The organism is Embleya sp. NPDC005971, assembly GCF_040629175.1.
Taxonomy (GTDB): domain Bacteria; phylum Actinomycetota; class Actinomycetes; order Streptomycetales; family Streptomycetaceae; genus Embleya.
In genome coordinates, this window is record NZ_JBEXUX010000001.1 from 114382 (window position 1) to 172052 (window position 57671).

Below are 57671 nucleotides of genomic sequence, written 5' to 3' on the forward strand. Positions count from 1 at the left end.
TCGATCCGGCCTCGGTCAAGGTCCTGGAGGTGCCGATCAAGGTCGCGGGCACGCTCGTGGTCGCCGAGCACGCGCGCGCGGACCTCGTGGTCACCGCCGACGTGGTGTTCGTGTACGCGGTCGCCCAGGTCGGCGGGCCGGGCTGGACCCGGTTCGTGTTGCACCGGGTGTGGGACTTCCATCTGGACCCGGCGATGGTGCACGACGGCCTGCTCCAGGTCCGCCGGATCCTGACCGCGGCCGGGCCGCAGGGGTGCGACGCGGACTCCTCGGCCTGGTTCCGGCCCGCGTTCACCGGCCCGGCGCCGAGCGACGCGCCGCCGGCGGCCGAGCAGGTGGATCCGTTCCGCTCGGCCCCGACCGGCACGTGTGCCCGACTGGCGGGCTCGCCCTGACGACGGTCAGCCGCCGCCGTTGTTCGTCGGGGTCGCGCCCGGTTCGTCGCGGCGCCCGGTGAACTTGTCGCGCAGCTTGCCGCCCGCGTCCGCCGCGCCGTCGGCGAGGTCGCGGAGCAGCCCGAACAGCGGGTCCGTGGTGGTGCGCACCGAATCGCGGTAGGCGCCCGCCGACGCCTTGGCCTCCTCGCGCACCGACGCGTTCGGGTCGTCCTCGCGGCGCGGATACTCGCCCGCGACGATCCGGGTGTACTCCCCGCCGTCCGCCCACTTGCGCAGTTCGGCCACCCGGACCACCGGGAACGGGTGCGAGCGGCCGAGCAGGTTCATCAACTTGAGCACGCTGTCGCGCAGATCGCCGGCGCCCTCGTACTCGGCGGCCTGCTCCAGGAACGCGTCCGTGCTCATCTCGTGCAACTGCGAGCCGCCCGCGACCTTCATCAACGCGCGCATCGACACCTCGGGGTCCTGCCCGACCAGCAGGCCCGCCCGGTCGCAGGACAGTTCCGACTTGCGGAACCACTCCTGCAACGCGGTGATGATCGCGTGCACGCCCAGCGTGCCGAGCGGGATCCCGGACAGCGCGGAGGCGAACCGGGTCAGGATCAACAACATGGTGCGGTAGACCGCGTGCCCGGACAGGATGTGCCCGGTCTCGTGCCCGATCACCGTGCGCATCTCGTCGTCGTCGAGCAACTCGACCAGGCCCGAAGTGACCACGATGAACGGCTTGTCCATGCCGATCGCCATCGCGTTGGGCTGCGGGTCCATGCTGACGTACAACTCGGGCACGGTGGGCAGGTCCAGGATGTACGCGGACTCGCGGACCATCTCGTGCAACCGGCGGAACTGCTGCTCGCCCGCGCGCACCGAGCCCGCGAGGAAGGCGAGCCGGATGGCCCGCTCGGACACCATGCCCGACATCTGCTTGAGCACCGTGTCGAACCCGCTGAGGCGGCGCATCGCCACCAGCGCGGTGCGGTCGGCGGGATGTTCGTACGCCCGGGAGGAGATCCCGGGGAATCGCCTGCGCCCCTCGAAGGTCCCGATCGTCTTGTCGTCCGGCATGCCGTGCCCCCTTGCCTCGACCAATCTGCCCCCACACTAGGCGCGTCCGCCGCCCGCGGCCGAGGGTCGTCCCCGGAACCTGGCCGCGCGACTCGCCGTGCGCGCCCGTACGATGTCGTGCGCACACGTCGGCAAAAACTACGCAAGGGCTGACCACGGATGACCCAGCACGCGACGACCGTCCTCACCACGCTGGCCAACGAGAGCGGCAAGCACGAAAACCTGAACCCGTTGGGCGCCGGCATCGGTGCGCTGGCCGTGCTCCTGCTCCTGCTGTTCGTGGTGACGCGGTTCAACAAGGACCGCTGAGCATCCGTTGCCGAAGCCGGGCGTGGGCGTCCGGTGGTCGGATTTCCTTCCGTGATCGCCGGGCCGGCACTTTGCCGTCCCGGCACTTCGTCGTGCGCGTTAAGGTGACGCCAGACCAGGGGTGGCCGGGGGAGGACGCGATGCGCACATTCGCCATGGGCGAGAAGACGAGGCTGGACGACTCGGCCATCAGGGTGGAGTTCGAGGTGTCGGGCGAGGGCCTGGCCGCGTACTGCTTCAGCCTGGGCGCGGCGGACTTGGACGTGGTCTGTACGGCCCGGCCGGCGTCGCTGACCAGCGCGGTCGCACTGGTGGCCGGCGGCACCGGCACCGCCGAGTTCCACGTGGACCTGGCCGCGGTGGACGACCTGGTGGATCGCCTGGTGTTCGCGGTCGGCGCGCAGGCGCCCGGGTTCGGCGCCGGGTCGCTGATCCGCCTGCTGGGCGCCGACGGCGAGATCGGCCGCTTCGTACTGCCGGTGGCGGAACTGACTCGCGAACGCGCGCTGATCCTGGCCGAGGTCTATCGGCGGGACGGCTGGCGGTTCGGCGCGGTGGGACAGGGCTACGAGGCGGGCGTGGACGAATTGGTGCGCGATCTGGGCGGGGACCCCGAACAGACGCTGATCGTCGCGGCGATGCCGGCCGACGCGGAGCCGACGCGAGCGACGCCGGACCCGGTCGACTCGGCCGCGCCGGAGGCGAAGCCGGAGTCCGTGCCGGAGCCGGAGCCCGAGTCCGCGCCGGAGCCCGAGCCCGAGTCCGCGCCGCAGCCGGAGGCCGAGTCCGCGCCGGAGCCGGAGTCCGAGCCGTCGCCCGCCCACGCTCCCGCCGCCGTCGAGGAACCACCCGCCCCGGTGTACGAAGGTCGCGGCGACAAGGTCCTCTCGATCGACCGCCCGGTCGGATCCGGCCCCTTCCTGGTCGAGTTGGAAGGACGCGGCACCGAGAACTTCGTGGTGTGGACGCTGAACGCGGAACTGGAGACGGACAAGCTGCTCGCCAACGCGATCGGCGCGTACCGAGGCCGCGCCCTGGTGGACGAGCGCGGCGGCCACACCTCGCGCCTGAAGATCGAGGCCGACGGCGAGTGGACCGTGCGGCTGCTCGCTCCCGACGCGGCCCGGGTGTTGACCGACCGGCTGGCCGGCAGCGGCCCGGAGACGGTGCGCTGGACCGGCCCGCGCACGGTGCTCGCGATGACCCACCGGGGCGACAGCAACTTCATCGTCGGCACCTTCGCCGAGCACGGCACGGAGGATGCCTACCTGGGCACCCTGGCCAACACGATCGGCGACTACGAGGGCGAGTCGATCCTGCCCAAGGGCCCGTGCCTGATCGAACTCGAAGCCGACGGCGACTGGTCGCTGACCGCGGACGGCGGCTGAACCCCGCGTCGACACGCCACCATTCGGGGGTAAATAGAGCGACGAGAGCGGTTTGCTTGGTCTGCTGACCCGGTGAACCACATCCTGCGGCGTTGCGGACTCCGGGCCGTCGCGCTCGCATTGGTGGCCTCCACGGTCGGATGCGGGGGCGGTGGTTCGGGCCCACCGGTGCTCAACTGGTACGCGCCGCCGGACAACGGGGCCTACCAAAAGCTCGCCGACCGGTGCAGCCGGGCGTCCGGCGGCGCCTATCGGGTCAAGGTCTCGGTGTTGCCCACCGACGCGTCCGGGCAGCGGGAGCAGTTGGTGCGGCGGCTGGCCGCCAAGGACTCCTCGATCGACGTGATGGCGCTCGACCCGGTCTACGTACCGGAGTTCGCCGAAGCGGGCTTCCTGCGCCCGTTCGAGCCGGCCGAGGCCGCGGCGCTCACCGAGGGCATGCTGCGCAGCGCGGTCGAGTCCTCGGGCTGGCGCAATCGACTGGTCGCCGCGCCGTTCCGGGCGAACACCCAACTCCTGTGGTACCGCAAGTCGGTGGCCGCCGCCGCCGGGCTCGACCCGAGCCGGCCGGTCGGCTGGGACGAGGTGATCGCCGCCGCCGAGAAGACGCGCAAAACGGTGGCGGTGCCCGCCAAGCGCTACGAGGGCATCACCGTCTGGGTCAACGGCCTGGTCGCCGGCGCCGGCGGCGCGATCGTGCGGGACGTGGAAAAGGGCGTCGACCTCGAACCGACGCTCCAGGAGGGCGGTTCGGGCAAGCGGGCCGCCGAGATCATGCGCCGACTCGGCCGCTCCTCCGCCGCGCCGACCAATCTGGCCACCTCGATCGAGGACGACACCCGGACCACGTTCCAGTCCGACACGGGCGGCTTCATGATCAACTGGACGTACGCCCACGGCGCCGCGGCCGAGGCGGTGGCGGCCGGCCAACTCGGGCGCGAGGTGCTCGACGACTACGGCTGGGCGCGCTACCCGCGGACCGACCCCGGCAAGGCGTCCAGGCCGCCGTTCGGTGGCATCGCGCTGGGCGTCAGCAAGTACGGCGGACACAGCGCGGCGGCGGTGAGCGCGGTGCGCTGCGCGGGCACGCTGGAGAACCAGATCACCTACATGCTGGAGTCCAAGGAGACCACCGCCAAGGCCGCCGCCTACGACGATCCGCGCGTACGCGCGGCGTTGCCGATGGCCGACCTGATCAAGGAGTCGCTCGACCAGGCCGGCCCGCGCCCGCGCACCCCGTACTACAACGACGTCTCCGCGTCCGTGCAGCGCATCTACCACCCGCCTGCGGACGTGAACCCGGACACCGCCCCACGGGACACCGACGACCTGATCACCGGGGTCCTGCACGACAAGGTGCTGCTGTGAGCACGGTATCCACCACCGACGCCGCGCCCGGGCACCGAAAGCCCCGCGGGCACAAGCCCCGCAAGCAGTTCGATCACGCCCAGCGCATGCGGCGCACCGGCCTGCTGCTGTCCGCGCCCGCCGTGACGATCATGCTCCTGGTCGCGATCGCGCCGCTGGCCGACGCGGTTTGGCTCTCGCTCTTCCACAAGCGGCTGACCACCCCGGACGCGAACTCGTTCGCGGGCCTGTCCAACTACTGGGTGGTGCTCAAGGACCCGCTGTGGTGGACCGACGTGTGGACCACGCTGGCGCTGACCGTGGCCACCGTCTCGGTGGAGTTCGTGATCGGCTTCGGGCTCGCCTGGTTGATGCAGCGGGCGCTGTACCTGCGGCGCACCCTGCGCACGATCGTGCTGATCCCGTACGGCATCGTCACGGTCGTCTCCGCCTACGCGTGGCGCTACGCGTTCGACCCCTCCACCGGGTTCGTCAACGACTGGTTCGGCACCGACATCGCGTGGTTCGACCACCGCTGGTCGGCGCTGTTCGTGATCGCCCTCTCGGAGATCTGGAAGACCACGCCGTTCATGTCCCTGCTGCTGCTCGCCGGCCTCATCCAGGTCTCCCCGGACGTGCAGGAGGCGGCCCGGGTGGACGGCGCGGGGCCGTGGCAGCGGCTGACCAGGGTCACCATGCCGATCATGAAGCAGGCCATCCTGGTCGCGCTGCTGTTTCGCACGATGGACGCGTTCCGGATCTTCGACTCGGTGTTCGTGATGACCGGCGGAGCCAACAACACCGAGACGGTGTCCTTTTTGGCCTACCGACAACTCGTCAGCCGCACCGCGCTGGGGCTGGGCTCGGCGATCTCGGTGTTGTTGTTCGCGTGCGTGCTGCTGATCGCGTTCCTGTTCATCAAGCTCTTCCGTACCGACGTGAGCAAGCTCGGGAGCCCTTCGTGAGTCGGCCCAGCCCGGTCCGGGAGGGCGTCCGCGCCCTGGTCTGCGTGTTGGTGATCGCGATCACCGTGCTTCCGCTGGCCTGGATGGTGTCGCTGTCGTTCAAGGGCGGCGACGACATCAACAACGCGCAGTTCCTGCCGAAGACCTGGAGCTGGGACAACTATCGGACCGTGTTTCGGAACGACCTGTTCACCGACGCGCTGCGCAACTCGATCGGCATCTCGCTGATCGCCACGGTGATCGCGGTCGCCTGTGCGACCGGCACCGCGTACGCGATCGTGCGGATGGAGTTCCCGGGCAAGCGACTGATCCTGCTCGGCGCGCTGGCGATCGCGATGTTCCCGACCATCGCGGTGGTCGGTCCGCTGTTCGACATGTGGCGCAGCATCGGCCTGTTCGACACCTGGATCGGGCTGATCCTGCCGTATCTGTCCTTCACCATGCCGTTGTCGATCTGGACGCTGACCTCGTTCTTCAAGCAGATCCCGTGGGCCCTGGAGGACGCCGCGCGGATCGACGGCGCGTCCGCGTGGCAGGCGTTTCGCTACGTGATCGCGCCGATGGCGGTGCCCGCGGTGGTGACCACCGCGATCCTGGTGTTCTTCTTCGCGTGGAACGACTTCGTCTTCTCGGTGTCGCTGACCTCGACCAACAATTCGCGCACGGTGCCCGCCGCGCTGGCCTTCTTCACCGGTGCCTCGCAGTTCCAGCAGCCCACCGCCGCGATCGCCGCGGCGTCGGTCGTGGTGAGCATTCCGGTGGTCGTCCTGGTGCTGGTTTTCCAGAAGCGGATCGTCGCGGGCATCACCTCGGGCGCGGTCAAGGAGTAGGGACCGCGCGGTCCGGGAGCGCGGACCGATAGATTCTCGCGCCATGAGCGAGCGGAACAGACGTGTCGGTGTCATGGGCGGCACCTTCGATCCCATCCACCACGGACACCTCGTCGCCGCGAGCGAGGTGGCGGGCCAGTTCGGGCTCGACGAGGTGGTGTTCGTACCGACCGGGCGGCCGTGGCAGAAGTCCGCACAGGACGTGTCCTCGCCCGAGGACCGCTACCTGATGACGGTGATCGCCACCGCGTCCAACCCGACCTTCTCGGTGAGCCGGGTGGACATCGACCGCGAGGGCGAGACGTACACCCTCGACACCCTGCGCGACCTGCGCGAGTCCTCGCCCGAGGGGACCGAGATATTCTTCATCACCGGCGCCGACGCGCTGTCCCAGATCTTCTCCTGGCACAACGCGCACGAGATGTTCGAGCTCGCGCATTTCGTGGGTTGCACCCGTCCGGGGCACACTCTGTCCGACCCGGGTTTCCCGGACGGCGGCGTGAGCCTGGTGGAGGTCCCCGCACTGGCCATCTCGTCGACCGACATCCGTGCAAGGGTGGCCGGGGGTGATCCGGTCTGGTACCTGGTGCCGGACGGGGTCGTCCAATACATCAGCAAGCGGGGGCTGTACCGGGGAGCTTCGTGAGCAACGACGACCGGCGCGAGTGGGAGCCTTACGGCACCGAGCGAGGGGACGGCGGACAGGCGCAGGAGCCTTACGGCACCGAGCGAGGCGACGGCACGGCGGGGCAGCAGCCGGGATACGGCTCGTACGGTCCCGACGGCGGCTATCCGGGGTACGACGGGCAGCCGGCGCAGCCGGGTCCGGGTGGGCTCGACCCGGTGAGTTTCACCCCGCAACAGCAGTATCCGTACGACCCGAACGCCTACGGCCAGGGCGGCTACGACGCCACCGCGTACGACCCGAACGCCTATCCCTCCGGGGGCTATTCGTCGGGCGGCTACGACCGGAACGGGTACGACGCGGGCCAGGGCGCGGGGACGTACGACCCGAACGCGTACGGCGGTGCCGGGCAGGGCGGTTACGACACGACGGGGTACGCCGCCCCGGAGTACCCGCAGCAGGCGCCGGGCGGCTACCCGCAGGGCGGAGCCGGTTACCCGGATCCGCAACAGGGCGGGGCGACCGGCTACCCGGACCGGGAGCAGGGCTACCACGAACCGCAACAGCCCGCCGGATACTACGAGCAGCCGCCCGCGCCGCCGGCGGTTCCGGCGAGTCGGCCGACGCCCGGCGGGCCGCTTCCGGTCGGTCCGGATCCGGCCTCGACCGGCATCGCGGCGGGCTCGATCCCGGTCCGGCCGGCCGGACCGACCCGATCCTCGCGGACCGAGCCGGCTTCGGCGTCGCCCTCCTCGGGGTCGGCCGAGGCCGGATCCCGATCCCGTGCGGGCGGCAAGTCCGGTGCGGGCGCGGGCAAGTCCGGATCCCCGGCCGAGGACGGCCGGGTGCCGGGGCCGCGGGCCCGCCGGTCGGGAACCGGTCGACCGGGCCGACCCGGCTACGGTTCGGACGAGTTCGCGTTCGTCGACGACGAGAGCGAGCAGGCCGAGGACGTGATCGACTGGCTGTCCTTCGCCGAGACCCGCTCCGAGCGCCGGGACGAGAAGCGCCGGGCGATCCGGCAGCGGCTGATCGCGCTGGCGGTGGTGCTCGCGGTGGCCCTGCTCGGCGTCGGCGGCTACTTCGCCTGGGACACCTGGATGCGCGAGGAGAAGACGGTTGCCGCGCCGGGCAAGAACGGCGGCGTACTGGTGCAACTGCGCGCCAAGGACGGCCAGTCGTCGGCCAACGCGCTGCTCACCGTCGACCCGGCCAAGAACACCGCGTCGATGGTCAGCGTGTCCTCGGTCACCGTGGTCAACTCGGCCAACAACTCCTTCCCGCTCGGCCGGCTGATGGCCGACGAGGGCCCCGGCGCGTCCCGGGACGCGCTCTCCGACCTGCTCGGCGTCAAGCTGGACGGCTCGTGGGTGATCTCCGAACCGGTCCTGCAGGGGCTGGTCGACCTGACCGGCGGCATCCAGTTGAACGCCGACGTCGAGGTCAAGGGCCCGGACGGCAAGGTGCTGGTCGGCCAGGGCCGCAACCCGGCCAACGGCGCCGCGGCGCTGGCCTTCGCCACCTACAAGCAGCCCAACGAGGCGCCCTCGGTGACCGGCGATCGCTTCGGCCGGGTCCTCCAGGGCCTGCTGGCCGCGTTCCCGACCCAGTCGGACGCGATCCTGACGCTGCTCGCCAACATGGCCAACCTGCCCGACCCCTCGCTGCCGGACGACAAGCTCAGCGTGCTGCTGGCGAATCTGGCCAAGGCCACCCAGGCGAAGCAATTGCAGGTCCGCGCGCTCCCGGTCTCCCCGGACGGCGTGCTGGACGGCCCGGCGGCGGTGCCGATCGTGCGCGAGCTGCTTGGCGGCACGGTACGTCAGGGCAAGGTCGGCACCGGGCCGACCCGGGTGATGGTGGAGGACGCGAGCGGCCGGACCGGTGCCCAGGAGGACGCACACGCGCGGCTGCTCAACGCGGGCGTCACGTACGTCCCGGGCGGCGCCGGGGGCAAGCGCACCCAGCCGACGTCGACCGTGCAGTACGCCGACGACGCCCGCAAGGGCGACGCGGAACAGGTGGCGCTGACGTTGCGGCTGCCGGCGAGCGCGGTGAAGAAGGCCACCGGCGAGATGCTCGCCGACGTGGTGGTCACGCTCGGGCAGGACTACAACCCGGACAAGCCGTAGCCGAGGGTGCGGCCCGTCCCGACCATCGGTTCGGGGCCGGCCGCACCCGGTCGCGGCACCTCGCCGGCGGGTGGGTCCGGCGGCCGGCCGGTGCCCGTGCGCGTGCGGTCGGTGAACGCGCGAATAACGAGTGGCCGTCGGATGCCCCGTGTGTGAGACCCTGAACGGTAATCCCCTTGTCGTCCGCAGGAAGCGAATCGTGACCGCAACCCCCCACGCCCTGGAGCTCGCCACCGCGGCTGCCGTGGCATGTGCAGAGAAGCTCGCCACCGACGTCGTCGCCTACGACGTGAGCGAGGTCGTCACGATCACCGACGTGTTCGTGCTCGCCTCCGCGTCCAACGACCGCCAGGTCAAGGCGATCATGGACGAGGTCGAGGAAGCGTTGCGCGGCCTCGGCGCCAAGCCGGTCCGGCGCGAGGGCGAGCGCGAAGGGCGCTGGATCCTCCTCGACTACATCGACATCGTGGTGCACGTCCAGCACGCCGAGGAGCGGGCCTACTACTCGCTCGAGAAGTTGTGGAAGGACTGCCCGCGGATCGAGCTGCCGGACTCGGTGCGACTGGGCAACGAGCAGGCCAAGGCCGCGGAGGCGGCGGAGGGCGCGCTCTGAGCGGGAAGGGGCGCCGTGTCCTGCTGTGGCGGCACGGCCAGACCACGTGGAACGTCGAGCGGCGCTTCCAGGGCCAGACCGACATCCCGCTGACCGAGGCGGGCCTGGCCCAGGCCCGGCGCTCGGCCCGGCTGCTCGCGGCGCTGCGCCCGGACGCGATCGTGGCGTCCGATCTGACCCGCGCGGTGGACACGGCCGCCGAACTGGCCCGGCTGGTGGACGTCCCGGTCACCGTGGATTCCGCGCTGCGCGAGACGTACGCGGGCGAGTGGCAGGGGCTGACCAACCGGGAGATCGAGGAGACCTTCCCCGAGCAGTTCGCCGCCTGGCGGCGCGGCGAGCCGGTGCGGCGCGGCGGCGGCGAGCTGGAGAGCGAGGTCGCCGACCGGATGGCCGCGGCGATCGAGCTCTCGGTGGAGAAGTTGCCGCCGGACGGCATGCTCGTGGTCGTCTCGCACGGCGGCGCGATCCGCTGCGGACTGGGCGCGATGCTGGGCCTGCCCCGGGAGACCTGGGGCGCGCTGGGCGCGCTGTCCAACTGTTGCTGGTCGGTGCTGGGCCCGGGGGCGCGCGGGTGGCGACTGCTGGAGCACAACGCCGGCACGCTGCCCGAGCCGGTCATCGGCGACGACGACTGAACGGGCCGCGAACCGGCCGGTGAAGCCGACGGTCCCGGAGTCGAGGGCGCCCCGATGGGGCGCCTTCCTCGGCTTCGGGACCGTTTTTCGTGCCGCCGCTCGGGTGCTCAGCCTTCGTCGGCCTGCTTGCGGTACAGCTCCTCCAGGTCGGCGAGCATGCCGTCGGCGAGATCGCGTTCGGCCTGCCAGTAGCGCTCGCTCCACTTGAGCACCAGGGCCGGGAACGGCCAGCGGTCCTGCGCCGAGTCCTCGCTCGCGCGCACCTCGTCCAGCGTGCCCGCCGCGTAGTCGCGGTGCTCCACCAGCGTCTTGCGCAGTTCCTCCGGCTCGCTGAGGTGGCCGAGCCAGACCCGCAGCGCGACGCCGTGCTTGAGCACCGGCGGTCCGGCGGGGGTCTCCCGGGCCCAGGCGGCCAGGGCCTCCTGGCCGGAATCGGTGATGCGGTACAGCCGTTTGTTGCGCAGTTCGTCCTGGGAGGCGATGCGCGAGACGGCGAAGCCGAGCTGCTCCAGGCGCTTGAGCTCGCTGTAGATCTGACTCAGCGCCGGGCTCCAGTAGAAGAAGCGCAGCGACGCGTCGGCCCACTTCTTGAGGTCGTATCCGGAGCGCTCGCCCGGGAACGACAAGAGGCCGAGCACGGCCCACGCGGTTGCGGGCAGCTTCGGGAGCGGGTCCCCCGTCATCGTGGCCTCCATCGGTACGCGTCAACTTTTTCTGATTCTACGTCAGTTGGCTATTGACCTGACTGGTCGTCATATATCTAATTGAAGTATTCCACGCCTCGCGCACCAGGAGTACGGCATGCAGTTCTCGATGATCTTCGAAGCCCAGATGGCGAACCCCACGGCAGAGCACGAGCGTGAGGTCATCCTCAACTCCGTGGATCAGGCCGTATACGCCGAGGAGATGGGCTTCGACCGGATCTGGGCGGTCGAGCACCACTCGACCAAGTGGTACTCGCACATGAGCGCCCCGGAGATCTTCCTGACCTGGGTGGCCGCGCGGACCAGCCGGATCCGGATCGCGCACGGCGCGGTCTGCATGCCGTTCAACTTCAACCACCCGGCGCGGGTCGCCGAGCGCATCGGCATGCTCGACACGCTCTCCGGCGGTCGGCTCGACGTCGGCGCGGCCCGGGGCGGCACGCTCCAGGAGTCCTCGCTGTGCGGGGTGGACATCGAGCAGACCAAGGCCCAGGTCGAGGAGGCGCTGCGGATCATCGGCGCCGCGTGGCAGCAGGACGAGTTGGTCTGGCACGGCGACGTGCTCGACATCGAGGGCTCGCACCCGATCCTGCCGCGCCCGGTGCAGACGCCGCACCCGCCGCTGTTCCTGGCCTGCAGCAAGCAGCCGAGCCTGGTCGAGGCGGCGGAGTACGGCGTCGGCGCGCTGGTGCTGGGCTTCGCCGGTCCGGAGGAGGTGGCGAACCTCAACCAGATCTATCGGGACGCGATCAAGGAGCGCACCGGCGAGCGGTTCGTTTCCTCGGTGACCAACGACCACCTCGTCGCGCTGTGCCCGACGATCGTCTCCGAGGACGGTGCCCGGGCCCGTCAGGTGGGCGCGCGCGGCCAGCGCTTCTTCGCGCAGTCGATCGCGCACTGGTTCTCCGGCGGCAGGTCCGGCATCCCGGACGAGGCCGTGGTCGAGGGCCGGGACGAGGTGGCGATCATCACCGAGGCCGCCGAGCAGCAGGTCGCGATGCTGCACGAGGCGAAGATTCCGGTGACGGTGAACGCCACCGCGACGTACAACATCAACCACGCCTACGGCACGGCGGAGGACGCGATCGGCTACGTGCAGAAGCTGATCGACGCGGGTGCGGACGAGATCATGTGCCTGATCCAGATGGGGACGATCCCGCAGGAGGACTGCATGGAGACGATCCGGATCTGGGGCGAGAAGGTCATCCCGCACTTCCGGGCCAAGTACGGGGCCTGAGATTTCGTCCGGGACGACACGCGTGCGGCGCGGTCGTCCCGGGCGAGGGCGGTGCGGCCGGACCCGGTGCGGAGGACTGGGTCCGGCCGGGCTGCTTGTGCGGGCGGGGTTCGGCGATGCGGAGGTGGTCGGTGTGGTGGATCTGACGGGCAAGGTGGCCATTGTCACCGGGGCGGCGCGGGGGCAGGGGGAGGCCGAGGCGCGGTTGTTGGCCGCGCGTGGGGCGAAGGTGGTGGTGACGGATCTGCTCGCGGACGAGGGGGCCCGGGTCGCCGCCTCGATCGGCGCGGCGGCACGGTTCGTGCGGCACGACGTGTCCGATGCCGGGGACTGGGCGGCGGTCGTCGAGGTGGCCGTGCGGGAGTTCGGCGGGGTGCACGTCCTGGTGAACAACGCGGGCATCCTGTGGACCAAGCCGATCCTGGAGGAGACGGCCGAGGGGCTGGATCGCATCCTCAAGGTCAACCTGTTCGGCGCCTTCCACGGGATCCAGGCGGTGGCTCCGTCGATGCGGGCCGCCGGCGGCGGGTCGATCGTGAACATCTCTTCGCTCGCGGGCCTCCAGGGCATTCCGGGGCACGCGGCCTACGGGTCGTCCAAGTGGGCGATGCGGGGGCTGACCAAGACCGCCGCGCTGGAGTTGGGCGAGTACGGGATCCGGGTCAACTCGGTGCATCCCGGGGCCGTGGACACGCCGATGATCGGCAATCGATTCAGGCGCGGTGCGGGCAACTTCCCGACCGTGCCGCTGCGTCGGGTCGGGGAGCCGGAGGACGTCGGGGAGTTGGTGGTCTTCCTCGCGTCGGACGAGTCCTCGTGGATCACCGGGACCGAGTTCGTCATCGACGGCGGCTCGATGGCGGGCATCGTGCCGCCGGTGCGGGGGTAGCGGGAGCGGCGGGCGGTGGCCGTCCGGCAACCGTTCTTTTGTTCGCCGATTTGCTTAGTTGTACTATGCAAATGCGAGCCGAGAAGTCGGCAGGCACAGATCGAAGGAACGCATCATGGCTGAACTCCAGGGCCCCAACCTGACCGACAAGGTCGTCATCGTCACCGGTGGCGCCCGTGGGCTGGGTGCCGCCGCGGCCGCGCAGATCGTCGCGGGCGGCGGGTGGGTGGTGATCACCGACCTGTTGGACGAGGGTGCCGACACGGCCGCCGCGTTGGGCGCGAACGCGCGCTTCCACAAGCACGACGTGACGAGCCCGGAGCAGTGGCAGGCGGTCGTGGACTTCACGATCGCCGAGTTCGGCCGGGTCGACGGGCTGGTCAACAACGCGGGTGTGTCCACCGGCGCGATGTTCGACACCGAGACGCTCGAACACTTCGAGTTCGTGATCAAGGTCAACCTGACCGGCGTCTGGCTGGGCATGCAGGCGGTCATCCCGCACCTCAAGGCGGGCGGCGGCGGCTCGATCGTCAACATCTCCTCCGCCGCCGGCCTGATGGGCCTGGCGATGACCGGCTCCTACGGCGCGTCCAAATGGGCCGTGCGCGGCATGAGCAAGGTGGCCGCGGTCGAGCTGGGCACCGCCGGGATCCGGGTCAACTCGGTGCACCCCGGCATGGTCTACACGCCGATGACCTCGTCCGTGGGCATCCGGGCGGGCGAGGGCAACTACCCGAACACCCCGATGGGCCGGGTCGGCGAGCCGAGCGAGATCGGCTCCGCCGTCGCCTTCCTGCTCTCCGACGCGGCGTCCTACGTGACCGGCGCGGAGCTGGCCGTGGACGGCGGCTGGACCACCGGGCCGACGGTGAAGTACGTGATGGGCGGCTGACCCGGATGGGAGCCGTGTCGTCGCAGCGTTCGCATCGATCGAGGAAAGGTGACATCCCATGGCGGATCTGACCGGCAAGGTCGCGATAATCACCGGCGCCGCACGCGGGCAGGGCGCGGCCGAGGCCCGGCTGTTCGTCGCGAGCGGCGCCCGGGTCGTGCTGACCGACCTGTTGGTGGAGGAGGGTGAACGGGTCGCCGCCGAACTCGGCGACGCCGCGCGCTTCGTCCGGCACGACGTGTCGGATCCGGCGGACTGGGCCGAGGTGGTCGCCGTCGCCGTCGCCGAGTTCGGCGGCCTGGACATCCTGGTCAACAACGCCGCGATCTACTGGACCAAGGGCTTCGCGGACGAGACGCCCGAGCGGGTCGAGCGCATCCTCCGGGTCAACTTCTTCGGCGTCTGGCACGGGATGCAGGCGGTGCTGCCCGCGATGAAGGAGCGGGGTGGCGGCTCGATCGTCAACATCTCCTCGCAGGCCGGACTGGAGGGCATGCCCGGGCACGCGGCCTACGGCGCGACCAAGTGGGCCGTCCGCGGCCTGTCCAAGACGGTCGCCCTGGAGGTCGGTGAGCACGGCATCCGGGTCAACTCGGTGCACCCGGGCACGATCGACACCCCGATGATCGCCGCGGTCGGCCTGGAACAGGGGTCGGGCAGGTTCCCGTCCGTGCCGCTGCGCCGGATCGCCGCGCCGGAGGAGGTCGCCGAGGTGGTCGCCTTCGTCGCCTCCGACGCGGCGTCCTACCTGACCGGCACCGAGCTGGTCGTGGACGGCGGGGCGATGGCCGGGATGGTCCGGCCCGCAGGCAGTTTCTGAGCCGACACCGGGGTTCGCGGAGCGCCTCCGCGGACCCCGGAGCGGCCCGGGAGCGGCCCGGGGAAAGGCGTTTGGATGCGGCCCGGGGGAGCGTGTAAAGTACTCGTGGTCGAGCGGGTGAGCCCGCCGGCCGAGATAAACAGCGGGGCTGTAGCTCAGTTGGTAGAGCGCTTGCATGGCATGCAAGAGGTCCGGAGTTCAATTCTCCGTAGCTCCACAGACAGGACCGCCTCCCGGATTCGTCCGGGAGGCGGTCCTTTTCGTATGCCGTCGCGGCCGGTGTCGGAGCGGTCGGTCCGGTGGCTGCCGATCGGGCGGAAATAGTGTGAAAGCCCCGTACCGGGCATTGTCTCTCCGTGACTGCGACGAAGGTGAGCGTGCGATGACGGAGAGTCGGTTCTGGGAGCGGGCGATGGACCGGGCGATCGTGCCCGGATACAGCCGGATCGGGTACGGGGTGCGCCGGCGGGCCGGGCTGCCCGCCGACCCGGAACCGGCCGCACTCAAGGGGCGGACCGTCGTGGTGACCGGGGCGTCCGCCGGCATCGGCGAGGCGGCGGCGACCGGCCTGGCCCGGCTCGGCGCGACCGTGGTGCTGGTCGGCCGCGACGAGGAGCGCACCGAGGCGGCCCGCCGACGGGTGGTGCAGCGGGTCCCGGGCGCCGAGGCGACCGTGCGCCGCTGCGATGTGGGCAGCCTGCCGGACGTGGCCCGGTTCGCCAAGGAACTGCGCTCCGAACACGGCCCGCTGCACGCCCTGGTGCACAACGCCGGCGCGATGTCCGCGACGCGCGCCGAGACCGCCGAGGGGCACGAACTGTCGCTGGCCGTGCACGTGCTCGGGCCGCACCTGCTCAGCCGCCTGGTGGCCGCCGACCCCGCGTCCTGCGCCCGGGTGGTCTGGTTGAGCTCGGGCGGGATGTACACCCAACGGTTGCCGGTGGACGACATCGAGTACCTGCGCGGCCCGTACAAGGCGGCCGTGGCGTACGCGCGGACCAAGCGCATGCAGGTGGTGCTGGCCGAGCTGTGGGCCGAGCACCTGGGCACCGGCGGCCCGGTCGTGCACGCCACCCACCCCGGGTGGGTGGACACCCCCGGCCTGCGCGCGTCGATGCCGACCTTCCGCCGGCTGACCGCGCCGCTGCTGCGCACTCCGGAGCAGGGCGCGGACACCGTGGTGTGGTTGTGCGCGGCCGACGAACCGGGCGGCAGCACCGGCCTGTTCTGGCAGGACCGGACCCCGCGACCGACGCACTACCGGCCGGCGACCCGGGAGAGCCGACCGGACCGGGCCTGGTTCTGGCGACGCTGCCAGGAACTGACCCACCCGTGGGCCGGGGAGTGCGGCGGCCGCGCGGACTAGACGCGCGGCCCCCGGCGTGGTCAGGCGAGGGGAAAGGTCAGCCCGTGCTCCTCGATCGGGCGCGGGCCGTGGATGCGGCGGTCCGCCTCGGTGATCACCACGTCGTTGATGCTCGCCTCGCGCCGACGCATCAGACCGTCCTCGGTGAACTCCCACAGCTCGTTGCCGTAGCTGCGCACGAAGCGTCCCGCGCCGTCGTGCCACTCGTACCGGAAACGGACCGCGATCCTGTCGTCGGTGTACGCCCACAGCTCCTTGCGCAGCGCGTAGTCGTGCTCGCGGGCCCACTTCTCGGTCAGGAAGGCCACGATCGCCGGGCGCCCGGTGACGAACCGGTCGCGATTGCGCCAGACCGAATCGGGCGTGTAGGCGAGCGCGACGCGTTCGGGGTCGCGGGTGTTCCAGGCGTCCTCGGCGGCCTGCACCTTGGCGCGGGCCGAGGTCTCGGTGAACGGGGGCAGCGGCGGCTTCACGCGGACCACCCCGACTGCTCGATCACGTCGACGAAGTCGGTCCGCTCGAAGCCCGGTACGAACCGGGCGAGTACGTCGGCCTTGACGTTGCCGAACGTGGTCTGCGGGCGGTGTTCGACGCCCTCGGTGAAGGCCCGCAGGATCCGCCGCTCGAAGTCCGGGCGGGGATGTGCGGCGACCACGGCGGCGCGCGTCTCGGCGGGGAGGTCCGCCAGGCCCAGGCCGAGCACGTCCAGCTCGACGCCGGCGGTCACCAGGGCCACCTCGGGCTCCATCCGGGCGGGGATCCCGGGTGTGGTGTGCAGCGCGATCGCGGTCCAGACGATGCGCGCGCGGTCGGCGGGCAGGCCGTGCCGGAGCAGGAAGTCGCGGGCGGCGTCGGCGCCGTCGAGCTCGAAGCGCTGCTGCGAGGTGCGATATTCGGCGGTCAGCCCCAGGTCGTGGAACATCGCGCCGACGTAGAGCAGTTCGGGGTCGAAGTCCAGGTCCAGGCGGCGCCCCCGGAGTGCGCCGAAGAGATACACGCGGCGCGAATGGTCGTACAGCAGTGGGTCGGCGACGTCCCGGATCAGCTCGGTGGCCTCCTTGGCCAGGGCGCTGTCGGGGATCTCCACGTCGGCGATGCGCTCGGACATGGCAACGGTCCTTTCCGATGGAGGGAGGGGGGAACGGCTCAAGCCTGCCGCTCGGGCCCGGGTCGCGGCCATGTCCATTCGGACGGCGATCCCTCGGATTCGGACACGGCTCGCGGGTAGCGTGGGAGGCATGCAACGCAGGAATGTGACGGTGCTCGCGTACGACGGGGTCCGGCTGATGGACGTGACCGCGCCGCTGGAGGTGTTCGGCACGGCCGAGCGCCTGGGCGGCGCCTACACGCTGACCCTGTGCTCGCCGACCGGCGAGCCGGTGACCACGTCGGCGGGCACCCGGCTGCTGGTCGACGCGGCCGCGACGGAGATCGACGGCGCCCACACGCTGGTCGTGCCGGGGTCGGTGGACTTCCCGCAACACGCGCCGTCGGCCCGGCTGCTCGACGCGGTGACCACGCTCGCCGCGACCTCCGGGCGGATCGCGTCGGTGTGCACGGGCGCGTTCCTGCTCGCCCGGGCGGGGCTGCTCGACGGGCGGCGGGCGGTGACGCACTGGCGGCACGCGGCGATGCTGGCCCGGCGCCATCCGAGCGTCTCGGTCGAGCCGGACGCGATCTTCGTCCGGGACGGCACGGTCTACACGTCCGCCGGGGTGACCGCCGGCATCGACCTCGCCCTGGCCCTGGTCGAGGCGGACGAGGGCGCCGACCTGGCCCGCGAGGTGGCCCGCGACCTGGTGGTGTTCCTGCGTCGACCGGGCGGCCAGTCGCAGTTCTCGGTCCCCTCGCGCGCCCGGGCCGGCCTCGACGATCCGCTGCGCCCGGTCCTGGACGCGGTCGCCGCGGACCCGGCGGCCGACCACTCGTTGCCCGCGCTCGCCCGACTGGGCGGCTTCAGCCCGCGCCACCTCACCCGGCTGTTCCACGAGCGGGTCGGCTCGACCCCGGCGGTCTACGTGGAGGCCGTGCGGATCGAGGCGGCCCAATCCCTGCTGGCCGCCGGCGCCACCGTGACCGCCGCCGCCGCGCACAGCGGCCTGGGCAGCGACGAATCCCTGCGCCGGGCGTTCCTGCGCCGGCTGGGCATCACCCCCTCCGCCTACCGCGCCCGCTTCCGCAGCACGATCGGCGGCTGAGCCGGGCGGAGAAGATTCGCGCGCGGGCCGCGGGGGCACCGGAGCCGGGTGACCGTCGCACTCGGGCTGAGCCTCGCCATCGCCTGGTACGTGTTGCGCGGCCTCGCCCGTCGCTGGGCCTGGGCCCGGCGCTGCGTGCGGGTGCTGAGCCCGTGGACCGCCCGGCTGCACGCGTGGGTGTTGTCCGCGCCGGTCACCTTCACCTACATCGCCATCTTCACCGCGTCCACGGTCGTGCAACGCACCTCGCCGCCCCGGCTGATCGACCTGCTCACCAAGCTGAACAGCACCAACCTGCTCCGGCTCGGCGACGATCCGCTGGAGGCGCTGCTCACCAGCGCGTTCTGGGTCGCCGACCACGGCTCCGGACTGGCCACCTACATGGTCGTGTTCGGCACGATCGTGGCGTGGGCGGAACGCCGCTACGGCTCGCCCAGGATGTTGCTGATCGGCGCGAGCGGCCACGTGTTCGGGTCGCTGCTGACCGCCGCGGTGGAGAAGGGCGCGATCGAGGCGGGCCGACTCCCGCACAAGATCGCGTTCGCGACGGACGTCGGGGTGAGCTACGTCGAGGTGGGCTCGTGCGCGGCGGCGGTGCTGATCATGTCCGGCTGGGTCCGACTCGCGGGCACGGCGGTGATGTTCGTCTCGGTCGGCCTGCCGGTGATCGTGGACCACACCATCTGGGACCTCGGGCACCTGTTCGCGACGCTGTGCGGCCTCACCGCCGCGGTGCTGCTGCGGGCGGTCGGGCCGCTGCGCGCGCCGCCGCCGCTGCGCACCCCCTTGGTCGTGAGCACTGCGGGCGACCCGGTAGACTTGTGACGTATTCACGCGGGGCTGTAGCTCAGTTGGTAGAGCGCTTGCATGGCATGCAAGAGGTCCGGAGTTCAATTCTCCGTAGCTCCACCGCAATCCCGAAGGCCGCTTCCTCCAGGAAGCGGCCTTCGGTCGTTTCGGACGGCCCCTAGGACACGTCCCGGCCGTCCGGACCCGTGAAGAACTCCCGGACGTCGCCGATCAGCAGTTCCGGCTGCTCCAGCGACAGGAAGTTGCCACCACGCTCGAACTCGGTCCAGCGCACCACGTGGTGGTCGCGCTCGGCGAAGCGGCGGATCGCGACGTCCTGGGGCAGGGCGACGGCCACCGCCGTCGGCACGGTGCCGCGCTCCCTGGGCGCCCACGCGCTCGGGTCGTGCGCCATCTCGTAGTAGAGGTTGGCCGAGGAGCCCGCCGTGCCGGTGAACCAGTACAGGCTGACGTTGGTGAGCAGGGTGTCCCGGTCCACCGCGTCCTCGGGCAGCGCGCTCGCGGTGTCCGTCCACTCCTTGAACTTCTCCACGATCCAGGCGAGCTGACCGACCGGGGAGTCGTGCAACGCGTGGGCGAGTGTCTGCGGCCGGGTCGACTGGATCGCGTTGAAGCCCATCTTGTCGTCCCGGAACTCCTGGAGCCGGGCCAGCCTGGACTGCTCGCTCTCGGTCAACCCGGCGAAGTCGGCCGGGTCCTCGGACGGGAAGGTGACCAGGCCGTTGACGTGGATGCCGATCACCCGCTCCGGCGCGATCCGCCCCATCTCGGCCGCGATCCACGCCCCGCCGCCGTTGCCCTGCACGCCGTAGCGCGAGTAGCCCAGGCGGGCCATCAGCTCGGTGAAGGCACCCGCGATCCGGCCGGTGTTCCAGCCCGGCCCGGACAGCGGGCCGGAGAAGCCGACACCGGGCGTGTCGGTGACCACGACGTGGAAGTCGCGCGACAGCGGCTCGATCACGTCGACGAACTGCACGAACGAGCCCGGCCAGTCGTGGATCAACAACAACGCGGGGGCGTCCGCCCGGGCCGAGCGCACATGCGCGAAGTGGATGTCCTGACCGTCGATCCCGGTGAGGTACTGCGGGAAGGAGTTCAGCCGGGCCTCCGCCTTGCGCCAGTCGAAGTCGTTCGCCCAGTACGCGGCCAGATCCCGCAGGTACGGCGTCGGCACGCCACGCGTCCACTCGGGCACGCCCGGGACGTCGGCGGCCCAGCGGGTGCGGGTCAGGCGCTCGCGCAGGTCGTCCAGATCGGCCTGCGCGATCCCGATCCGGAAGGGGCGGATCGTGTCGGCGGTCGCGGTGGCGGTCTCGGCTGCGGTGTGGCTGCTGTTCTCCATGAGTGGAACAGTAGGATCCCAATAGGAATGCTTCGATCCTATTGGGGCGGCAGGCTGCGAAAATGTTGGAAACCTCGGCACGTTTGTTGCGCCTGTTGTCCCTGCTCCAGACGCCCCGCGAGTGGCCCGGCTCGGAACTGGCCGACCGCCTGGGCGTGACCGGCCGCACGATCCGCAAGGACGTCGAGCGGCTGCGCGAACTCGGCTATCCGGTCGACGCCACCCGGGGGTCCGCCGGCGGCTATCGGCTCGCCGCCGGTGCCGCGATGCCGCCGCTGCTCCTGTCCGACGACGAGGCGGTGGCGGTCACCATCGGCCTGCGCACCGTCGCCCAGGGGGCGATGGCGGGCATGGAGGAGACCTCGATACAGGCACTGGCCAAGCTGGAGCGGGTGTTGCCGGCGCGGCTGCGCCGACGGGTGCGCACGTTGCAGCAGTACGCGGTGCCGGTACCCGCGGATCGGCCCTCCGCCAAGGTGGACACCGACGTGCTCACCGTCCTGGTCGCGGCCTGCCGGGACCGCGAGCGGCTGCGGCTGGACTACCTCGACCACGCCGGCGCGGGCACCGTGCGCACCGTCGAGCCGCAGCGGGTGGTCAACTGGGGCCGCCGCTGGTATCTGGTCGCCTGGGACGTGGACCGCGCCGACTGGCGCACCTTCCGGGTCGACCGGATCACCCCGCGCACCCCGAACGGGCCCAGGTTCGCGCCGCGCGAGGACCCGGACGGCGACGCGGCCAGGTACGTGGCCGGCAAGGTCTCCGCGGCGGCCTGGCGACATCGCGCCCGGGTCCTGGTGCACGCGCCCGCCGCCGACGTCCTGGACCGGATCAACCCGGCCGTGGGCACGGTCGAGGCGATCGACGCCGACACCTGCGTGCTGGACACCGGCGCCGACTCGCTCGACACCCTGGCCGTGCACCTGGGCCTGCTCGGCCACGACTTCACCGTCACCGACCCCCCGGAACTGGTCGCCCATCTGCGTGCCCTGACGGACCGCTATGCCCGCTCGACCCGCGCGGACGCACCGGCCCCGTGAAGCCGCGACGGCGGCGGTCGTGTCCTCGACCGGCTCGGTTTCGCGTCGGCCCGCCCGGCGAAATCCCCCGCCCGGCACATCGAGTGCGCTTGGATGGCCGGAACCGACGGGGAGGCGTGGATCATGCTGGAGATCGAGCGGTTGCGGGAGTTGGTCCGGGCGCGCGAGGTGGACACCGTCGTGGTCGCGTTCACCGACATGCAGGGGCGGTTGCAGGGCAAGCGGTTGTCCGCCCGCTTCTTCCTGGAGGAGGTGCTCGAACACCACACCGAGGCGTGCGACTACCTGCTCGCCGTGGACGTCGATCTGAACACCGTCGACGGCTTCGACATGAGTTCGTGGGATCGCGGCTACGGCGACTTCGTGCTGCACGCCGACCTGCGCACCCTGCGCCCGGTGCCGTGGAATCCCGGTGCCGCGCTGGTCCAGGCGGACCTGAAGTGGGGCGACGAACGCCCCGTGGCCGCGTCGCCGCGCCAGATCCTCAGGGCGCAGACCGAGCGGCTCGCCGAGCGCGGCTGGACCGCGATGGTCGGTACCGAGCTGGAGTTCTGCGTCTATCGGGACACCTACGAGGAGGCATGGCACCGCGCCTATCGCGACCTGACCCCGGCCAACCTCTACAACGTCGACTACTCGATCCTGGGCACCGGTCGGATCGAGCCGCTGCTGCGCCGGATCCGCAACGAGATGTCCGACGCGGGGATGTACGTGGAATCCGCGAAGGGCGAGTGCAATCTCGGCCAGCACGAGATCGCCTTCCGCTACGACGAGGCGCTGCGGACCTGCGACAACCACAGCGTCTACAAGACCGGGGCCAAGGAGATCGCCGCGCAGGAGGGGATGAGCCTGACCTTCATGGCCAAGCCCAACGCGCGCGAGGGCAATTCGTGCCACATCCACCTGTCGTTGCGCGAGGAGGCGGACGGCCGGCCGCTCCTGGCCGGCTCGGGAGCGCACGGACTGTCCCGGCTCGGCAGCCAGTTCCTGGCCGGGCAGCTCGCCGCGCTGCGCGAGTTCACCCTCCTGTACGCGCCCAACATCAACTCCTACAAGCGCTACCAGCCCGGCACGTTCGCGCCGACCGCCGTCGAGTGGGGCATCGACAACCGCACCTGCGCGCTGCGCCTGGTCGGCCGAGGTGCGGGCCTGCGGGTGGAGAACCGGGTTCCCGGCGGCGACGTGAACCCCTACCTGGCGGTGGCCGCGATGATCGGCGCCGGGTTGTACGGGATAGACCACTGGCTGGAGCCGGCCGAGGCGTGCGCGGGCAACGCGTACGCCTCCGACGGGCAGCACGTGCCCACGTCGCTGCGCGCGGCGCTGGAGCTGTGGGAGAAGAGCACGCTCGCGCTCGAGGTGTTCGGTCCCGAGGTCGTCGAGCACTACGCCAACGCCGCCCGGGTCGAACTCGCCGCCTACGACGCGGCGGTCACCGACTGGGAATTGTTCCGGGGCTTCGAACGCATGTGAGGACGGCCCGGTCGGCGGGGTTCGGGAGCGGGCGCGGACCGCTCCCGAGGCCCCGGGTGATCACGATTGAGGTCTTTCCCGTCACGGTTGCGTGACGGGTCGAACGAGTGGGCGAATGGTCCGGTTTCCGGCCAGTAGTGTCGCCGGACGTGACCCTCACCGCAGTACTCGTGCTGGTGCTCGCGAGCCTGCTCGCGGTCGCCGACTGGGTGGCCGTCGCCCGGGAACGTCTCCCGCTCGATCGGCTCCCCCTCGATCGCCTCCTGAAGGCCGCGGTGATCTGTGCCCTGCTGGTCGCCGTCTGGTCGTTCGACGACGTCGACGGGGCACTGCGCGCGTTGTTCAGCGTCGCGCTCGCGTTGTCGCTGCTGCGCGACCTGCTCGCCCCGCGCTGGTTCGTGGCCGCGGTGGTGGCCTCGCTGTTCGCCCACATCGGCTACGTCGCGGGTTTTCAACGCATGGGGTGGTCCTGGCTGTGGGCCGCGGCCGGCATCGTGGTCGTGCTGTTCGCGGCGGGTGCCTACGCGGTGCGTCTGGTCACCGGCGCGCGCGAGAGCGCGCCCACGTACATCGGCATGGTGCTGCTCTACGTCGGCGTGGTCTCGTTGATGGTGGTCGCCGCGGCGGCCACCGGTCGACCGAGCGCGGTGGCCGGCGCGTTCCTGTTCTACGTCTCCGACACCCTGGTCGGCTGGAACCGGTTCCGCGCCCCGACGCCGTACGCGCCGGTGCTGATCGTGGGCGCCTACCACCTCGCCCAGATCCTGCTGGTGTTGTCGTTGTCCACCGGGCCCGCTCCGGGACTGTGACCGAGGCGGCCCGGATGTCGCCCCCGGATCGAACCGGCTCCGGGTCACCTGCGGTAGCCTGAGGCCATGCGTGCCGTACTGCTGCTTACCGGGCCGCGCTGAGCAGACCGGGTGGAGGACCGCTCCCACCCGACTCGGCGCGGCGACCCCTCCTGAGCGAGGGGTCTTTTCGTTTCCAGAAACGGTCGCTTCGCGCAAGCGACGAAACCGGAAGCAGCCGACGGCTGCCCACACCCCGATGGTTGAGGACGATGACCGAGATGACGCAGGGTCCTGCCGGCAACACCGACGCCCCGACCGAGCCCTTCCGCTACAACGCCGTCCTGGCCGGCGACATCGAGGCGCGGTGGCAGGACCGGTGGGAGGCCGACGGCACGTTCGAGGCGCCGAACCCGGCCGGTCCGCTGGCCGAGCCGGAGAAGGTCGCCGGGCGGCCCAAGATGATGGTGATGGACATGTTCCCGTACCCCTCGGGTGTGGGCCTGCATGTCGGACACCCGCTGGGCTTCATCGCGACCGACGTATACGCCCGGTTCAAGCGCATGACCGGGTACAACGTGCTGCACACGCTGGGCTACGACGCGTTCGGCCTGCCCGCCGAGCAGTACGCGGTCCAGACCGGCACACACCCGCGGGTGACCACCGAGGCGAACATCGCCAACATGCGCCGGCAACTGCGCCGGCTGGGCCTGGGCCACGACCAGCGCCGGTCGGTGGCCACCACCGACCCGGCCTACTACCGCTGGACGCAGTGGATCTTCCTGCAGATCTTCAACTCCTGGTACGACCCCGAGGCGCCCGGCGCGGACGGGGGCGTCGGTCGCGCGCGTCCGATCACCGAGCTGGTCGAGCAGTTCGAGAAGGGCGACCGGGCCACCCCGGACGGGCGCGCGTGGGCCGACCTGAGCGCCACCGAGCGTTCGGCGGTGCTGGACGAGTACCGCCTGGCGTACGTGTCGCAGGCCCCGGTCAACTGGGCGCCCGGTCTGGGCACCGTGCTGGCCAACGAGGAGGTCACCGCCGACGGCCGCAGCGAGCGCGGCAACTTCCCCGTGTTCAAGTCCAACCTGCGGCAGTGGATGATGCGGATCACCGCGTACTCCGACCGGCTGCTGGGCGACCTGGACAAGCTGGACTGGCCCGAGCCGATCAAGATCATGCAGCGCAACTGGATCGGCCGATCCGAGGGCGCCAAGGTCTCCTTCGCCACCGACGCGGCGCCGATCGAGGTGTTCACGACCCGGCCCGACACGCTGTTCGGCGCCACCTACATGGTGCTGGCACCCGAGCACGAACTGGTCGACGCGATCGTCGCGGACGCCTGGCCCGAGGGCATCCCGGCGGTGTGGACGGGCGGCGCGGCGACGCCGGCCGAGGCGATCGCGGCCTACCGCCGATTCGCCGGGTCCAAGAGCGACGTCGAGCGGCAGAGCGAGGGCAAGGACAAGACCGGCGTCTTCACCGGCGCCTACGCGATCAACCCGGTCGACGGCGAGCGGGTCCCGGTCTTCATCGCCGACTACGTGCTGATGGGCTACGGCACCGGCGCGATCATGGCGGTGCCCGCGCACGACCACCGCGACTTCGAGTTCGCGCGGGCCTTCGAGCTGCCGATCCGCTGCGTGGTCGAGCCCACCGACGACCGCTCGATCAGCGACACCACCGAGTGGGCCGACGCGTTCGTGTCCTACGACGCGAAGCTGGTGAACAGCTCCGGCGCGGGCATCACGCTGGACGGTCTGGGGGTGGTCGAGGCCAAGAGGACGATCACCGAGTGGCTGGCCGCGCGCGGCATCGGCGAGGGCACGATCAACTTCAAGCTGCGCGACTGGCTGTTCTCCCGGCAGCGTTACTGGGGCGAGCCGTTCCCGATCGTGTTCGACGAGGACGGCGTCGCGCACGCGCTGCCGGACTCGATGCTGCCGGTCGAGCTGCCCGAGATCGACGACTACCGCCCGCGCACCTTCGACCCGGACGACGCGGACACCAAGCCCGAGACGCCGCTGTCGCGCAACGCCGACTGGGTGAACGTCACGCTGGACCTGGGGGACGGGCCCCGGCAGTACCGCCGCGAGACCAACACCATGCCCAACTGGGCCGGTTCGTGCTGGTACGAGCTGCGTTACCTGGACCCGACCAACACCGAGGTGCTGGTCGACCCCGAGGTCGAGAAGTACTGGATGGGCCCGAAGCACGAGGGCCACACCGGCGGCGTGGACCTGTACGTCGGCGGTGTCGAGCACGCGGTGCTGCACCTGCTGTACTCGCGTTTTTGGCACAAGGTGCTGTTCGACCTGGGCCACGTGTCCTCGTCCGAGCCGTTCCACAAGCTGTTCAACCAGGGCTACATCCAGGCGTTCGCGTACAAGGACGAGCGCGGCGTCTACGTCGAGGCGAGCGAGGTCGAGGAGCGGGACGGGAAGTTCTTCCTGGGCGAGCAGGCGGTCAGCCGCGAGTACGGGAAGATGGGCAAGTCGCTGAAGAACTCGGTGACGCCCGACCAGATGGCCGAGGAGTACGGCGCGGACACCCTGCGCCTGTACGAGATGTCGATGGGTCCGCTGGAGATCTCCCGACCGTGGGACACCCGCGCGGTGGTCGGCTCGTACCGCTTCCTGCAGCGGCTGTGGCGCAACATCGTGGACGAGCACACCGGCGCGCCGACCGTGGTCGAGGAGCCGGCCGACGAGGCCACGCTGCGGGCCACCCACAAGGCGATCGACGGCATGCGGCGGGACATGGACGCGCTGCGTTTCAACACCGCCATCGCCAAGGCGATCGAGCTGAACAACACGCTGGTCAAGCTGCCGGCCGTGCCGCGCGAGATCGCCGAGAAACTGGTGCTGATGGTGGCGCCGCTGGTGCCGCACGTGGCCGAGGAGCTGTGGTCCCGGCTGGGGCACGGCGACACGGTCACCTACGAGGCGTTCCCGCAGGCGGATCCGGCCTACCTGGTCGAGGACACGGTCACCTGTGTCGTGCAGATCAAGGGCAAGGTGCGGGCCCGCCTGGAGGTGGCGCCGAGCATCGGCGAGGACGAGCTGAAGGCGCTGGCGCTGGCCGATCCGGTGGTGCTGGCCGCGCTGGACGGGGCCGGCGTGCGGATGGTGATCGTCAAGCCGCCGAAGCTGGTGAACATCGTTCCGGCGTAGGTCGGTCGGTGCGGGTCGGCCGCTCGCTCGGTGAGCGGCCGACCGCGCGCGGGCCGTGCTTCGCGGTGGGCCCGCGTGGCGGGTTCTCGCGGTGTGCGGCGGGGGCGCGCGGTGTGCGGTCGGGCCTTCACGGTGTGCGGGCCGGCTTGCGCGGCGGCCGATTTCCGGACGGTGTCCGGACCGTTTCCGGTCGGTGACGATCGGTCTGGAACGCGGTGTTTTCCGCCGCGTGCGTATCGAAGCCGCCCGGCGGCGTTAGTGTGAGGGGAAACCTTCCGGCCCCGACCAGGCAGGAGACGCCTCGTGGCCCTCGCCGACGTTCCCGCGACCACCGACTCGTTGGCCGATGGCGCCGAGACCTTCGGCGTGGTGCTGGGCGCCGGTGTGCTCGCGTGTCTCGTACTCGTGGGCGTCGTGGTGGGCCTGATCACGATGATGCGGCGGGCGGTGCGCCGCCGGATCGACCGGCACGCGCCCCGGGTCCGCGGCCTCGTGGAGGACGCCACGTCCAAGGCTCGTGCGTATACCCGCACGGGTGATGCGGGCGAGGCGGCGCGCCTGCGCGGGTCGGTGCGGCGCTCGCTGGACCAGACCCGGAGAGTGCTGGAGGCGGGCTACGCACACGACGCGCAGCTCTCCGACGCGGTCGCGCTGTTGCGCCGGCTGGACGAATTCGCCAAGGCGCTGGACACGGACCTCAAGATGGTCGAGCGCGAGCCCGATCGGGACCGGGTCGCCCGCGAGTTGCCCGGCCTCAAGGAGCGCGCGGATCGCATCGAGCATGCCGCGGCCTCGCTGCGGTGGGCCGTTCAGGACCGCGAACGCCACCTGGGCGAGGACGAGTTGGACCGGCTCGGCACGGACGTCGAGCGCGAGGCCGCGGCCCTGCGCGCGTACGCGGACGAGAGCCGATCCGAGAGCAAGCGGTTGACCTGAGCAGCCGCCGGCGGCGGGCCCCGACGACGGGACGCGCCGGCCGCACCCTCGCGCGCGTCACCCGCGCGTCGGGGCGTGGCATGGTGACCGAGATTGAATGTGGTGTCTCGACTCAGCGACCCGACACGGGGTAGTCGAGACACCGACCCCGCCCCCCTGTCGTCTCACATCCGGGTGGTTGCCCGCTCATGCCGACGATGCCCACCGATCTTGCCGTGGTCACCGATTCCACGGCCTATCTGCCCGAGGAGCTCGTGGAGCGGCACCGCCTCGTGGTGGTCCCGCTCAAGGTCGTCCTGCGTGGACGGCCGCTGGACGACGGCATCGAGGCCACGCCCGCCCAACTCACCGACGCGCTGCGTCAGCGCCGAGTGGTGACCACGTCGCGCCCGGCGCCGGAGACGTTCGCCGAGGTCTATCGCGAACTCGCCGAGAAGGGTGCGACGGGCATCGTCTCGATCCACCTCTCCCGCGAACTCTCCGGCACCTACGAGGCCGCGCTGCTCGCGGCGCGGGACGCCGAGGTGCCGGTGCGGGTGGTGGACTCGCGCACGTTGGGCATGGGGATGGGTTTCTCCGTGCTGACCGCGGCGGAGGCGGCGGCGGACGGCGCGTCCCTGGAGGAGGCGGCGATCGCGGCGGAGAAGCGCGCGCAGACCACGTCGGCGCTGTTCTACGTGGACACGCTGGAGTATCTGCGCCGGGGCGGGCGGATCGGGGCGGCGGCGGCGTTCATGGGTACGGCGTTGGCGGTCAAGCCGCTGTTGCATGTGAGCGACGGATTGATCGGGCCGTTGGAGAAGGTTCGTACGGCGACGCGCGCGATCAGTCGGCTGGAGGAGTTGGCGGTGGAGCGGGCGGGGGCCGGGGCGGTCGACATCGCGGTGCATCATCTGGCCAGTCCGGAGCGCGCGGAGGCGTTGGCGGGGCGGCTGCGGGAGCGGGTGGCCGGGCTGGGGGAGTTGTACGTGAGCGAGGTGGGCGCGGTGATCGGGGCGCATGCGGGGCCGGGGTTGTTGGCGGTGGTGGTTTCGCCTCGGTGAGGGGCGGGCGGGGCCGGGTGGGGTGGCGTTGTCGGGGCGGGGTGGGTCACCCACGTGGGTGGGGTTGGTTTCCACAGCCCGGCGGGTTGTGCACAGGGGGCCGCGGTGAGCGGGGGCGGGTGAGCGGGGCGGCCTAGCTTTCGGGCATGCCCGGATCCTCGTTGCCGTTTTCCTCGCCTTCGCCTTCGCCGTCTCCTGTGCCGGACTCGTCCTCCGGACATGCCGCGCCCGGGTTCTCGTCGCCCGGGATGTCGTCTTCGTCGGCCGGAGACTCGTCCGCCGGGTATTCGTTCTCCGGTCGGGCTTCGCCGGGGCGTGCGTCGCCCGGCCGTGCGGCCTCGGCGTTGCCGCGGTCGGGTGCCGAGCGGGTTGCCGCGCTGCTCGGGGCGGGGGAGCCGGAGGGTCCTCGGGGGCCGGATTCCGCGCGGCGGGTGGCCGAGGCGGTCGCGGATCGCCTGCCGGCCCGGTTTCGGGTGGGGGTGGATCGGCGTGCGGTGGCCGCGGTCGCGGTGCTCGCGCTGGTGGCGGTCGCGCTCGCGGTGGGCGGCTGGTGGCGGGCGCGGCCGCAGAGTGTGGCGGCGCCGGCGGCGGTTCCGGTGGGGCAGGCGACGGGGGGTCCGGGGTCGGGCTTCGCGGCGTCGGCCGGTGCGCCGGCTTCGTCGTCGGCTGCCGGGCCGGTGCCTGCGACCGGGCCGATCACGGTGCATGTGGCCGGGAAGGTGGCGCGTCCGGGGGTGGTGTTGTTGCCGCCGGGGGCGCGGGTGGCGGATGCGGTGCAGGCCGCCGGTGGGGCGTTGCCGGCGGCGGACCTGGCCACGTTGAACCTGGCCCGCCCGCTGGCCGACGGCGAACAGGTCCCGGTCGGCGTCCCGGGCGCCCCGGCGCCGGTGCCGGTGGCCTCGACCGGGCCGGGCGGCTCGCCGACTTCGGGCGCGCTCGTCGACATCAACACGGCAACGGCCGAACAACTGGAGCAACTCCCCGGCGTGGGCCCGGTTCTGGCCCGGCAAATCATCGAACAACGCACCCTGCTCGGCCGCTTCGCCACGGTCGACCAACTGCGCCGGATCCGCGGCATCGGCGACCGCAAGTACAGCGACCTGAAGCCGAGGGTCCGGGTATGAGCGGGCCGATCGCGAGCGCGAGCGTGGGCGGGCCGGCGGCCCACTCGACGAGGCGCCGCCGGGACGGCGGGATTCGCTCGCTGCCGGTGGGCGATGTGGTGGGTCCGGGCGGTGGCGGGCGGGGGCGGGCCGGCCCGCTGCCGGGGTGGGCGCCTGGGTCGGGCCTCGGCGGTGTCGGCGCGTCCGTGGGCTCGGGGCGCAAGTGCGACGAAAGGCGTGGCGTGCGGCGGTGCCGGCCCGACCGCGACACGGCCGCGGCCTGATGGCCCATGGCCAGGCGACCGGGGCCGGCCGGCGGGAGCGTTCGGCGGATGCGCGCCTGTTGCCCGGTGCGCTCGCCGTCTGGACGGCGGCGTGGATCGCGCCGCTGGTGCCCCTCCGGGCCACGGTGACGGCGAGCGCAGGCGCGGTCCTGGGCGCCGCCGTGCTCGCGCGGCTGCCCACCGTCCGTCGCCGGGCGACGGTGGCCGTCGTGCTCGTCTGTCTCGCGGCCGGTGGTCTGGTGGCCGGCCTGCGCACCGCCGCCGACCACGCCGGCCCGGTCGCCGCCGCGGCCGGCCGGCAGGCCGAAGCCACCGTCGAGCTGACCGTACGCACCGACCCGGAGCGCCGGGGCACTCGGGTGCGCGGCAGCGAACTCGGTGGGCCACCCACGGTCTTCGCCGCCCGCATCGACCACGTGCGCGTCGCACCCGGCTCCTCGACTCGGACCGACCCGGCGAGCGGAACCGGCCGATCCCTGGGCGCAAGCATCCCGGGTGGTACGCGAGTTCGTACCCCCGTCACCGTCCTGGCCACCGGCCCCGAGGCCGGCTCCTGGCTCGGGCTGTTGCCGAGCACGCCGATCCGCGCCCATGGTCGCCTCGTTCCGGGCAAGGGCGGGCAGGCCCTCCTCCTGGTGCGATCCGCCCCGGAGCGGATCGGTGCTCCGGCAGCCCATCAGCGCTTCGCGGGTCGACTCCGGGCCCACCTGCGCGCGGCCTGCGCGGACCTGCCGCCCGCCGCTCGCGGCCTGCTCCCGGGGCTGGTCGTCGGGGATACCGGCATGCTTCCCGCCGACCTCGAAGCCGACTTCCGGACCACCGAACTCACCCATTTGACCGCAGTGAGCGGCACCAACATCACGATCCTGCTCGGCTTCGTGCTGCTGGTGCTGCGCCGCGGCGGACTGCGCGGTCGGGCGCTGCCGATCACCGGCGCGGTGGCCGTCGCGTGCTTCGTGGTGGTGGCCCGGCCCGAACCCAGCGTGTTGCGGGCCGCGGTGATGGGCCTGGTCACCCTGGCCGCGCTGTACACCGGGCGGCCCCGGCGCGGCCTTCCCGCGCTCGCCGTCGCGGTATTGGGCCTGGTGCTGTTCGATCCGACCCTGGCCCGCTCGTACGCGTTCGCGCTGTCCGTGCTGGCCACGGGGGCGCTGTTGCTGCTCGCGCCGCACTGGGCCGCGCGGCTGTGTGCCCGAGGTTGGCCGAAGTGGGCGGCGGTCCCGGTTGCCGTGCCGCTGGCCGCGCAGGCCGTGTGCGGGCCGCTCGTGGTGAGCTTTGCCGGCCGGGTCGGACTGATGGCCGTACCGTGCAACCTGCTCGCCGAGTTCGCGGTCGCGCCGGCCACGATCCTCGGCTTCGTCGCCCTCGTGCTCGCGCCGGTCTGCCTGCCGCTCGCGCAGGCGGCGGCGTGGTTGGGCTCCTGGCCGATCCGATGGATCGTGACCGTGGCCCACACCGGCGCCGCGCTGCCCGGTGCGGCCGTCACCTGGCCGACCGGCCTCTTCGGCGGCGCGGTGCTCGCCGCGATCACCGTTGCGGCCGTGCCGACGCTGCGCGCGCTGCGTCGGCCGCGGTCCACCCCGTTCGGCGGATCGCGCGCCACGACCGCCGCGTTGCTCGCGCTCCTCGCCGTGGTGCTCCTGCTGCGTCCACCGGCCGTGGTTCGCCCGCTGACCGGCTGGCCGCCCCCGGACTGGCACCTGGTGATGTGCGACGTCGGCCAGGGCGATGCGATCGTGCTCAACGCCGGTCCCGGTACGGGTGTCCTGGTCGACGCCGGCCCGGATCCACGCGCGGTCGACCGCTGCCTGCGCGACCTCGGGATCCGGCGGCTGCCGCTGATCCTGCTCAGCCACTTCCACGCCGACCATGTCGAGGGCCTCCCGGGCGCGTTGCGCGATCGCGCGGTGGGTCTGATCCAGGGCACCTCGGTCCTCGAACCGATGGCCGAGGTCACCCGAGTGCGCCGCTGGGCCACCGCAGCCGGCATCGCGTTGTCCACCCCCACCGACGCCGAACGCCGCAGCCGAGCCGCCCTGACCTGGCAAACCCTCGCCCCACCCCCGACGGCCCTCCGCCTTCGTCCCGGCCCACGCACCCCGAACCCCGGCCCACTCCGAGACGCACCCCTCACCCACCTGCCCGAACCACCACGCCCCGCCGGGACCCCGCCCGTGGTCCCACCTCGACTCGACGCGCCGACCACCCGGCCCCGCGATCCGACCCCCGCCTCGCAACCGAAGCCGCCCCCACCACGGGCGTCGGGCCCGTCGGGCATCCGGAGGCCCGATCAGGCACCTCCTTCGCAGCCCGGGTCGGCCCCACCGACACGACTCGACGCGCCGGCCGGCCCGGGCTGCGACGCATGTTCCGCACCCGCCTCGTCGTTCCCGCCCGGCGTCCGGGCGGCCCACCCCGCCACCCTCGGCCCGGCTTCGTGCCCCTGCCCCGAGGTGTCGTGGTCACCCGATGCGCCGGCCGGATCCGTCGGCGCCCGCAGCCTCCTGTCCGACATGCCGGCCGCTGTCCCGGCCGAGTTCGTTGCCGCCTCGGGCGTCGATGCCGCCCGGCTGCCGTTGTCCGGCCGGCGGACCACCGACTCGGTCGCACCGGCCATCCGCCGGGCCGACGTGTCCGTGCCCGGGGTGTCCGACGCCCGGGTCGGCGGGCCTGCGTTGCCGCCCTCGGGTGTCGGGGTCCCGATCACCGGAGCGGGCGACCTTGCTCCCGGTCGCCCGTGGGCCGGGCCCGGGGCACGGGAGTCGGCGCCGGTTCGGGGGCTGCCGGTGGGGAGCGCGGTGGGTGGATCGGTGGCCAACAACGCGAGTCTCGTGGTGTTGGCCGAGCGGCACGGCGTTCGCATGTTGCTCACCGGGGATGCCGAGATCGAGGCCCAGGAGGCGTTGCGGGACCGGCTGGCCGGGCTCCGGGTGGATGTGCTCAAGGTCGCCCATCACGGTTCCTCGCGCCAGGATCCGGGCCTGGTGCTCGGATTGCATCCACGCCTCGCGCTCGTCTCGGTGGGCAAGGGCAACCCGTACGGCCATCCGTCCCCGTCCGCGCGCGCCCTGGTCGCGGCCACCGGCGCCCGCCTGCTGCGCACCGACACCGACGGCCCGATCGCGGTGACCGGCTCTCCCGCCCACCTCGACGCGGTGGCCCGAGGCCCCGACACCCCGGCACACGCCGACCGCCTTCCCGCTCCGACCCCGGCGGTGGTACCGGCCGTCGCCCCCGGCCCACCACGACCCCGCACACAAGCCCACCCCCGCACCCCGCCCGGCCGGCTCCGACGCGGCGCGGGCGCCGGCCGATGTCGCCCGGTACGACGAGGATCGGGCGTACATCGAGCGCCGCTGCCCGGAGGGCGGTACACGAGCCGCCCATGGCCCTGTTCGGCCCGTCCGGATCGGCTCCGCGCCCCGTCCACATCCCCCGTCCCCGTGCGCCGGCGACGCGGGGGAGGCGTGTCCGTCGGGCGTGGGATGCTTGGTCGGGTGGCCAGGAGAATGCAGGATGATCCGCTCGCGCCGGTGACGCTTGTCGTCGGGGCCGAGGAATTGCTGGTGGATCGGGCGATCGGCGAGGTGGTGCGCGCCGTGCGGGCGCAGGACCCCGACGCCGATGTGCGCGATCTCGCGCCGGGCGCACTGCAGGCGGGGATGTTGTCCGAGTTGGCCAGCCCGTCGTTGTTCGGCGAGCGCAAGGTGATCGTGATCCGGTCCGCGCAGGACCTCGGGACGGACCTGGCCGGCGAGGTCAAGAAGCTGATCGCCGATCCCGCCGACGAGATCGTGCTCGTCCTCGCCCATCTCGGCGGGCCCAAGGGCAAGAACCTCCTGGACGCGGTCCGCAAGGTCGGCGTGCGCGAGGTCACCTGCCCCAAGGTCACCAAGGTCGGCGACCGGGTCGCGTTCGCCCGTTCCGAGTTCCGGATCGCGGGTCGCTCGCTCACCGAGGACGCGTGTCGCACCCTGGTCGAGGCGATCGGCAACGACCTGCGCGAATTGGCGTCCGCGTGCAGCCAGTTGATGGCGGACACCGACGGCGTGGTCGACGAGGAAGTGGTCGCGCGCTACTACAGCGGGGTCGCCGAGGCGTCCAGCTTCACCGTGGCCGACAAGACCGTCGAGGGTCGTACCGCCGAGGCGCTGGAGCAGTTGCGCTGGGCGCTGTCGGTCGGCGTCGCGCCGGTCATGGTCACCAGCGCGCTCGCGCAGAGTGTGCGGCAGATCGCCCGGGTCGGCGCCGCCCCGCGCAACGCCCGGCCGAACGACCTGGCCCGCGACCTGGGCATGCCGCCGTGGAAGGTGGACCGGGTGCGCCAACAACTGCGCGGCTGGACCCCCGACGGCATCGTGCGCGCGCTGTGCGCCGTCGCCGACGCCGACGCGGCGGTCAAGGGCGGCGGCACGGACCCGGCCTATGCGCTGGAGAAGGCCGTCGTGACGGTCTCCACGGTCCGCAACATCTGACGGGAGCACGCCCTGCGCCCACCACGGACAGGCCGCCCACCAGAGGCAGGTCACCTGCCACGAACAGGCCGCCCACCACAAAGGCGCCGCCCCCGGAATCCCGGGGACGGCGCCTTCGAAGTCACTGCGAGCGCAATCGCTCGAATGTCACCCCGTGAAGGGTGCCGCGAATCAGGCCTTGGCCGTCGCGACCCGCTTCGCCAGCGCCGACTTCTTGTTGGCGGCCTGGTTCTTGTGGATGACACCCTTGCTGACGGCCTTGTCGAGCTTGCGGGCCGCGAGACGGGTGAGCGCCTCGGCCTGCTCGACGTTGCCGGCCTCGGCCGCCTCGCGCGCCTTGCGCACGAAGGTCTTGAGCTCCGACTTGACGGCCTTGTTGCGCTGACGCGCAATCTCGTTCGTCTTGTTGCGCTTGATCTGGGACTTGATGTTCGCCACGAAAGAGCCTTCTGAGTACTAGGTCGGGATCCGATCCAGGGAGAGGGCCCGTCCGGACGTTGACTTGCGTGGCAGAGACACGTACGCCACACGCGATCCATCAGATTACCAGTGATCAACGGGTCCACAAACACCCGGACGGCTCACCGCCCCCGAACCCGCGCCGGACGCGACTCGAATCGCCCTCGCCGGCTCCACCAACGCGGCTCACCCATGCCGCATGGGACGATGTGGGGAACACCGGCGATCCCACACCGATCCCACGTGCCACCCGCAGGACCTCGCAAGACCCCGAGACCGCACGACCCTCGCAAGCCCTCGCCAGTCCACCCGATCGAGAATCTGGAAGCCCGCGTGCCCGCGACCCCGCCAGTGAACGTGCCGGAGCCCAGCCGTACCGACCCGGCGCTGATCCGGAACTTCTGCATCATCGCCCACATCGACCACGGCAAGTCGACGCTCGCCGACCGGATGCTTCAGATCACCGGTGTGGTCGATGCGCGACAGATGCGCGCGCAGTACCTCGACCGCATGGACATCGAGCGTGAGCGCGGAATCACCATCAAGTCGCAGGCGGTGCGGCTGCCGTGGACGGCCCCCGATGGTCGGACCCACATCCTCAACATGATCGACACCCCCGGTCACGTGGACTTCACGTACGAGGTGTCCCGTTCGCTCGCCGCCTGTGAGGGCGCGATCCTGCTGGTCGACGCGGCCCAGGGGATCGAGGCGCAGACGCTCGCCAACCTCTACCTGGCGCTGGAGAACGACCTCCAGATCATCCCGGTGCTGAACAAGATCGACCTGCCGGCCGCCCAGCCCGAGAAGTACGCGGCCGAGCTCGCGCACATCATCGGCTGCGACCCGGAGGACGTGCTCAAGGTCTCCGGCAAGACCGGTGTGGGTGTGCCCGAACTGCTGGACGAGTGCGTTCGTCTGGTGCCGCCGCCGATCGGGGCCAAGGACGCGCCCGCCCGCGCGATGATCTTCGACTCGGTCTACGACTCGTACCGGGGCGTGGTCACCTACGTCCGGGTGGTCGACGGCGACCTGAAGAAGCGCGAGCGGATCCAGATGATGTCGACGGGGGTGACCCACGAACTCCTGGAGATCGGCGTCATCTCGCCCGAGCCCAAGCCGTCCGACGGCCTGAGCGTCGGCGAGGTCGGCTACATCATCACCGGCGTGAAGGACGTTCGGCAGTCCCGGGTCGGTGACACGATCACCTCGTTGCACCACGGTGCGACCGAGGCGCTCGGCGGTTACAAGGACCCGAAGCCGATGGTGTTCTCCGGCCTGTATCCGCTGGACGGGTCGGACTACCCCGAGCTGCGCGACGCGCTCGACAAGCTCCAGCTCAACGACGCCGCGCTGGTGTACGAGCCGGAGACCTCGGTCGCGCTCGGCTTCGGCTTCCGCTGCGGCTTCCTGGGCCTGCTGCACCTGGAGATCGTCCGGGAGCGGTTGGAGCGCGAGTTCAACCTGGAGCTCATCTCCACCGCGCCGAGCGTGGTCTACCGCGTGGTCATGGAGGACGGTACCGAGCACACGGTGACCAACCCGAGCGAGTTCCCCGGCGGCAAGATCGCCGAGGTGCACGAGCCGGTGGTGCGCGCCACGATCCTGGCGCCGAGCGAGTACATCGGCACGATCATGGACCTGTGCCAGACCCGGCGCGGGGTCCAGATCGGGATGGACTACCTCTCCGAGGACCGGGTGGAGCTGCGCTACACGCTGCCGCTCGCGGAGATCGTGTTCGACTTCTTCGACGCGCTCAAGTCCAAGACCCGCGGTTACGCGTCGCTCGACTACGAGACCACCGGCGAGCAGGAATCCGCGCTGGTCAAGGTCGACATCCTGCTCCAGGGCGAGGCCGTCGACGCGTTCAGCGCGATCGTGCACAAGGACAAGGCGTACAGCTACGGCGTCGAGATGACCAAGAAGCTGCGCGAGTTGATTCCGCGTCAGCAGTTCGAGGTGCCGATCCAGGCCGCGGTCGGGGCCCGGGTGATCGCCCGCGAGAACATCCGCGCGATCCGCAAGGACGTGCTCGCCAAGTGCTACGGCGGTGACATCAGCCGCAAGCGCAAGCTGCTGGAGAAGCAGAAGGAAGGCAAGAAGCGGATGAAGATGGTCGGCCGTGTGGAGGTGCCGCAGGAAGCCTTCATCGCGGCGCTGTCCACCGACGACAGCGGCGGCAAGAAGTAGGCGGGAAGAGGTAGGCGGCAAGCAGGCGGCGGGAAAGCAGGACACCGCGGCCGGGCACGGCGGGTGTGGCGCGCGCGATTCGCGGACGGATCCGGGCGAAGCTACTACCGCGTAGCCCTGCGGCGGCGTACGTTGCGGGTGCATCGGGCAGAACCGATGCACCCGCTTTGCTTTTTTGCTCCCGCGATACCTGACGCTCCCCCCCGGCCGCTACCGACATCGGGCTCTCACCCCCGCCGATACCGGTATCGATACCGGTACTCGGCATTGCCAGCACTCCCTGAACCGCGCAGCCCGGGATCCACCCGGGTCGACATCCCCGGGCCGTCAGCCGCCCAGGAGCAGGAGGCCGCAGTGAGTCCAGAGTCGGTCGGCATCGACCACCGCCCACCGTCCATCGCCGTGGACTTCCTGGAGCGCATTCGCGCGACGCCCGAACGCGAGGCGTATCGGCACCCGGTGGCGGTGGGTGACGGCGACCGCGAGGAATGGCGTTCGCTCACCTGGGGACAGGCCGGCGACCGGGCCAAGGCGATCGCCGCCGGCCTGGTGGTGCTGGGGGTCGAACCCGAGGACCGGGTCGCGATCGTCGCCGAGACCAGGCTGGACTGGGTACTCGCCGACCTGGGCGTCATGTGCGCCGGAGCGGCCACCACCACCGTCTATCCGACCACCAACGCCGACGAGGCGGCCTTCATCCTGGCCGACTCCGGCAGCGTGGCGGCCTTCGCCGCCGACGACGCCCAACTCGCCAAGCTGCGCGGCGAGCGGGCCGCCCTCGGCGCGGTGCGCAAGGTGATCGTCTTCGACCACACGCCCGACCGGGACGGCGACGACTGGGTGCTCACCCTCGCCGAACTGGAGGAACTCGGCCGCGCCCGGCTGGCGAAGGAGCCGGATCTGATCGAGACCCGGGTCGCCGCGATCACCCGGGACCAGCTCGCGACGTTGATCTACACCTCCGGAACCACCGGCCGGCCCAAGGGAGTTCGGCTCGCCCACGACACGTGGGCCTATCAGGCCGCCGCGCAGGCCGCGATGGGGCTGACCGACATGGACGAGTTGCAGTACCTGTGGCTGCCGCTCGCGCACTGCTACGGCAAGGTGATGATGTCCGGCCAGATCCGGATCGGCTACCCGACCGCGATCGACGGTCGCATCCCCAAGCTGATCACCAACCTCCCGATCGTGCGCCCGACCTTCATGGCCGCCGCGCCACGGGTGTTCGAGAAGGTGTACAACTCCGTGCACATGCGGATGCGGGCCGAGGGCGGCCTCAAGTATCGGATCTTCCGGTGGGCGATCGGCGTCGGTCGGGAGATGTCGCAGACCCGGCAGGCCGGTCGTACGCCCTCCGCGCTGTCCGAGGCCAGGTATCGGCTGGCCGATCGGCTCGTCTTCGCCAAGCTGCGCGACCTGTTCGGCGGCCGGCTCAAGGGCTGTATATCCGGCAGTGTCGCGCTCTCGCCCGACGTCGCGGAGTTCTTCGACGCGATCGGCATCCCCATCCTGGAGGGCTACGGCCTGACCGAGGCCAGCGCGGGCAGCTCGGTCAACCGCTACGACGCGCACCGCATCGGCACCGTCGGCGTGGTGCTGCCCGGCTCGGAGCTGCGGATCGCCGAGGACGGCGAGCTGCTCGTGCGCGGCCCGGCGGTGATGCAGGGCTATCACAACAACCCCGAGGCCACGGCCGAGGTGCTCACCGAGGACGGCTGGCTGCACACCGGCGACATCGCGGTGATCGAGGACGGCTTCCTGCGGATCACCGACCGCAAGAAGGACCTGATCAAGACGTCGGGCGGGAAGTACGTGGCGCCCAGCGAGATCGAGGGGCGCTTCAAGGGCATGTGCCCGTACGTCAGCAACATCCTGGTGCACGGCGAGAGCCGCAACTTCTGTTCCGCGCTGATCACCCTGGACCCGGACGCGATCCGGGGCTGGGCCGCCGACCGACCGGCACTGCGGGACAGCTCGTACGAGGAACTGGCCGGCAGCGCCGAGGCACGCGCGCTCATCGCCGATTGTCTCGAGGAACTCAACGCCGGGCTGCAGCGCTGGCAGACGGTGAAGAAGTTCGCCATCCTGCCGCGCGACCTGAGCGTGGAGCACGGCGAGCTGACGCCCAGCCTGAAGGTCAAGCGACGGGCGGTGGAGCGGGAGTACGCGGAACTGCTCGACGACATGTACAAGGACACGCTGGTCACCTGAGCCCGGGGCGGACCGCGCGGATCGACGATCGCCGAGGCCGGTCGCCGGCTCGTGGACAATGGGAGGATGCCCTCCGCACCCCCCGACGGTCTGCCCGTGCCCGAAGACGGTTCGTTGCCCACGTCCGCACTCGCCGAGTTCGCGGGGGCGGGTCGCCCCTTCGGCTTCTACGTGCACGTGCCCTACTGCGCGTCACGGTGCGGCTACTGCGACTTCAACACCTACACCGCGACCGAGCTGGGCGGGTCGGCCTCGCAGGGGTCCTACGCGGACGACGCGATCGCCGAGATCCGGCTGGCCCGGCGGCTGCTGGGCGAGGTGGACCGACCGGTGGAGACGGTGTTCTTCGGCGGTGGCACGCCCACCCTGCTGCCGGCTTCGGACCTGGCTCGGATCCTGGGTGCGATCCGGGACGAGTTCGGGCTCGCCGCCGGGGCCGAGGTGACCACCGAGGCCAATCCCGAGTCGGTGGATCCGGCCTACCTGGACACGCTGCTCGCGGGCGGCTTCAACCGGCTGTCGTTCGGCATGCAGAGCGCGCGCAAACACGTGTTGCAGATCCTGGATCGCCGGCATACCCCGGGTCGGCCAGAGCAGTGTGTGGCCGACGCGCGTGCGGCCGGGTTCGAGCACGTCAACCTGGACCTGATCTACGGCACGCCGGGGGAGTCCGACGACGACTGGCGGGCCTCGCTGGACGCGGTGCTGGGGGCTCGGCCCGACCACGTCTCGGCGTACGCGCTGATCGTCGAGGACGGGACCCGGCTGGCCGGGCGGGTGCGGCGCGGCGAGTTGCCGATGCCGGACGACGACGTGCTCGCGGACCGGTACCTGATGGCGGACGAGGCGTTCTCCGGCGCCGGGCTCGGCTGGTACGAGGTGTCCAACTGGGCCGCCGACGACGCGGCGCGCTGCCGGCACAACGAGCTGTACTGGACCGGTGCCGACTGGTGGGGTGCGGGGCCGGGGGCGCACAGCCATGTGGGTGGCGTGCGGTGGTGGAACGTCCGGCATCCCGCCGCGTACGCGCAGCGGCTGGCCGCGGGGGTGTCTCCCGGCCAGGGGCGTGAGCTGCTCACGGCGGAGGATCGCCGGGTCGAGCGCATCCTGCTGGAACTGCGGTTGGCGGAGGGGGTGCCGCTCTCGCTCCTTGCGGAGGCGGGGAGGAAGGCGGCGGAGCGGGCCGCGGGGGACGGGTTGCTGGAGCCGCTTGGGAGTGGGCGGGCGGTTCTCACCTTGCGGGGGCGGTTGTTGGCGGACGCGGTCGTGCGGGATCTGGTGGACTGAGGGTGGCCTCTGCGCCCGCCGGGCCGGGTTCGCCTCAAGCGCCGGCGGGGCTGAGTGGCCTCAAGCGCCGGCCGGGCTGATTTGGCCTCGAACGTCGGCCGGGCCGAGGTGGACTCGGCTGCCGGGGTTTCACATGGCCACGTCCATGATGAGGTCGGCCAGGGATTCGTCCACCCGGTTGAGTTCCTGGGCGTAGCGGCGCATTTCGGTGCTTTCGCGCTTGGCGTCGGACTCGCCCTGCTCCTTGGTGCGCAGGGCCGCGCCCACCTCGTCGCGGATCGACTTGATCTCGGCGTCCAGGCCCTGGGCGATCGCGTCGCGCATCTTGCGGAGTTGCTTGACCACCTCTTCGCCCAGGTTGGTCACGTCGGTGTCGGCCTGCTTGCGCAGTTCGAGCTGGACCTGCTCGGCGACCTGTTCCTTGAGCCGGCGGTTGGCCTTGTTCAGTTGCAGCGCGCCCTTGAACACGGTCGAACCGAGCACCGCGCCGAGGATCACGAACGGGCCCAGGCCGACCAGGAAGGCCGCCGTGCCGACCGCGATCTGCGGCAGCAGCGCGGTGAGCATCGACCTGAGGTTGAATTTGCCGCCGGAGACCGCGGTCGCCGGGTCGAGCACGAAGCTGACCGCGTCCGCGAGCAGCCGCTCGATCGGCGTCGAGGGTTTGCCGTCCTCGTCGGTGCCGACCGGGCCGGCGGTGAGCGAGGCGCGGATCTCGTCGATGCGGGTGACGAACTGCTTCACGTCGTCGTCGATCATGCGTTCCATGTCCTCGACGCGGCGCGCGACGAGCGGCTTGAGTTCGCTCTCCTGCCACTGGGCGAACTCGACCTGGACCCGCCCGGAGAGATGGTCGGTGATCTCCTTGACCGCCGCCTCCATCTTCTCCCGCGCGTTGAACGGATTGGCGCCGATGGTGTTGCTCGGGTCGTACTCCTGCGCCCAGTTCGGGATGTTCGCGGCGACCCGGTCCATGAACCGCCGGGTCGCGGCCTCCACCTCGCCGCGGGTCTCGCGCAGGTGCTCCTCCATCTGCGCGACGATCACCCGGCGATTTTGCTCCAGCCGGGTCAGCGGACCCTGGACCCGCTCGTAGGTGGCCCGCAACTCCTCGACGTCCTGGGTCAGCAACGCCTCCTTGCGGTCGATCTGTTCGCGCGCCTCGATCAGCAGGTACTTCAACTCCCGGGCGGGCGACAGGATCTTGGCCCGGCCGCGCTCGCGGGTCAGGAAGTCCTCCAGGCCGCGCTCCAGTTCGGGCATCCCGGAGCCGGCCAGCAGCTCCGGGTCGCCCTTTTGCCGGCCGGTCAGCGCGGCCCGGGCGTTGACGAAGAAGACCCGGTCCGGGCGGGAGAGGTAGGGCGAGAGGCGCTTGCGGATCTCCCGCTGCACGTCCTCGCGCTCCTCCTCCTCGACCAGGTTGATCTTGTTGCCGACGTAGAACACGTCCTCGTGTCCGCGCGCCTTGACGTGCACGTCCAGGAAGAGCTGTTCGCTGCGCGACATCGCGGCCTGGCAGTCCACCACGAACACCAGCACATCGGCCTGTTCGAGGTAGTTCAGGGTGACCTTCTCGCGCTCGGGGGCCTCGTTGAGACCCGGCGAGTCGACCACCACGACGCCGTTGCGGCACAGTTCGAGCGGCCAGCGCACCACCGCCCGCTCGTACGGATTCGGGGTGTTGTCGTCGTCCGCGCCGATGGTGACGTAGTCGGCGATCTCGTCCACGCCGACGGTCAGCGGATCGCCCGCCGTACCGTCCGCCTCCAGCGGATAGATCAGCGCCGAGCGGGTGTCACCCCACGTCACCTCGTTGATGATCGCGGTACACGGACGCGCGAAGGAGGGCAGCACCTTCTCGCCGAGCATCGAGTTGATCACCGTGCTCTTGCCGCGCTTGAACTCGCCGACGATCATCACCTTGAACGCCTCGGACGCGGCCCGCTGCTTCAACGAATCCAACTTCTTGACGCCCGCACCGATCCGCAGTCCGGCCACGATCGGCGTGAGCCGGTCGATCAGGCCGACCAGGGTCTCCTGCCGTGCCCGCCACGCGCCGTAACCCGCGTAGGCCCCATCGGCCGCCCCGTGACCCCTGTCCACCCTGAACGCTCCCCTCCTCGACGGCTGTCAGCCCCTGGCACCCAGCATGGTGTTGAGCTGCACCCCGAGCTGCTCGCTGCGCGAGATGAGATCCTGCCATGCGGGTCCATCGGTGCCGACCTTGGCCAGCGCGGTCTGTCGATCGGTGCGCCACGCCTTCTGGCCGCGCACCGCCTCGTCCATCACGCCGGCGTAGAGCGTGTGCAGGCGCTTGGAGACCTCCTCGGAGAAGCCGCCGAGCACCTCCTCGACCGTCGGCTCCAGGGCCTTCATCGCCTGGGCGCGCTGACCCTCGGTCAACGACGTCGACTTGACCTCGCCGAGCACCATGCCGCCGGCAGAGGCGGCCATGCTCGCCCCCATCGGCAGCGCGGAGACGCCGCCGGTGAGCGGGATCAACAGCGCGCCGAGCACGGCCAGGCCGGTCGGGCCGATCCGCCAGGCGAGCTTGCGGCTCTTGAGGTCCTTGAGGCCGAGCGACTCCGCCTCGCCGAGTTCGAACTCGGTGGACAACTGCTCGACCTTCTCCAGCCGGTAGCCGCTGCCGCGGCCGAAGTGCACCTTCATCTTGGCGTCCAGCCATTGCACGTCGGCCTGCACGCTGGAATGCAACTGGGCCTCGAACTTCTTGGCCATCGCCGTGAGTTCGCGGCGCAGTCGGAACGGCAGGTCGCGCTCCCACCAGGTCCGCGGGTCGGGCGCGCGCTCCATTTCGTAGCGCAGCGTGTCCAACAGGTCGCCACGCGAGAGCTGGAGGTGCTCGCGGAACTTCTCCGCGGTCTGGGTGCGTCGCTGCTGGAGCTCGACCCGGACCTTGCCCCACTCGGCGGACATCCGGTCGATCTCCACCTCGGACTGCTCGACGGCGCGCCGCCGTTCGGCCGCGCCCAGCTCGACCGCGGCCAGGCCGTCCCGGCCCACCCGGGCCATCTCGTCGAGCAGCGCGAGCAGTTGGCCCGCGGTCTGCCGCGAGCGCATGCTGCGCCGGCCGCCGGAGGTGGTGTACTCGGTGATCCGCGCCAACACGCCGGTCACCGGCGAGACATCCTCGCGATGCGGGCCGGCGAGCACCTGCAGCGTCGGTGCGATGCGGCGCACCCGGCCGCCCAGGTAGTCGACGATGTCCTCGCGCTCGTCCTCGTCGACGGTGTCCAGCTTGGACACCACCACGGTGATCCGCGGCACGTGCCGGGCGATCACCTCCTCCTCCAGGAACGCGGTCTCGGACAGGCCGAGCGGCGCGCTCGCGGAGACCACCATCAGCACCGCGTCGCTGGCCGCGACGGTGCGCCGGACCAGGTCCTCGGTCCGGCGGTCCTCCTCCTCGGCGTCGGTGCCCTTGCCGCGCCCGGCGTTGACACCGGGGGTGTCCACCAACTCGACGTCCAGCTTGGCCAGCTCGGGGTCGGCGACGAGCACCCGAACGCCGACCAGTCGGACCTGATCCGGGTCCTCCCGCTCACTCAGCCGGTGCACCTCGTCCCACGACGCGGACACCGCCGGCCTGGGTTCGGCCCGCCCGTCGGCGAACTGCAACTCCAGGCGCGGCTCCGGCCCGGCGGCGATCACCAGCGGGACCGGGGTGTGCCGGCCCTCGGGCAACACGGGGGCGCCGAGCAGCCGGTTGATCAGCGAGGACTTGCCGCGGCCGAATTCGCCGACCACCGCGATCCGCAGCCCGGGCCGGCGCATGCGGGCCCGCAACCGGTCCAGTTCGGCGGCGATGGCGTCCAGGCCGAAGTCGCCGGCGATCGCCTGGGCGTCGTTGATCCGACGGCCGAGCGTGGTCGCCGACGGGGCCTGCTTGACCAGGCTGGTCACCGAGCCGGCGGGCACCTCGCCGGCCGGTGCGGGCCTGCGCGCAGCCGGCGCCCCGGGCGCGACCCGCGCGACCCGCGCGGCAGGCGGCGGGACCGCGCCCGCCGACCCGCCTGCGCCCGCCGACCCGCCCGCGCCGGACGGGCCGCCCGCGAGGCGACCCGCCCAGCCCGGGTTCGGCCCCGGAACAGCCGAAGCGTCGCCCGCCGGGCGCGGACCCGGAGCCGGGGCCTGCCTCCGGTCCGCCGTCTGCCCCGACGGGCCGGGTCGGCCGGAGGGCGAGTCGCCCGAGTCGCGACGCGCCGCCGCCTCACGCGGCGCACCGGCCCGCAACCACGTGGTCGTGCTCGGCACGAGTCGGTGGTACGCGGCCACCGCCCCCTCGGGCATCACCCGCGCGTACAGCCCGGCGAGGATCCGCGGGCCGCCCTTGGCGTCCGCTTCGGGGTCGGCCAGGAAGCGGCCGAGCGACTGGAAGAAGCGAGCCCGCTCGGCCAGCGCCTCCGGCTGCATCGACAACGACCAGGCGGCCTCGTCCGCGATCGTGCTCTCGATCGACTTGGCGACCTCGGGCAACTCGGTCAGCTTCACGTGCCGGAGCACGTCCTCGGACGGCCAGGCCCACTGGACCGCGCCCCACACCGGGCGGATCGGCAGTTCGCGGCGCCCCGGGGTGGCCTTGCCGACCCCGATCAGGCTCCACAACGTCCACCCGTTCGCGGTTCGCTCGGGCACCGGCGGCAGCGCCACCGATTCCATGGTGACCCAGCCGCGCAGCTCGTCGCTGCGGTGGATCCCGCTCAACAGGCCCGCGACGCCCGGGCGTCGGCGCGGCTGTACCTGTGCGGCCTGGCGCAGCACGTGTTCACGATCGAACGACATGTGTTGTCCCTACTCCCATCGAATCCGTTGTGATGTCGAACGATCAGGCGTGCGTCGGGTGGGCGACGATCATCGTGGTGTCCCGGTCCTGCCACGCGTTGACGAAGTCCGCGAGCGGAATCGGCTCGGTCTGGCCGAACGGCGCACCGGGGTCGTTGAGCAGGACGTAGACCGAGCCGTCGGGCTGGGTGTCGATGCCGGTGACCCACACGGCGTGTCCCATCGTGGGGTCCTGCTCCATCGGCGCACCGGTGGCCGGGTCCTGCATCGGGGACCAGATCTCCTGAGCGTCCAGGGCGACGATGACCTGATCGCCCTTCTCCAACGCGTCGAGCATCTGCTGCATGTCGGCGCCCGGCACCATGTCGGTGTCCACGCCGTGCATTTCGAGCAGCTTGCCGATGTCGTCGGTTCTGGTGCCGTTCTCCGGGTCGTAGATGCCGGCCTGCTGGGCCTCGGTCATCAGCGCGTTCTCGTCCAACGGCAGGCCGGTGAGCTTCTCCAGGATCATCCCCTGGGAGACCACCGCGCAGCTCGTCGGGCTGACCTGCTGCTGCCAGTACTGCGCGTCGCCGACCGGGTCGCCGAAGCCGTCGAACTCGGCCGGCGTCCAGTTGTTCGGCGCGTGGTACGTCCAGTTGCCCGAACCGTCGTCGACGGCGCCCCACGCGGCGGGGACACCGGGCTCGCTGTTGCCCGTGCCCGGGTAGCTCGCCGGGTCGGCGTACGGGTCGCCGCCCTGCGGGTCGGCGTACGGGTCGCTGCCGTACGGGTCGCCGTAGGGATCGGCGTACGGGTCCGAGCCGTACGGGTCGTTCGCGAGCTGGTCGTCGCGCCACTGCTGACTGGGCGTGGCGGCCGGGTCGCCTCCGTCGTTGGGGTCGAACATGTGCGGGTCGTACATGTCGATCTTGCCGTCGCCGTCGCTGTCCGCGTGGAACGGGTCGTAGTTCGGGTCGTGCAGCGGATCGAAGTTCGGGTCCGTGTACGGCAGAGTGGAGTTGGGATAGGCGCCGTTGCTCTCGCCGCCCGCGTCGGTCTCCCACAGTGGTGCCGCCCCGACAGTGCCCCCGTCGGCGGTGTCCAGTGTGTCGATGGTGTCGTCGGAGACCATCGCGAACAGGTCGTCGTCGTGCGTGTAGTCGCTCATCTGCCGAATTCCCCCCGGCGTGTGAGGCGCTCGCGTTGGTTGTTCACCGTGTCGCGGCGCCGTTCCGTCTGCCTGTCCGCGTCCTGCAACAGGCTTCTGCGAGCCGCGAGAATATCCTCACGGCGGTGATGCTCGGTCACCAGTTCGGCGACCGTCGCCTCGTACCTGGCCCGGTAGCGGTCCACGTGTTGTGAGACGTCCAGCGAATAGTGCGTGGTGGCCGTGCCGACGGCTTCGTCGATCTGTCGGGACAAACCGTCGGCGACGGTTCGCAGTGTCTGATGCATTTCGACGCGTGCGCGGTTCCGCAGGGCCGTCATGTCGGTGGATGAGAGTGAATCCGCCACTTTGGCCATGAATCCGCCGAAGCCGGCTCGGCCGGACGGTGCTCCCGGCTCGCCGTGGCGGGCGCCGCCGAACCACTGGTCCAGCGCGCCGCCGATCCGGGCGCCGGGGGTGCGCGGCCCGGCCGGATCGAGTCGCACGGCGCGGATCTGCTGGGTGACCCCGGTGACCGAGTCCTGATATGTACGCATCGCCGCGTCCGCGAGCTGATGCCCGGTCAGCACGGTGACCCGGTCCGGGCCGGCCGGGCGGTGGATCGCGCCGAGCTTGCGATACGCCGCCTCGAACGCGGTGTCGGCGGCGGCCCGGGCGCTCTCGGCGGCGGTGGCCAGCGCGCCGGTGACGGCCTGCTGCACGATGTCGCCGATCCGGGGCAGGCCCTGGCGGATCAGTTCGGGCGCGCGGACCGCGATCACCGCGCGCAGTTCGTCCGGGGTCTCCGCGCCGTCCAACGTGTGGTCGATCTCGGCCTGGGTGTAGCGCCACCACTGCGGGGCCATGCCGCCGACCGCCTGCTGCGCGCGCTGGGCGCCGGCGCCGAGCAGGCGTGCGGTCTCCCCGTGTTGGGCCCGGACGAAGGCGGCCATGTCGGCGATCCGGGCGCCCGCGAGCTCGGCCTCCTCGGCGTCCAGCCGCTGCTGGGCCAGGGTCACCTCGCGGCGCAGTTCCTCGAGCAGGTCCTCCAGGAGCCGGAGCAGGTGGTCGGATACCGCGACGATGCGCTGACGCTGCATCAGGTCCCGGAGTCGGGTCAGCGTGCGAGGAAACTCCTCGGCCCAGTAGGCCTGTTCCGGTCCGCGCAACGGTCGTCCGGAGGCGAGCCGGACCACCGGCTCGGCGGCCACCGGCTCGATCACCGGATCGGCCACGCCCAGCATCCGGGCGAACCGCTGCCGGACGTGGGCGAGCAGATCCTCCCGCTCGTCCTCGTCGATGTGGTCCATCTTGGTGACCAGGACGATGCAACGGCGCAGTTGCCCGGGGTCGAGCGCGTCGGTCAGGAACTCGGCCAGCGACACCGGCGAGGGCGACGTGGACGCGGTGAGCACCGCCGCGACGTCGGCGATGTCGCGCATCACCGTGCGGGTGATCTCGGTGTGTCCGACCCGGGCGTTGGTGCCGGGAGTGTCGATGATCACCAGCCCGTCGCGCAGTGCCTCGGCGGGGTGGCGCACCTCCAGGCTTTGCACGTGCGGCGCGATGGTGTCGTCGGCGGTGAGCAGCCGCAGGACGCCGGCCGTGTCGTCGGGCACGGCCACGTGCGGGGCCAACTGGGCGAGCATCCCGCCGAGCGGACTGGCCGCGCCGGTGTAGCGCCCGGAGGGGTAGACGTAGCGGTATCCGTCGCCGTTGAAGCGCACCTCGACGGCGAACTCGTCACCGTAGGTGATCCTGGTCGCCGCGCCCGTGGTCGGCAGCGCCGAGGTGGGCAGCAGGTCCTCGGCCAGCAGTGCGTTGATGAACGTGCTCTTGCCGGCCGAGAACTCGCCGATCACGGCGAGGTAGTACCGATCGTCGCGCAGTCGCGTCTCGATCTCGCGAATGCGTTCGGTCAACTGGGTCAGTCGCTCCTGGTCGCCGACGATGCGGCGCACCATGGCGAGTGCGAAGTCGAGATGGTCGGAGGTCTCGGTGAGCGCCTCGACCACATCGCGTCGCTTCGAACGATCCCCGGCCATGCCGCGAGAATCCACCACCGCGCCCCCTCCCGACGGTGCCCTCCCCGATGTACGGGCGATCCTGCCACGCGGGCCCGAATCCCGTCTCGATGCAGGCATAGCCGATCCACGCGACCGCCCCCACCGGACCGATTAGTCCGAAAAGTAGGCATTCGTCGCATACTGGTGCTGTATGGGTACCTCGGCTCGTCCGGCGAGCCGATGGCGATGCGATCAGGAGACGCCATGTTCGAGGAGGCCCAATATCTGGCCCCGGTCACCCGCAGGGCCGACGGCGGAGTCCAGGTCGAGCTGTCCCGCAGCCACCCGGGGTTCGCGGACGCGGTGTATCGCGAGCGGCGCAACCGCATCGCGGAGCTGGCCCTGAAGCACCACCGCGGCGACCCGATCCCGGAGGTCGAGTACACCGAGGAGGAGCACGAGGTCTGGCGCCTGGTCTCGCGCGAGTTGTCGATCGCACACGCGGAGTACGCGGTCGCGGACTATCTGGAGGGTGCCGCGCGGCTGAAACTGCCGACCGACCGGATCCCCCAGTTGGAGGAGGTCGGCGGCGCGTTGCAACCGCTCACCGGGTTCCGTTACCTGCCGGCGGCCGGCCTGGTCCCGCTGCGCGACTTCTACGGATCACTGGCCGACTCGTACTTCCACTCGACGCAGTACATCCGCCACCACAGCGTGCCGCTCTACACGCCCGAGCCGGACGTCGTGCACGAGGTGATCGGGCACGCGAACATGCTCGCCTCGGACCGGTTCGCCGCGCTCTACCGGGTGGCCGGCGAGGCGGCCCGCCGGGTGGAGAGCCGCGAGGCGCTGGAATTCGTTTCCAAGGTCTTCTGGTTCACCCTGGAATTCGGCGTCATGCACGAGGCGGGCGTGCTCAAGGCGTACGGCGCGGGGATCATGTCGTCCTACGGCGAGATCCGCGAGTTCCGCACCGTCGACATCCGCGACCTCGACCTGGTGTCGATGGGCACGATGCAGTACGACATCACCCACTACCAGGACATCCTGTACGCGGCCCGCTCGATGACCCAGTTGGAAGACGTCGTCGGGGCCTTCTGGGCCGACTGCACCGACGAGTCGATCGCCGCACTGTGCGCCGCGGCGAAGACCCCGTAGCCCTTCGTTCACCCGTGCGGGTGATCGGGCAGCACGTTGCCCGGTCGTCCGCACGGGCGGCTTCGCGGCCGGTCGGGCCGCCCGCGAGGACCCGCTAGACCCGGCGTACGAAGACCCGGCCGAAGTCGCCGCCCGTGGCCAGGAGGGTGCCGTCGGCGGAGAAGGCGAGGCGGCGTACTCGTTGGTCGTCGTGGCCGGGCAGGGCCCGCCCGTCGGCCTCGCGCAGTTCCGCGTCGTACACGTGCAGCGTGCCGGTGCGACGGCCGCCGACCGCGAGTCGCTTGCCGTTCGGTGAGTAGGCCCACGCGTAGCACGTGTTCCAACCGTTCGGGTGGTGCGGGTCGGTGAAGTGCCAGGCCGGCTCGCCGGTGTCGATCGAGATGGCGAACGGCCCGTGCACCCGGCCCCGGTTCACCAGGAGCAGGGTCTCGCTCGGATCGAAGCCGAGGTCGCCGATCTCCCACGCGAGCGGCACCCGGGCCGCCAGGCGAGCGGTCGCCACGTCCCACACCTCGACCTCGTTGGTCGAGTCCTGCATCGCGTCCCGGTGCCCGTAGACCAACCCACGACTGACCCGCCACACCGCCAGCAGCCGGCCCGACGCGGACAGCGCGGCGGCCCGGCACTCGGTGGTCGACGAGTCGGTCGAGACCTCGCACACCTGCGCACCGGCCGCGTCCAGGACCCGCACCCGGTCGCCGGAGTCGAAGACCACGAGTCGTTCACGGGCCGCGTCCCAGGACGGCTGCACGGTGTACGGGTTGAACAGGGCGTCCTCGAACTGCCGGTAACCGGCGAGCTGTTCCTCGCGCAGGGTGACCAGGTCGAGCCGACGCGTGAACCCGCCGACGGTGTAGACCACCGCCGATCCGGTCGCGTCGAACAACACGCTGCGGATGCCGGTCGGCCGCTCGTCCGTCGGTACCGCGTGCACCGTGCGCCGGATCCCGGTGGCCACGTCCACCAGGCGGATCGCGCCGTCGTAGGCGATCAGCACCGTGTGCCCGTCCGGATGCAGGTCCAGCGCCCGCGACGCGGTCTTGCCCGGCGGCATGAACTCCAACACCACCGGATCCTCCGGCCCGCCCAGCCGGACGAACCCGGCCCGCAGCGCCTTGCCCACCTCCCGACGCAGCGTCACCACCGCGGCGGCCGGATCGGCGAACTCCTTGCGGGTCTGCCGAGCCGCCCCCTCCCCGGACCACGCGGCCCGGACGAACTCGGCGCCGTCCACGGCGAAGGATCGATACTTGGGCCCGGCCGAGTCCGGCAGTACGAGCGTGACCTGTTCCTGTCGCATCGGAGCACGGTAGGGCACGCGGGAGACACGGTGACCGCCCGGTCGCCGAGCGGTCACCGTGTCGGACCGGGGCTATTCGAACGTGGCCGCCGCCTCGCGCAGCGCGCGAACGACCGTCTCCGGGTCGTAGGGGGCCGGTGGCCCCGGGGTGTAGGTGACCGCGGTCAGGTCGCCCGTATAGCGGAACGAGCGACGGCGCTCCCACAGCGGCCAGGACACCGGCGACTTGCGATCCACGCCGACGCTGATCCCCTGGAGCGGCGCCATCCCGATCAGGATGTGCACACCCTCCAGCCAGGCCACGTCCTCGCCGTCCACCGCGACCGTGAAGTCCCAGCGAAAGTGCGGCCGCGCGTGTGCCCGGAGCACCACCACCCGGGTGCCCGGCGCCAGTTCGCCCGCGTCCACCTCGTGCAGTTCGCCGTACTCGTTGTAGGCGAAGAACAGCCGGCCGTCCTCGACATAGACGCTGTACCCACCGCCCTGATCGCCGTGCGAGACCAGCACGCCCTGATCGGCGGCCCCGTGCCCGCCCAGTTCGATGGACACCTCGAAGTCCCGGAAGGTGATCAGCTTCGCCGAGCGATAACGCTCCAGCTCCGGCGTGCCCGCGAGCAACCGCACCGGCCGGCGCAGCCGCTCCTCGGCCGGCCCACGCAGCGCGAGCCCCCCGCCGTCGGCCAGCGGGAACACCCCGTTGCGCCACGCGGCGGCCTCCCACGCGGCGGCCAACTCCCGGACCACCTCCGGATGTCGGTCCGCCAGATCGTCGATCTCGGTCGGATCCGCGGTGATGTCGTACAGCGCCCATTCCTCGTCGTCGTACGCGTCGCCCGCCCGGTGGTGCGTCACCAACTTGTAGGGGTGGCGGTAGTAGCTGCGATTGCCGACCATCTCGCTGTACTGCTCGCCATGCCGCGACTCGGCGGTCGGATCCGCGAGCACGTTCGTGAACGAGGTCCCGTCCAACTCCTGCGTCGGCGCGCCCGATCGTTCCGGCGGAACCGGCACACCGGCCAGGTCGAGCAGCGTGGGCAGCACGTCGGTGACGTACTGGTACTGCGGCCGCACCCCGCGTTCGCGCAACCCGGCCGGCCAGGAGATCACGAACGGCACCCGCACCCCGCCCGCGTAGGTCTGGCCCTTGTACAGCCGAAACGGCGTGTTCGAGGCCATGCCCCAGCCGCGCGGATAGTGGATCAGGCTGCGCGGCCCGCCGATCAGGTCCGGGTCCAGCTCGATGTCGCCGCGCCAGTCGGCGGGCTTGGCCGGGTGCTGATTGAACCGCTTGAAGTAGGCCCGGGTGCCCTCGGCGCCGCCCTCGCCCGTGCCGCCGTTATCCGAGGTGAACACGATGACGGTGTTGTCCAACTCGCCGAGCGCCGCCAGGGTGTCCACCAGTCGGCCCAGGTTGTGGTCGATGTTCGCGACCATGCCCGCGTAGACCTCCATGTACCGCGCGTACAACTCCCGGGTCCGCGGCTCCAGGTCGGCCCACGCGCCCACCTCCTGCCCGGCCTCGAAGTTGCGCCGGGGCAGCCGGGTGCCCGGGTCGAACAGCCCGGCCGCCCGCTGCCGGTCGAAGCGCTCCTCGCGCAACACGTCCCAGCCCCGGTCGTAGCGGCCCCGCTGTGCCGCGATGTCCGCCGCCTTCGCCTGCAACGGGCCGTGCACCGCGTTGTGCGCGACATAGAGGAAGAACGGCTTGTCGTGGTCGTGCGCGCGCAGGCCCTTGATCATCGCGATCGCCTGATCGGTGATGTCGTCCGTGTAGTAGTAGTCCTCGGGCAGCTCGTCGATGTCCAACGGCGAGTTGTCCCGAACCAGTTGGTGCGGATGGAACAGGCTGGTCAGCCCCTCCAGGACGCCGTAGTACCGGTCGAAGCCCTTCTGGAGCGGCCAGTTGCCGCGATGGTCGGCCGTATTGGACGCCGAATCGCGCACCAGATGCCACTTGCCGACCGCGAAGGTCGCGTAGCCCGCGTCGTGCAGGGTCTGCGGCAGGGTCGGGATGTCGTCCGAGATCTCCATGCCGTAGCCCGGGAAGCCGGGATCGGCGTTGGCCACCATCGCGTAGCCGACCCGGTGCGGATTCAGGCCGGTGAGCAGCGCCGCCCGGGCGGGGGAGCACAGCGGCATCGTGTGATAGTTCGTCAGCCGCAGGCCCCGCTCGGCGAGTCGGTCCAGAGTGGGAGTGGGGATCTCCGAGCCGAACGGGCCGATGTCGCTGTAGCCCATGTCGTCGATCAGCACCACGACCACGTTCGGCGCGCCCGGACGGGCCGCACGCGGTTGTGGCCAGGCCGGCTCGGACGTGGCGAAGGTGCGGCCGACCCGGCCCGGGAAGCCCTGGTACGGATCCCGGTGTCGTTCGTCGGGAATGGGCACGTGACGCTCCTTCAGACTGCCTCGGCCGCACGCACGGCGACCGGAACGGGGGAGGGGACGGCGGCCAACAGGGCCTTCGTATAGGGGTCCTGCGGATGCGCGACCAGATCGTCGGCCGGGCCGGTCTCCACCACACGGCCCTCGCGCAGCACCACGATCCGGTGGCTGATCGAGCGCACCACCGCGAGGTCGTGCGCGATGAACAGCAACGCCAGACCCAGTTCGGCCTGGAGCTCGGCGAGCAGGTTGACCACCTGGGCCTGCACCGAGACGTCCAGGGCGGACACCGCCTCGTCGCAGATCAGCACCGAGGGCGCGGGTGCCAACGCCCGGGCGATGCCGATGCGTTGCCGCTGCCCGCCGGAGAAGTCGCGGGGCAGGCGGGAGGCCGCGGCCGGATCCAGACCGACCCGTTCGAGCAACTCCAGGACCCGTGCCCGGCGTTCCAGCGGCGTGCCGATGCGCTGGGCGTGCAGCGGGTCGGCGACGATGTCGCCGACCGTCATCCGCGGGTTGAGCGAGGCAAACGGGTCCTGGAAGACCATCTGCACCTCGCGGGCGAGCCGACCCTTGCCGGCCACCCGGATCACCCCGCGATCGGGCTTGTGGATGCCGACGATCGCCCGGGCCAGGGTGGACTTGCCGGAACCGGACTCGCCGACGACGCCGAGCGTCTCGCCCGGATACAGCACCAGGTCCACGTCCGTCAGCGCGGCCACCGCCGGCCGCCTTCGGGAGCGGAACGACTTGGATACGCCGCGTACTTCGAGCACCGGCGAGGTCGGATCCGGTGCGTTGCGCCGGATCGGCCCGGGCTCGTGGGCGGGTGCCTCGGTCGGCGGCACCCAGCACGCGCTGCGCACGTCGTCGGTGACCGGGACCAGGTCCGGTTGTTCGGTTCGGCACCGGTCGATCACCGCGGCGCACCGGTCCGCGAACGCGCAGCCGAGCACCGGCAGCGCCAGGTCCGGCGGGGTCCCGGGGATCCCGGCGAGTCGGGTGCCGGCGGGGGTGTCCAGGCGCGGCACCGCCCGCAACAGTCCGGCGGTATAGGGGTGTCGAGGTGCGGTGAGCACCTCGGCGACCGGACCCTGCTCGATCACCCGACCGCCGTACATCACCGCGACCCGGTCGCAGCGTTCGGCGACCACCCCCATGTTGTGCGTGATCAGCAGTACGGCGGTGCCCAGTTCGCGGCGCAGCGTGTCCAGCAACTCCAGGATCTGCGCCTGCACGGTCGGATCCAGCGCGGTGGTCGGCTCGTCGGCGATCAGCACGTCGGGCCGGTTGGCCAGGGCCAGTGCGATCATCACCCGCTGTCGCATGCCGCCGGAGAACTGGTGCGGGTAGCCGGACACCCGGGCGCCCGGGATGCCGACCAGCTCCGCCAGCTCGACCGCACGGGCCTCGCGGGCCCGTCGGTCGCCGAACCCGTGGGCGCGCAGTGCCTCGTGCAACTGTCGGCGCACCGTCAGCAGCGGATTCAGCGACGTCATCGGGTCCTGGAAGACCATGCCGATGCGCCGCCCGCGCACCCCGACCAGTGCCGCCTCGGACGCCGTGACCAGGTCGGTGTCGCCGTCCAGCAGCACCGAGCCGCCCACGATCCGGCCCGCGGGCGGCAACATCCGGGCCAACGCGAGCGCGGTCGTCGACTTGCCCGAGCCGGACTCGCCGACGACGCCCAACATTTCGCCGACGGCCAACTCCAGGTCCACGCCGCGTACCGCGTGCACCGGGCCGCGCTCGGAGTCGAAGACGACCCGGAGGTCGTGCGCGGCCAACAGCGGGGTGCCGGCCCGGATTTGTGCGGGCTTGTCGATCGTGACGGTCATCGCCGGACCCCCTTGTTGAGTGCTTCCGCGATCAGGTTCAGGCCCAGCACGAACGCGCTGATGGCGACGAGCGGGCCGATGGCGTAGCTCGGGTGGTCCTGGAGGTGCATCACCGAGCCACTGACGATCGAGCCGAGCGAGGGCTCGGGCGGACGCACGCCGATGCCGATGAAGCTCATCGCGCCCTCGACGATCACCGCGATCGACAACGACACGGCGATCTGTACGACCAGGGGATCGGCCGCGTTCGGCAGGATGTGCCGGACCAGCAGCCGGACCCGACCGGCGCCGCCGACCCGGGCCGCCAACGCGTATTCGCGCTCGCGGTGGGACAGGATCGCGCCGCGCAACATGCGGCCGAACGCGGGCGCCTCGACCACCGCGATCACCACGATCACCGTGCTCTTGCCGGCACCGAGCACGGCGGTCACGGTCAGGCCCAGGATCAGCCCGGGAAACGCGAGCACCAGGTCGAACGCGCGCTGCACGACCACGTCCGCCCACCGCGACGTCACCGACACCAGCGCGAGCAGGCAGCCCGTGAGCGCGCCCAGTGGTACCGCGCTCACCACCACGATCAGGTCGGTGCGGATCCCGAACAGCACCCGCGACCACAGGTCGCGGCCGATCTCGTCGGTGCCCAGCGGATGCTCCCCGCTCGGCCCCAGCAGCGCGTCCGCGGTCTGGAAGGTGGGTGCGTACCGGGTCAACAGCGGTGCGGCCAGGCCGAGCAGGACCACCAGGGCGACCACGGTCAGCCCGGCGATCCCGCGCGGTGTGCGCAAGCCCCGTATATAGGGGTTGCGCGCCCGCTTCGTGGGCGCGATCGGTGCCGGGGTCTCGTCGACGATCACTGCGGCGCTCATCCCAGCCTCACCCTCGGGTCGAGCAGCGCGTAGGCGATGTCGGTCAGCAACTGCACGAGCACGTACACCCCCACGAGCAGCAACAACAGCGTCTGGACCACCGGGTAGTCGCGCCGGGCCACGCCCTGTTCGGCGAGCTGACCCAGTCCGGGCCAGGCGAACAGCGCCTCCACCACGACCGCACCGCCCAGCAGCGCGCCGACCTGCATGCCGAGCACGGTCAACACCGGGGGCAATGCGTTCGGCAGCGCGTGCCGCCACAGGATCCGCCGGGGCGAGACGCCCAGCGAGCGGGCGGTGCGCACGTAGTCCTCGCTGAGCGCCTGGCGCACGCCGTCCCCGAGGTAGCGGGCGAGCACCGCCGAGCCGGGCAACGCCAGGCACAACGCGGGCAATACCAGGTACTGCAACCCGATCACCGGGTCGGCCACGATCGACTCGTGTCCACCCGGCGGCAACAACCGCCAGGTCACCGCGAACAGCAGCACCAGCAACACCCCGGTGACGAACACCGGCACGGTCAGCGAGACCGAGTCGACCGCGCTCAGCAGCGCGCGCGGGACACGGCCGCGGGCGGTGGCGCCGAGCACGCCGAGGACCGGGCCGAGCACCAGCATCAGCACCAGGGCGCCCAGCGCGAGCGCGAGCGTGTTGCCGAACCGGGCCCCGATCAGGTCGGTGATCCGCCCGCCGATCAGGTACGACCGGCCCGGGTCACCGGTGAGCAGGTCGCCGATCCAGGAGAAGTACTGGGCCGGGAAAGGCCGGTCGAGGCCGAGGTCGGCGCGGATCGCGGCGACCGTTTCGGGGGAGGGATCGGAGCCCGCGAGCGTGGTCGCCGGATCGCCCGGGATCAGCCGCAGGATGGCGAAGATCGCGAACGAGGCGAGCACCAGCACGAGCAGGGCCGAGGGCAGTCGGCGAAGGAGGTAGCCGCTCATCTCAGCCCGCCAGGTACGCGTCGTCGAGCACGGTCGCGTTGTAGCGGTTCTGTCGCACGTCGCGCAGCTTCGCGGTGGCCGGCTGCACATTGGTCAGCACCGCGAGGTCGATGATGAACTGCCGGTCCAGCAGCGCCCGACTCAGTTCGGCGTAGGCGACCCTGGCCGCCGCCGAGCGCGCGTCGGTCTGGTTCCAGGCGCGTTGCACGATCTCGGTG

General features: G+C 71.4%; 45 protein-coding genes and 2 tRNA genes (2 of these 47 only partly in view). 31 read left to right on the plus strand and 16 right to left on the minus strand.

The genetic code is table 11. The features are described from left to right. Positions 1–395 carry the end of a hypothetical protein gene (locus ABZ374_RS00515; RefSeq protein ID WP_360304526.1) on the plus strand. 655 nt of this gene lie to the left of the window's left edge, so only the last 395 of its 1050 coding nucleotides appear in the window; the start codon falls outside the window, past its left edge; its stop codon occupies positions 393–395. 6 nt (positions 396–401) lie between these two features. Here the strand turns inward: ABZ374_RS00515 and ABZ374_RS00520 are convergent, their stop codons facing one another. Beyond that, on the minus strand, positions 402–1463 hold the full coding sequence (locus ABZ374_RS00520; protein ID WP_360304528.1) for a M48 family metallopeptidase: 1062 nt from the start codon (positions 1461–1463) through the stop codon (positions 402–404). Between the two features lie 159 nt (positions 1464–1622). On the opposite strand from ABZ374_RS00520, the gene ABZ374_RS00525 reads away from it, so the two are divergent. From ABZ374_RS00525 to ABZ374_RS00565, 9 genes are all read left to right on the plus strand, one after another. Then, entirely contained in the window at positions 1623–1772 is a 150-nt protein-coding gene (locus tag ABZ374_RS00525) for a hypothetical protein (protein WP_360304530.1), read from the plus strand. A gap of 140 nt (positions 1773–1912) precedes the next feature. Further along, a complete protein-coding gene (locus ABZ374_RS00530) occupies positions 1913–3160 on the plus strand; it encodes a TerD family protein (RefSeq protein WP_360304532.1) in 1248 nt (415 codons plus the stop codon). Between the two features lie 72 nt (positions 3161–3232). After that, positions 3233–4528 (plus strand): extracellular solute-binding protein, encoded by a 1296-nt coding sequence (locus ABZ374_RS00535; protein ID WP_360304534.1) that lies wholly within the window; start codon positions 3233–3235, stop codon positions 4526–4528. Then, complete coding sequence (locus ABZ374_RS00540; protein WP_360304536.1) at positions 4525–5472, plus strand: sugar ABC transporter permease; 948 nt, start codon at positions 4525–4527, stop codon at positions 5470–5472. Before ABZ374_RS00535 ends, ABZ374_RS00540 begins: the two co-directional genes overlap by 4 nt. After that, positions 5469–6302 (plus strand): carbohydrate ABC transporter permease, encoded by an 834-nt coding sequence (locus ABZ374_RS00545; RefSeq protein ID WP_360304538.1) that lies wholly within the window; start codon positions 5469–5471, stop codon positions 6300–6302. The genes ABZ374_RS00540 and ABZ374_RS00545 overlap by 4 nt, the downstream gene beginning before the upstream one ends. Before the next feature lie 43 nt (positions 6303–6345). After that, positions 6346–6948 carry a nicotinate-nucleotide adenylyltransferase gene (nadD, locus tag ABZ374_RS00550; protein WP_355544154.1) on the plus strand — a complete coding sequence of 201 codons (603 nt, stop codon included), beginning with the start codon at positions 6346–6348 and terminating at the stop codon, positions 6946–6948. After that, the gene (locus ABZ374_RS00555) at positions 6945–9059 is read left to right on the plus strand and encodes a LytR C-terminal domain-containing protein (protein ID WP_360304540.1); all 2115 of its coding nucleotides are present in this window, start codon (positions 6945–6947) and stop codon (positions 9057–9059) included. The genes nadD and ABZ374_RS00555 overlap by 4 nt, the downstream gene beginning before the upstream one ends. Before the next feature lie 199 nt (positions 9060–9258). Further along, positions 9259–9672, plus strand: coding sequence for a ribosome silencing factor (gene rsfS, locus ABZ374_RS00560; protein WP_360304542.1), 414 nt, complete (start codon positions 9259–9261; stop codon positions 9670–9672). Next, positions 9669–10310 carry a histidine phosphatase family protein gene (locus ABZ374_RS00565; RefSeq protein WP_360305441.1) on the plus strand — a complete coding sequence of 214 codons (642 nt, stop codon included), beginning with the start codon at positions 9669–9671 and terminating at the stop codon, positions 10308–10310. Before rsfS ends, ABZ374_RS00565 begins: the two co-directional genes overlap by 4 nt. Positions 10311–10417: 107 nt before the next feature. Here ABZ374_RS00565 and ABZ374_RS00570 read toward each other — a convergent pair whose 3' ends face one another. Further along, the gene (locus ABZ374_RS00570; RefSeq protein ID WP_360304544.1) at positions 10418–10993 is read right to left on the minus strand and encodes a PadR family transcriptional regulator; all 576 of its coding nucleotides are present in this window, start codon (positions 10991–10993) and stop codon (positions 10418–10420) included. Positions 10994–11111: 118 nt separating this feature from the next. Here ABZ374_RS00570 and ABZ374_RS00575 point away from each other — a divergent pair, with 118 nt between their 5' ends. The 6 genes from ABZ374_RS00575 to ABZ374_RS00600 all read left to right on the plus strand — a co-directional run bounded on the left by ABZ374_RS00575 (position 11112) and on the right by ABZ374_RS00600 (position 16218). Next, on the plus strand, positions 11112–12251 hold the full coding sequence (locus ABZ374_RS00575) for an LLM class flavin-dependent oxidoreductase (protein WP_360304546.1): 1140 nt from the start codon (positions 11112–11114) through the stop codon (positions 12249–12251). A gap of 133 nt (positions 12252–12384) precedes the next feature. After that, the gene (locus tag ABZ374_RS00580; protein ID WP_360304548.1) at positions 12385–13140 is read left to right on the plus strand and encodes a glucose 1-dehydrogenase; all 756 of its coding nucleotides are present in this window, start codon (positions 12385–12387) and stop codon (positions 13138–13140) included. Positions 13141–13255: 115 nt separating this feature from the next. Then, positions 13256–14032, plus strand: a complete 777-nt coding sequence (locus tag ABZ374_RS00585; protein WP_360304550.1) for a glucose 1-dehydrogenase — start codon at positions 13256–13258, stop codon at positions 14030–14032. A 58-nt stretch (positions 14033–14090) separates the two neighbouring features. Then, complete coding sequence (locus tag ABZ374_RS00590) at positions 14091–14852, plus strand: glucose 1-dehydrogenase (protein ID WP_360304552.1); 762 nt, start codon at positions 14091–14093, stop codon at positions 14850–14852. Positions 14853–14996: 144 nt separating this feature from the next. Next, positions 14997–15069 (plus strand) — tRNA-Ala (locus tag ABZ374_RS00595). A gap of 165 nt (positions 15070–15234) precedes the next feature. Continuing rightward, positions 15235–16218: an SDR family NAD(P)-dependent oxidoreductase gene (locus ABZ374_RS00600; RefSeq protein WP_360304554.1), complete on the plus strand. Its 984-nt coding sequence runs from the start codon at positions 15235–15237 to the stop codon at positions 16216–16218. 20 nt (positions 16219–16238) lie between these two features. Here ABZ374_RS00600 and ABZ374_RS00605 read toward each other — a convergent pair whose 3' ends face one another. Together ABZ374_RS00605 and ABZ374_RS00610 are read right to left on the minus strand one after the other, a co-directional pair. Continuing rightward, positions 16239–16700, minus strand: coding sequence for a nuclear transport factor 2 family protein (locus tag ABZ374_RS00605; RefSeq protein WP_360304556.1), 462 nt, complete (start codon positions 16698–16700; stop codon positions 16239–16241). Then, positions 16688–17326, minus strand: coding sequence for an HD domain-containing protein (locus ABZ374_RS00610; RefSeq protein ID WP_360304558.1), 639 nt, complete (start codon positions 17324–17326; stop codon positions 16688–16690). The genes ABZ374_RS00605 and ABZ374_RS00610 overlap by 13 nt, the downstream gene beginning before the upstream one ends. A gap of 130 nt (positions 17327–17456) precedes the next feature. On the opposite strand from ABZ374_RS00610, the gene ABZ374_RS00615 reads away from it, so the two are divergent. From ABZ374_RS00615 to ABZ374_RS00625, 3 genes are all read left to right on the plus strand, one after another. Continuing rightward, positions 17457–18416 (plus strand): DJ-1/PfpI family protein, encoded by a 960-nt coding sequence (locus ABZ374_RS00615; protein ID WP_360304560.1) that lies wholly within the window; start codon positions 17457–17459, stop codon positions 18414–18416. A 48-nt stretch (positions 18417–18464) separates the two neighbouring features. Then, positions 18465–19241: a rhomboid-like protein gene (locus tag ABZ374_RS00620; RefSeq protein ID WP_360304562.1), complete on the plus strand. Its 777-nt coding sequence runs from the start codon at positions 18465–18467 to the stop codon at positions 19239–19241. 11 nt (positions 19242–19252) lie between these two features. After that, a tRNA-Ala gene (locus ABZ374_RS00625) sits at positions 19253–19325 on the plus strand. A 58-nt stretch (positions 19326–19383) separates the two neighbouring features. On the opposite strand, the gene ABZ374_RS00630 is transcribed toward ABZ374_RS00625, so the two are convergent. Continuing rightward, positions 19384–20568, minus strand: a complete 1185-nt coding sequence (locus ABZ374_RS00630; protein WP_360304564.1) for an epoxide hydrolase family protein — start codon at positions 20566–20568, stop codon at positions 19384–19386. Positions 20569–20630: 62 nt separating this feature from the next. On the opposite strand from ABZ374_RS00630, the gene ABZ374_RS00635 reads away from it, so the two are divergent. The 8 genes from ABZ374_RS00635 (at position 20631) to holA (ending at position 34883) form a co-directional block, all read left to right on the plus strand. Beyond that, positions 20631–21608 (plus strand): YafY family protein, encoded by a 978-nt coding sequence (locus tag ABZ374_RS00635; RefSeq protein ID WP_360304566.1) that lies wholly within the window; start codon positions 20631–20633, stop codon positions 21606–21608. A gap of 123 nt (positions 21609–21731) precedes the next feature. Continuing rightward, positions 21732–23081, plus strand: coding sequence for a glutamine synthetase family protein (locus tag ABZ374_RS00640; RefSeq protein WP_360305443.1), 1350 nt, complete (start codon positions 21732–21734; stop codon positions 23079–23081). Positions 23082–23230: 149 nt separating this feature from the next. Then, on the plus strand, positions 23231–23890 hold the full coding sequence (locus ABZ374_RS00645) for a lysoplasmalogenase family protein (RefSeq protein ID WP_360304568.1): 660 nt from the start codon (positions 23231–23233) through the stop codon (positions 23888–23890). A gap of 251 nt (positions 23891–24141) precedes the next feature. Then, on the plus strand, positions 24142–27042 hold the full coding sequence (gene leuS, locus ABZ374_RS00650) for a leucine--tRNA ligase (RefSeq protein ID WP_360304570.1): 2901 nt from the start codon (positions 24142–24144) through the stop codon (positions 27040–27042). Between the two features lie 303 nt (positions 27043–27345). Then, the gene (locus ABZ374_RS00655; protein ID WP_360304572.1) at positions 27346–27978 is read left to right on the plus strand and encodes a hypothetical protein; all 633 of its coding nucleotides are present in this window, start codon (positions 27346–27348) and stop codon (positions 27976–27978) included. A gap of 197 nt (positions 27979–28175) precedes the next feature. Beyond that, positions 28176–29021 carry a DegV family protein gene (locus tag ABZ374_RS00660; protein WP_360304574.1) on the plus strand — a complete coding sequence of 282 codons (846 nt, stop codon included), beginning with the start codon at positions 28176–28178 and terminating at the stop codon, positions 29019–29021. A 431-nt stretch (positions 29022–29452) separates the two neighbouring features. Then, a complete protein-coding gene (locus ABZ374_RS00665) occupies positions 29453–30145 on the plus strand; it encodes a ComEA family DNA-binding protein (protein WP_360304576.1) in 693 nt (230 codons plus the stop codon). A gap of 262 nt (positions 30146–30407) precedes the next feature. After that, on the plus strand, positions 30408–34883 hold the full coding sequence (holA, locus tag ABZ374_RS00670; protein WP_360304578.1) for a DNA polymerase III subunit delta: 4476 nt from the start codon (positions 30408–30410) through the stop codon (positions 34881–34883). 171 nt (positions 34884–35054) lie between these two features. Here holA and rpsT read toward each other — a convergent pair whose 3' ends face one another. Then, positions 35055–35321, minus strand: coding sequence for a 30S ribosomal protein S20 (rpsT, locus tag ABZ374_RS00675; protein ID WP_078977364.1), 267 nt, complete (start codon positions 35319–35321; stop codon positions 35055–35057). Between the two features lie 354 nt (positions 35322–35675). Here rpsT and lepA point away from each other — a divergent pair, with 354 nt between their 5' ends. The 3 genes from lepA to hemW all read left to right on the plus strand — a co-directional run bounded on the left by lepA (position 35676) and on the right by hemW (position 41027). Then, the gene (lepA, locus tag ABZ374_RS00680; protein WP_360304580.1) at positions 35676–37529 is read left to right on the plus strand and encodes a translation elongation factor 4; all 1854 of its coding nucleotides are present in this window, start codon (positions 35676–35678) and stop codon (positions 37527–37529) included. Between the two features lie 354 nt (positions 37530–37883). Beyond that, positions 37884–39740, plus strand: a complete 1857-nt coding sequence (locus ABZ374_RS00685) for a long-chain fatty acid--CoA ligase (RefSeq protein WP_360304582.1) — start codon at positions 37884–37886, stop codon at positions 39738–39740. Between the two features lie 66 nt (positions 39741–39806). Then, entirely contained in the window at positions 39807–41027 is a 1221-nt protein-coding gene (gene hemW, locus ABZ374_RS00690; protein WP_360304584.1) for a radical SAM family heme chaperone HemW, read from the plus strand. Positions 41028–41156: 129 nt separating this feature from the next. Here the strand turns inward: hemW and ABZ374_RS00695 are convergent, their stop codons facing one another. Genes ABZ374_RS00695 through ABZ374_RS00710 form a run of 4 tightly spaced genes read right to left on the minus strand, consistent with a single transcriptional unit; the run spans position 41157 to position 49004 of the window. Next, positions 41157–43130 carry a dynamin family protein gene (locus ABZ374_RS00695; RefSeq protein ID WP_360304586.1) on the minus strand — a complete coding sequence of 658 codons (1974 nt, stop codon included), beginning with the start codon at positions 43128–43130 and terminating at the stop codon, positions 41157–41159. A 27-nt stretch (positions 43131–43157) separates the two neighbouring features. Next, positions 43158–45830 carry a dynamin family protein gene (locus ABZ374_RS00700; RefSeq protein ID WP_360304588.1) on the minus strand — a complete coding sequence of 891 codons (2673 nt, stop codon included), beginning with the start codon at positions 45828–45830 and terminating at the stop codon, positions 43158–43160. A gap of 43 nt (positions 45831–45873) precedes the next feature. Beyond that, positions 45874–46980: a hypothetical protein gene (locus tag ABZ374_RS00705; protein ID WP_360304590.1), complete on the minus strand. Its 1107-nt coding sequence runs from the start codon at positions 46978–46980 to the stop codon at positions 45874–45876. Beyond that, positions 46977–49004, minus strand: coding sequence for a dynamin family protein (locus ABZ374_RS00710; protein ID WP_360304592.1), 2028 nt, complete (start codon positions 49002–49004; stop codon positions 46977–46979). Before ABZ374_RS00710 ends, ABZ374_RS00705 begins: the two co-directional genes overlap by 4 nt. Before the next feature lie 225 nt (positions 49005–49229). Here ABZ374_RS00710 and ABZ374_RS00715 point away from each other — a divergent pair, with 225 nt between their 5' ends. Further along, a complete protein-coding gene (locus ABZ374_RS00715) occupies positions 49230–50123 on the plus strand; it encodes a phenylalanine 4-monooxygenase (RefSeq protein ID WP_360304594.1) in 894 nt (297 codons plus the stop codon). A gap of 94 nt (positions 50124–50217) precedes the next feature. Here ABZ374_RS00715 and ABZ374_RS00720 read toward each other — a convergent pair whose 3' ends face one another. The 6 genes from ABZ374_RS00720 to ABZ374_RS00745 form a co-directional block, all read right to left on the minus strand. Then, a complete protein-coding gene (locus ABZ374_RS00720) occupies positions 50218–51423 on the minus strand; it encodes a hypothetical protein (RefSeq protein ID WP_360304596.1) in 1206 nt (401 codons plus the stop codon). Positions 51424–51495: 72 nt separating this feature from the next. Then, positions 51496–53811 carry an arylsulfatase gene (locus ABZ374_RS00725; protein WP_360304598.1) on the minus strand — a complete coding sequence of 772 codons (2316 nt, stop codon included), beginning with the start codon at positions 53809–53811 and terminating at the stop codon, positions 51496–51498. A gap of 11 nt (positions 53812–53822) precedes the next feature. Further along, entirely contained in the window at positions 53823–55646 is a 1824-nt protein-coding gene (locus ABZ374_RS00730) for an ABC transporter ATP-binding protein (RefSeq protein WP_360304600.1), read from the minus strand. After that, positions 55643–56512 carry an ABC transporter permease gene (locus tag ABZ374_RS00735; protein ID WP_360304602.1) on the minus strand — a complete coding sequence of 290 codons (870 nt, stop codon included), beginning with the start codon at positions 56510–56512 and terminating at the stop codon, positions 55643–55645. The genes ABZ374_RS00730 and ABZ374_RS00735 overlap by 4 nt, the downstream gene beginning before the upstream one ends. Then, positions 56509–57453 carry an ABC transporter permease gene (locus ABZ374_RS00740; protein ID WP_360304604.1) on the minus strand — a complete coding sequence of 315 codons (945 nt, stop codon included), beginning with the start codon at positions 57451–57453 and terminating at the stop codon, positions 56509–56511. The genes ABZ374_RS00735 and ABZ374_RS00740 overlap by 4 nt, the downstream gene beginning before the upstream one ends. 1 nt (position 57454) lies before the next feature. Beyond that, a protein-coding gene (locus ABZ374_RS00745; RefSeq protein ID WP_360304606.1) for an ABC transporter substrate-binding protein crosses the window boundary here: on the minus strand, positions 57455–57671 show its end. Its footprint extends 1343 nt past the window's final position; 217 of the gene's 1560 nt are visible here — the last part of the coding sequence; its start codon lies beyond the right edge, outside the window; its stop codon occupies positions 57455–57457.

Excerpts from the sequence above, each read along its gene's own strand:
- ABZ374_RS00520 (WP_360304528.1), bottom strand. The coding sequence starts at position 1,463 with ATGCCGGACGACAAGACGATCGGGACCTTCGAGGGGCGCAGGCGATTC.
- ABZ374_RS00525 (WP_360304530.1), top strand. The coding sequence starts at position 1,623 with ATGACCCAGCACGCGACGACCGTCCTCACCACGCTGGCCAACGAGAGC.
- ABZ374_RS00530 (WP_360304532.1), top strand. The coding sequence starts at position 1,913 with ATGCGCACATTCGCCATGGGCGAGAAGACGAGGCTGGACGACTCGGCC.
- nadD (WP_355544154.1), top strand. The coding sequence starts at position 6,346 with ATGAGCGAGCGGAACAGACGTGTCGGTGTCATGGGCGGCACCTTCGAT.
- ABZ374_RS00570 (WP_360304544.1), bottom strand. The coding sequence starts at position 10,993 with ATGACGGGGGACCCGCTCCCGAAGCTGCCCGCAACCGCGTGGGCCGTG.
- ABZ374_RS00575 (WP_360304546.1), top strand. The coding sequence starts at position 11,112 with ATGCAGTTCTCGATGATCTTCGAAGCCCAGATGGCGAACCCCACGGCA.
- ABZ374_RS00585 (WP_360304550.1), top strand. The coding sequence starts at position 13,256 with ATGGCTGAACTCCAGGGCCCCAACCTGACCGACAAGGTCGTCATCGTC.
- ABZ374_RS00590 (WP_360304552.1), top strand. The coding sequence starts at position 14,091 with ATGGCGGATCTGACCGGCAAGGTCGCGATAATCACCGGCGCCGCACGC.
- ABZ374_RS00600 (WP_360304554.1), top strand. The coding sequence starts at position 15,235 with ATGACGGAGAGTCGGTTCTGGGAGCGGGCGATGGACCGGGCGATCGTG.
- ABZ374_RS00610 (WP_360304558.1), bottom strand. The coding sequence starts at position 17,326 with ATGTCCGAGCGCATCGCCGACGTGGAGATCCCCGACAGCGCCCTGGCC.
- ABZ374_RS00615 (WP_360304560.1), top strand. The coding sequence starts at position 17,457 with ATGCAACGCAGGAATGTGACGGTGCTCGCGTACGACGGGGTCCGGCTG.
- ABZ374_RS00630 (WP_360304564.1), bottom strand. The coding sequence starts at position 20,568 with ATGGAGAACAGCAGCCACACCGCAGCCGAGACCGCCACCGCGACCGCC.
- ABZ374_RS00635 (WP_360304566.1), top strand. The coding sequence starts at position 20,631 with ATGTTGGAAACCTCGGCACGTTTGTTGCGCCTGTTGTCCCTGCTCCAG.
- ABZ374_RS00640 (WP_360305443.1), top strand. The coding sequence starts at position 21,732 with ATGCTGGAGATCGAGCGGTTGCGGGAGTTGGTCCGGGCGCGCGAGGTG.
- leuS (WP_360304570.1), top strand. The coding sequence starts at position 24,142 with ATGACCGAGATGACGCAGGGTCCTGCCGGCAACACCGACGCCCCGACC.
- ABZ374_RS00660 (WP_360304574.1), top strand. The coding sequence starts at position 28,176 with ATGCCCACCGATCTTGCCGTGGTCACCGATTCCACGGCCTATCTGCCC.
- holA (WP_360304578.1), top strand. The coding sequence starts at position 30,408 with ATGGCCCATGGCCAGGCGACCGGGGCCGGCCGGCGGGAGCGTTCGGCG.
- hemW (WP_360304584.1), top strand. The coding sequence starts at position 39,807 with ATGCCCTCCGCACCCCCCGACGGTCTGCCCGTGCCCGAAGACGGTTCG.
- ABZ374_RS00700 (WP_360304588.1), bottom strand. The coding sequence starts at position 45,830 with ATGTCGTTCGATCGTGAACACGTGCTGCGCCAGGCCGCACAGGTACAG.
- ABZ374_RS00705 (WP_360304590.1), bottom strand. The coding sequence starts at position 46,980 with ATGAGCGACTACACGCACGACGACGACCTGTTCGCGATGGTCTCCGAC.
- ABZ374_RS00710 (WP_360304592.1), bottom strand. The coding sequence starts at position 49,004 with ATGGCCGGGGATCGTTCGAAGCGACGCGATGTGGTCGAGGCGCTCACC.
- ABZ374_RS00715 (WP_360304594.1), top strand. The coding sequence starts at position 49,230 with ATGTTCGAGGAGGCCCAATATCTGGCCCCGGTCACCCGCAGGGCCGAC.
- ABZ374_RS00720 (WP_360304596.1), bottom strand. The coding sequence starts at position 51,423 with ATGCGACAGGAACAGGTCACGCTCGTACTGCCGGACTCGGCCGGGCCC.
- ABZ374_RS00730 (WP_360304600.1), bottom strand. The coding sequence starts at position 55,646 with ATGACCGTCACGATCGACAAGCCCGCACAAATCCGGGCCGGCACCCCG.
- ABZ374_RS00735 (WP_360304602.1), bottom strand. The coding sequence starts at position 56,512 with ATGAGCGCCGCAGTGATCGTCGACGAGACCCCGGCACCGATCGCGCCC.
- ABZ374_RS00740 (WP_360304604.1), bottom strand. The coding sequence starts at position 57,453 with ATGAGCGGCTACCTCCTTCGCCGACTGCCCTCGGCCCTGCTCGTGCTG.